Here is a 56,621-nt window from a genome sequence, read left to right as displayed (position 1 = left end):
GGGATCACCTGCATCATTGGGGTTTCCACTTCCATAAAGTTGCGGCCAACCATGAACTGACGAATACCCGCCAGGATCTGGGAACGCACTTTGAAGGTGTTACGGGAAGTATCGTTGGAGATCAGGTCCAGGTAACGCTGACGATAACGCGCTTCCTGATCCTGCAGGCCGTGGAATTTGTCCGGCAGCGGGCGCAGTGCTTTGGTCAGCAGACGCAGCTCGGTGCAGTGGATAGACAGTTCACCGGTTTTGGTTTTGAACAGTTTACCCTTCGCGCCCAGGATGTCGCCGAGGTCCCATTTCTTGAACTGCTCGTTGTAAACGCCTTCCGGCAGATCGTCACGCGCGACGTACAGCTGAATACGGCCGCCAACGTCCTGCAACGTCACGAAGGAAGCTTTACCCATAATACGGCGAGTCATCATACGACCGGCAACGGAAACTTCGATATTCAGCGCTTCCAGCTCTTCGCTGTCCTTGCTATCGAATTCAGCGTGCAGTTGATCAGAGGTACGGTCACGACGGAAATCGTTCGGGAACGGGATGCCCTGCTCACGCAGTGCAGCCAGCTTCTCGCGGCGTGCCTTCATTTCGTTATTAAGATCGACTACCTCGTCAGCGCCTTGTGCGTTTTGTTCAGACATGTTGGTTCCTCATAACCCTGCTTTCAGACTTGCTTCGATAAATTGATCCAGACTTCCGTCCAGTACCGCCTGCGTATTGCGGGTTTCAACCCCGGTGCGCAGGTCTTTAATACGGGAATCGTCCAGGACATATGAACGAATCTGGCTACCCCAGCCGATGTCGGACTTGGTGTCTTCCATCGCCTGTTTTTCTGCATTCTTTTTCTGCATTTCCAGTTCATAAAGCTTCGCTTTCATCTGCTTCATGGCCTGGTCTTTGTTCTTGTGCTGCGAACGGTCGTTCTGGCACTGCGTCACGATCCCGGTTGGGATGTGGGTGATACGCACCGCGGATTCCGTACGGTTAACGTGCTGACCGCCCGCGCCGGATGCGCGATACACGTCGATACGCAGATCCGCCGGGTTGATTTCGATATCGATATCGTCGTCAACTTCCGGGTAAACAAACGCGGAGCTAAAGGAGGTGTGGCGACGGCCGCCGGAGTCAAACGGGCTCTTACGGACCAGACGGTGAACGCCGGTTTCCGTACGCAGCCAGCCGTACGCATAGTCGCCGGAGATTTTGATGGTCACGGATTTAATCCCGGCCACGTCCCCTTCGGACTCTTCAATAATTTCGGTTTTAAAGCCACGCGCTTCTGCCCAACGCAGATACATACGCTCGAGCATGCTTGCCCAGTCCTGCGCTTCAGTACCGCCAGAACCTGCCTGGATATCGAGATAGCAATCGGCGCTGTCATACTCACCGGAGAACATACGACGGAATTCCAGCTGTGCCAGCTTCTCTTCCAGGGTATTGAGTTCTGCAACGGCTTCGTTGAAAGTCTCTTCGTCGTCGGCTTCTACAGCCAGTTCCAGCAGGCCGGAAACATCTTCCAGACCCTGAGACATTTGATCGAGGGTGTCGACAATCGCTTCAAGCGAGGAACGCTCTTTGCCCAGCGCCTGTGCGCGTTCGGGTTCGTTCCAGACATCCGGCTGTTCCAGCTCGGCGTTTACTTCTTCCAGACGCTCTTTCTTAGCATCATAGTCAAAGATACCCCCTAAGAACGTCGGAGCGCTCCGTGAGGTCCTGAATGCGATTATTTACCGGGTTTATTTCAAACATGGTCTATTTTCTTTTAATGGACGAGAAAAATGCGGTTATAAGAGCGGAATCTTAGCGGATTCCCACTCTTAATTACAGTATAAGAGATGCTAAATCGGCCAGAGATGATCGATGATAAGCTGCAGGGTTCGGTTGCCGCGATATTCATTGATATCCAGACGGTAAGCCAGCGTCACTTCGCGCACGCCATTATCGGGCCACACGGCGGTATCAACGTTAAACGCAATGCCGTCCAGCAGCGGGCCGCCGCCGATCGGTTCGACCATCACCTTCAGGTGGCGTTCGCCGACCAGACGCTGTTGCAGCAGGCGAAAACGCCCGTCAAACAGCGGCTCCGGGAACATCTGCCCCCACGGCCCGGCTTCACGCAGCATCTGCGCCATCTCCAGCGTCATCTCCTGCGGGCTGAGCTCGCCATCCGAGAGAATTTCTCCCTGCAACAGCGCCGGGTCCAGCCATTCGGTGACCAATTCGCCAAAGCAGCGCTGGAACTCTTCGAAGCGTTCTTCTTCCAAAGAGAGCCCCGCCGCCATCGCGTGGCCGCCGAACTTGAGCATCAAACCTGGATGCAGCGTATCCAGACGCTCCAGCGCATCGCGCATATGCAGCCCCTGAATGGATCGACCAGAACCTTTCAACTGACCGTTGCCCGCTGGGGCAAAAGCAATCACCGGGCGATGGAAACGCTCTTTAATGCGAGAGGCCAGAATGCCAACCACGCCCTGGTGCCACTCGGGGTGATACATCGCCAGCCCGCCCGGCAGTTCGGCGCGGCTGCGCTCGAGCTGTTCGCACAGGGTCAGCGCTTCTGCCTGCATCCCCTGCTCTATCTCTTTACGCGTCTGGTTCAACGCATCCAGTTCGTTTGCCAGTACGCGAGCTTCGCCGAGGTTATCGCACAGCAGCAGCGCCACGCCGACCGACATATCATCCAGACGACCGGCCGCATTCAGGCGTGGGCCCAGCGCAAAGCCAAGATCGCTTGCCACCAGCTTCGCCGCCTCGCGGTTAGCAATCTCCAGCAGCGCTTTAATCCCCGGGCGACAGTAACCGGCACGAATGCGGCTCAGCCCTTGCCAGGTCAGGATGCGGTTATTGGCATCCAGAGGCACCACGTCGGCAACCGTCCCCAGCGCGACGAGGTCGAGAAACTCGACGATCTTCGGCGCGGGGATCCCACGCTTTTCGAACCAGCCTTTCTCTTTCAGGTGGTTACACAGCACCAGCATCAGATAAAAAGCCACGCCTACGCCCGCCAGGGATTTTGACGGGAACGGGCAGTCGACGAGATTCGGGTTAACCATCGCATCCGCCTTGGGCAGCGTTTCGCCTGGCAGGTGATGATCCGTCACCAGCACGCTGATCCCCAGGTCATGCGCATGATCGACCCCGGCATGGGACGAGATCCCGTTGTCCACCGTCATGATCATCTGCGCGCCGCGAGCGTGGGCCTGATCGACCACTTCCGGGCTTAACCCGTAGCCGTCCTCAAAACGGTTCGGCACCAGGTATTCGACGTTGTGGCAGCCCATCGCCCGCAAGGCGAGCACGCTCAGTGCAGTACTGGTCGCGCCATCAGCATCGAAGTCACCCACCACCATGATGCGCAGCGCATTTTCAAACGCGTCATGCAGCATCTCGACGGCTTTTTCCACGCCCGTCAGCGAGCGCCAGTGCAGCATGCCTTTCAGGCCGCGCTCCAGATCGTCCGGGGTTTTCACCCCACGGCTGGCATACAGACGGCGCAGCAGCGGCGACAGTTCGCCTGGCAGCACGATTGAATCATCCACCTCACGGCGGCGAAGTTGAGTCTGTGGTTTCACGCGAATTATTTACCGCTGGTCTGTTTCTGGTGTTCGTCGAGGAAGGCTTTCATCTCTTTCGGCCCCTGATAGCCCGGAACGACGTAGCCGTCGTTGAGCACGATAGCCGGAGTACCGTTCACGCCGAACTGCACGCCGAGCGCATAGTGGTTGGCAATGTCGATATCGCAGGTGGCGGCCTGAACGCCTTTGCCGTTCATCGCATCGTCAAACGCTTTGTTGCGATCTTTGGCACACCAGATGGATTTCATATCCTGTTCAGCCTGGCTCTGGACACCCTGGCGCGGGAAGGCCAGATAGCGCACGGTGATCCCCAGCGCGTTGTAGTCTTTCATCTCTTCATGCAGCTTGTGGCAGTAGCCACAGGTGATGTCGGTAAAGACGGTAATCACATGTTTTTCCTGCGGCGCTTTGTAGACAATCATCTCTTTTTCCAGCGCGTTCAGATGGGTCATCAGCAGTGCGTTGGTGACGTTCACCGGCTGTGCGCCGCTGACGTCATACATTGGCCCCTGAATAATGTGCTTGCCGTCATCGGTGACGTACAGCACGCCGCTGTTGGTCAGGACGGTTTTCATCCCGGCCACCGGCGCCGGCTGAATATCGGTGCTCTGCACGCCCAGTTTCGCCAGCGACTGCTTGATAGCGGCATCGTCAGCGTGCGCCAGGCCGGAAAATGCCGCCGCCAGCAGGGTGAACATCATTAAACCTTGTTTCATAAACTGTCCTTTTAAATCAGCATCATGCTCGTGGATGGTGCTGTTGATGAAGTTGTCGCAGCCGCTCTGTCGCGACGTGCGTATAAATTTGTGTGGTCGACAAATCGCTATGCCCCAACAGCATTTGTACGACACGCAGATCCGCGCCGTGGTTCAGCAAATGCGTAGCAAAAGCGTGGCGTAGCACGTGCGGTGACAGCTTCTCGCTGTCGATACCCGCCAGCTGGGCATAGTGCTTAATGCGGTGCCAGAAGGTCTGCCGAGTCATCTGCTGGGCACGCTGACTGGGGAACAGGACGTCAATCGCCACGCCGTTAAGCATCCAGGGGCGGCCGTGCTCCAACCAGTTCTCAACCCAATAAACAGCCTCTTCGCCGAGCGGCACCAGACGCTCTTTATTACCTTTACCGATCACCCGAACCACGCCCTGACGCAGGCTGATATCACTCATCGTCAACCCCACCAGTTCAGAAACGCGCAGGCCGGTAGCATACAGCACTTCAAGCATAGCCTTATCGCGAAGCTCCAGCGGCTGATCGACCAGCGGTGCTTGCAGCAAACGCTCTACCTGCGCTTCGCTGAGATCTTTCGGTAGCCGCTGGGGGAGCTTCGGTGACGCCAACTGGGCGCTAGGATCGTCCGGGCGGAATTTTTCACGATACAGATGCTGGAAGAAGCGTCGCATGGCGCTCAGCAGCCGTGCGGTGCTGGTGGCTTTATAGCCCCCTTGCTGACGTTCGGCGAGCAAATTTTGCAGGTCGTCGCTTTGCGCTGTTTCCAGCGAGAGCTCGCGGTGCGCCAGCCACTCCACCACCATGGTCAAGTCACGGCGGTAGGCGCTCAGGGTATTTTCAGCCAGATTGCGCTCCAGCCATAGCGCATCGAGAAACTGTTCGATTCGTGCAAGATCCTTATCCACCTCGGCCCCTCTGCGTGTTAAATCAGCACCATTATGCCTGAATTAGCCCCCTTTCTGGTACACTGGGCGCATCATCATCGCAAGAATCGAGAGCAGTACGTCATGAATATCGGCCTTTTTTACGGTTCCAGCACCTGCTACACCGAGATGGCAGCGGAAAAAATTCGCGACATTATCGGTCCAGAACTGGTCACATTACATAACCTGAAAGATGATTCCCCCGCCCTGATGGAGCAATATGAGGTGCTCATTCTCGGCATTCCGACCTGGGATTTCGGTGAAATTCAGGAAGATTGGGAAGCGGTCTGGGAACAGCTCGATACGCTCAATCTGGAAGGTAAAATCATCGCCCTGTACGGCATGGGCGACCAGCTCGGCTACGGCGAGTGGTTCCTCGATGCGCTGGGTATGCTGCACGATAAGCTGGCGACCAAAGGGGTGAAATTTGTCGGCTACTGGCCAACCGAAGGCTACGAGTTCACCAGCCCGAAACCGGTGATTGCTGACGGGCAGCTTTTCGTCGGTCTCGCGCTGGATGAAACTAACCAGTACGATCTTAGCGATGAACGCATTCAGAGCTGGTGCGAACAGATACTCGGCGAGATGGCCGAGCAGTTCTCTTAGTGCTTCGTGGGCGCGGGCTGCTGCAGAAGTATTCTCCGCAGGTCGCGCCACTCTTCAGGATTCATGCTGTCAGCCGCCAGCCACAGGTGCTGACGACGGCCGCCGTTCAGGCGACGAATCCGTAGCATCATCCCCGAATTCAGCATCCACGGCGTACCAAGCAGTTCGTAATCCTGATTGCGCCAGCGCAGCCTTGCGTCCATCAACAGCTTAATCTCACCCTGATGCGAGTGAATGCGTCGTTGGCTACGTACGCAGTCAAACACCACCAGCGACAGCAAAAGCAGCCAGAGTGGCGTGTAGCTCAACGGCCACGGCATCAGCAGCACGAAAGCCGCCACCAGGCCGTGGAGCAATAAAGAGAGCCACTGTGAGCGCCAGGAGACGCGTAAATCAGATTGCCACAGGACCACGTTCCCGATTCCGTGTTTGAATGAGTTGTACCATGCGCTCAAGGCTAGCGTCGTCAGGCTTGCCGTGGTTCATCAGCCAGTTGAAGAGATCAGGATCGTCGCATTCGAGAAGACGAATGAAGACCGCTTTGTCTTCATCGCTGAGCGTGTCGTACTCGTGCTCAAAGAACGGCATGATGGAGATATCGAGTTCGCGCATACCGCGGCGGCATGCCCAGTGGATACGGGCTTTATTATTGATGTCCATAATTTCCTTCCAGCATTACGTTGTGACTAGTTTAACGTGTTTTTTGCCGTTACCTTACTGGAATATCACGTTTCACGCGTCATATTCCGAAAAAAGCCCTGAAATATGAAAGGGATTATTTTTCTTTCGAGCCGCTTCGCAGAACGCGCGGAGGGCACAAAACGCCCTGCAAAAGCGCTTGCAATGGCAGGCATCTCTTTTACCATGAGTGAATAAGTGCGTTCGCAACTCTATTCAGGACATCAATATGGCTTTTACTCCGTTTCCTCCACGTCAGCCAGGCGTCTCTGCCCGCTTACCGCTGACGCTGATGACGCTCGATGATTGGGCGCTGGCGACCGTGACCGGTGCCGACAGTGAAAAATACCTGCAGGGTCAGGTAACGGCAGACGTGGCGCAATTGACTGAACATCAGCATCTGCTGGTCGCCCACTGCGATGCGAAAGGCAAAATGTGGAGCAACCTGCGCCTGTTTCATCGTCAGGATGGTTTTGCGTTTATTGAGCGCCGCAGCGTCCGTGAAGCGCAGCTGACCCAGCTGAAAAAATACGCCGTCTTCTCGAAGGTGGTGATTGCACCCAACGATGACGCGGTGCTGCTGGGCGTGGCCGGTTTCCAGGCTCGCGCCGCGCTGACTAACCTGTTCGCGGAACTGCCAGACGCCGAGAAACCGTACCTGCAGGAAGGTGAAACCTCTCTGCTGTGGTTTGCCCATCCGGAAGAACGTTTCTTGCTGGTGACCAATGCCGCGAACGCTGAACGCATCACCGAAGCACTGCGCGGCGAAGCCCAGCTTAACAACAGCCAGCAGTGGCTGGCGCTGGATATCGAAGCCGGTCTGCCGGTGATTGATGAAGCAAACAGCGCGCAGTTTATTCCGCAGGCAACCAACCTGCAGGCGCTGGGCGGCATCAGCTTCAAAAAAGGATGCTATACCGGGCAGGAGATGGTTGCTCGCGCCAAATTCCGCGGGGCCAACAAACGCGCGCTGTGGACGCTGGCAGGCAAAGCCGCTCGCGTACCGGAAGCCGGTGAAGACCTTGAGCTCAAGATGGGTGACAACTGGCGACGTACCGGCACCGTGCTGGCCGCCGTACAGCTGGAAGATGGTCAGGTACTGGTGCAGGTCGTGATGAACAACGATATGGAAGCCGACAGCGTGTTCCGCGTGCGCGACGATGCCAATACCTTGAGCATTAAGCCGCTGCCGTATTCGTTAGACGAAGAGTAGTTGAATTTAGTGCCTCCCCCGGGGTCGGCGTAAACGCCTCGCCCGGGCTACCGATCAACCGTAGCCCGGCCAAGCGCAGTGCCGCCGGGGTTGCACCGAATCTATGTGTGTTGCCCCACGTACAGATAAATGGCCAGAAAATGACAGGCGCTACCGCCCAGCACAAACGCATGCCAGATAGCGTGGTTGTAGGGAATGCGCTTACAGACGTAGAAAATCACCCCCAGCGAATAAACCACCCCGCCGACCGCCAGCAGCGTCACGCCGCCAATCGCCAGCTTCACCGCCAGTTGATAGACCACAATCAGCGACAGCCAGCCCATCGTCAGATAGGTCACCAGCGACAGAATTTTAAAGCGGTGCGCAATGGTCAGCTTAAACAGGATCCCCAGCAGCGCCAGGCTCCAGATAACAATCATCAGCCCTTTCGCCAACGGCGAGTCCAGCCCCACCAGCAGGAATGGCGTATAGGTACCGGCAATCAGCAGATAGATAGCGCAGTGGTCGAATTTTTTCAGCCACACCTTGGCCCGCTGTGACGGAATGGCGTGATACAGCGTGGAGGCCAAAAACAGCAGGATCATGCTGCCGCCGTACAGGCTGTAGCTGGTGATCGCTGTGGCGTTGGCGTTAGCATCAACGGCCTGAACCAGCAGTAAAACCAGCCCGACAATCCCCAGGACAAAGCCAACGCCGTGGCTGATGCTATTGGCAATTTCCTCTGCTAGAGAATATCCCTGCTTGATGAGTGGTTTCTTATCCATTACGCGCTCCGGGCGAACGACAAATTAAGCAAACACCCTAGCGTAACTGAGAATGGTTCCAGTGAACACATGTAAGCTAAAATAAAAAAATGAATTCTTATAAACTCAAATTAATCAGTCAGTTAACAAATTCATTCAGCTAACAGGCGTACACATTTTTATTCAACACATTTAAATTCAATAACATAAAACAGGTTCTCGCCCGGATAGATATCCGCAATCACCTTTTTCAGCTCCGGCAGACTCATGTTTTCCTGCTCCGCATGGCGCTCGCTCAGCGTATCCATCGTGACGGTAGAGGTTGCGACTACGCGAATGGTGCAGAAGTAGCCATCATCTTCATAGCGGCCCACGCGCAGCACGTCCCCAACCTTAAAGTGTGACTCAGCCGCGTCGCGCAGCGTAATGGTTTTACGTCCGGCGAGAATGTCGTCCTGAAAGCGCTGAAAAAAGGTAATGTCGTTTGGCTGCATGTTATCATTCCTATCAGGTCATTATTTTTACGAGTATCCATCACCGTGAGCATGTTCTCCCACGCCGCCGTTGCCAGCCTCAATAATCTTGAGATGATGGTCTATCACTACGTCATTAAAAATCGCGACACGGTGATGTACATGACCATCCGTGAACTGGCCGACGCGGCGGGCGTCTCCACCACCACGGTGATGCGCTTTTGTAAAAAGCTCAACTGCGAAGGTTACTCGGAGTTCCGCGTACGCTTCAAATTATATTTAGAGCAGGACGAACCACAGCAGGCCAATTTTGGCGCCAGCGAAATTATCAGTTTTTTCAAAAGCGTTAATAATGACGAGTTTGATAAATTGCTGGATGACGCGGTGGATATTATCCTCTCTTCGGAGCGTATTATTTTTGTCGGTGCAGGAACCTCCGGCTCGCTGGCAAAATATGGCGCACGATTCTTCTCAAATATTGGTAAATTCAGTAACCATATTGACGACCCTTATTTCCCGGTCACCAATGACATGGCGAAAAACGCGTTGGCGATCGTGCTTTCGGTATCGGGAGAAACCGAAGAGATCCTGCGCTTTGCCGGGCAGTTCAGCCTGCATCGCTGCAAGGTCATGTCCATCACCAGCCATGAACACTCACGGCTGGCAAAGCTTGCTGACTTCAACCTCTCCTGGCATGTGCCACAAACCCGCATTGCCGGCGTTTACGATATTACAACGCAGATCCCGGTTATCTATATTCTGGAATCGTTAGGCCGTAAACTGGCGAAGAAATTAGCATAAAAATACAGGGTGTTTTTTCGATGTAACATATTCCCTTGAGTGGGATTTGTTATATCGTGACATTTATTGCCTCTTTGTTAGACTCAGATTTATTAAGCCCAATAACTGAGCATAGCAACGATGAAAAAACTGACCTTACCGAAAGACTTTTTATGGGGTGGCGCGGTTGCTGCCCACCAGGTTGAAGGCGGCTGGAATAAAGGCGGCAAAGGCCCCAGCATCTGTGACGTGCTAACCGGCGGTGCCCACGGCGTACCGCGTGAAATTACCCAGCAGGTCGAACCGGGTAAATACTACCCGAACCACGAAGCCATCGACTTCCACGGCCACTACAAAGAAGACATCAAGCTGTTCGCCGAGATGGGCTTCAAGTGCTTCCGTACGTCTATCGCCTGGACCCGCATTTTCCCGAAAGGTGACGAAACGCAGCCAAATGAAGAAGGGCTGAAATTCTACGATGACATGTTCGATGAACTGCTGAAGTACAACATCGAGCCGGTGATTACCCTTTCCCACTTCGAAATGCCGCTGCACCTGGTGCAGGAGTACGGCGGCTGGACCAACCGCAAAGTCGTTGATTTCTTTGTTCGCTTCTCGGAAGTGGTCTTCGAGCGCTACAAGAATAAGGTCAAATACTGGATGACCTTCAACGAAATCAACAACCAGCGTAACTGGCGCGCGCCGCTGTTCGGCTACTGCTGCTCCGGCGTGGTTTACACCGAGCATGAAAACCCGGAAGAAACCATGTACCAGGTGCTGCACCACCAGTTCGTGGCCAGCGCCCTGGCGGTGAAAGCGGCTCGACGTATCAACCCAGAGATGAAAGTCGGCTGCATGCTGGCGATGGTGGCGCTCTATCCGTACTCCTGCAAACCAGAAGACGTCATGTTCGCCCAGGAGTCGATGCGTGAACGCTATGTCTTTACCGATGTGCAGCTGCGCGGCTACTACCCAAGCTACGTGCTGAACGAGTGGGAACGTCGTGGTTTCAATATCAAGATGGAAGCAGGCGACGAGGCGATTCTGCGTGAAGGCACCTGCGACTACCTTGGTTTCAGCTACTACATGACCAACGCCGTGAAGGCAGAAGGCGGCAGCGGTGACGCAATCTCCGGCTTTGAAGGCAGCGTACCGAACCCACACGTGAAAGCATCGGACTGGGGCTGGCAGATTGACCCGGTTGGCCTGCGCTACTCGCTGTGCGAACTGTACGAACGCTACCAAAAGCCGCTGTTTATCGTGGAAAACGGCTTTGGCGCGTACGACAAAGTCGAAGCCGACGGTAGCATCAACGACGACTACCGCATTGATTATCTGCGTGCACACGTCGAAGAGATGATGAAAGCAGTTACCTATGATGGCGTGGATCTGATGGGCTATACGCCGTGGGGCTGCATCGACTGCGTGTCGTTCACCACCGGGCAGTACAGCAAGCGCTATGGCTTTATCTATGTGAACAAGCACGACGACGGCACGGGCGATATGTCACGTTCACGTAAGAAGAGTTTTGAGTGGTATAAAGCGGTGATTGCTAGCAACGGCGAGAGTTTGTAAGTCTGTTTCCCCTCTCCCCGGCCCTCTCCCCAAAGGGGCGAGGGATAAAACCGGTCGGTCCCCTCTCCCCCATGGGGAGAGGGTGAGGGGGTCTGCACCACACTACTTCCCACCCGCCAGCTCAATAAAACTCCCCGTCACATACGACGCCTTCTCGCCCAGCAGCCAGACAATCGCCTGCGCCACCTCTTCCGGCTGGCCGCCTCGCTGCATCGGCAGCACGGACTTCACCCGGTCAACGCGCCCCGGCTCCCCGCCGTCGGCATGCATCTCGGTATAGATAAACCCAGGCCTGACGCCGTTCACTCGGATGCCCTGCGCCGCCACTTCCAGCGACAGCCCGGTGGTCAGCGTATCAATCGCCCCTTTCGAGGCGGCATAGTCCACGTATTCACCCGGCGAGCCCAGACGTGCCGCCGCCGAAGAGACGTTCACAATCGCGCCGCCCTGCCCGCCGTGCGGTATCGCCATCCGCTTTACCGCTTCCCGGCAGCAGAGAAAATAGCCGGTCACGTTGGTGGTCAATACCCGGTTGATACGCTCGGCGGTTAACGCCTCCACGCGGCTTTGGGTGAACAGCACGCCCGCGTTGTTGACCAGCGCCGTTAGCGGTTCGTCCTGCTGGTCGAGGCGGGCAAACATCGCTTCTACCTGTACTTCATCGCTAATATCCGCCTGAACGGTAAAGGCCTTGCCGCCCTGCGCAATAATCGCGTTCACCACCTCGCTGGCGGCGGCTTCGTTGCGGTGATAGTTCACCGCCACCGTATAGCCTTCCTGCGCCAGCTGTAGCGCCGTCGCCCGCCCAATTCCCCGGCTTGCGCCGGTCACTAATGCCATTGCCATTCGCGTCTCCCAAAAAATAAAGGCGCCGAAGCGCCTTTAAAAGATAGCCTAATCAGAGCATTACTGATATTCGCTCATCGGCACGCAGGAGCAGAACAGGTTACGGTCGCCGTAAACATCATCGAGGCGTTTCACCGTCGGCCAGTACTTGTTCGCCATGCCTGCCGGGAAGACGGCGATTTCGCGGCTATAGCCGTGGTTCCACTCCGCCACCAGCTCATTCTGGGTGTGCGGGGAGTTAACCAGCGGGTTGTCTTCAAGCGTCCACTCGCCCGCTTTCACGCGGTCGATTTCGCTGCGGATCGCCAGCATCGCGTCAATGAAGCGGTCCAGTTCGGCTTTGCCTTCGGATTCCGTTGGCTCAACCATCAGCGTACCCGCTACCGGGAAGGACATGGTTGGCGCGTGGAAACCGTAGTCAATCAGGCGCTTAGCAATATCCAGCTCGCTGATGCCGGTCTCTTCTTTCAGCGGACGAATATCCAGAATACATTCGTGCGCCACGTGTCCGTCACGCCCGGTGTAGAGCACCGGATAGGCATCTTTCAGGCGAGTCGCAATGTAGTTAGCATTGAGGATCGCCACCTGACTTGCCTGCTTCAGGCCTTCTGCGCCCATCATGCGGATGTACATCCAGCTAATTGGCAGAATGGAGGCGCTGCCGAACGGTGCCGCGGAAACCGCGCCCTGACGGGTCAGCATGCCTTCAATGTGCACCACGCTGTGGCCTGGAACAAACGGCGCCAGGTGTGATTTCACGCCGATAGGACCCATACCAGGGCCGCCGCCGCCGTGTGGAATGCAGAAGGTTTTATGCAGGTTGAGGTGCGAAACATCCGCGCCGATGAAGCCTGGGGATGTAATGCCGACCTGGGCGTTCATGTTCGCGCCGTCGAGGTAAACCTGGCCGCCAAACTGGTGAACAATTTCGCACACTTCACGGATAGTCTCTTCGTACACGCCGTGGGTGGACGGGTAGGTCACCATGATGCAGGAAAGGTTGTCCGCATGCTGTTCTGCTTTCGCGCGCAGATCCGCCAGATCGATGTTGCCGTTCTTATCGCAGGCCACAACCACCACCTGCATCCCCGCCATCTGCGCGGAAGCTGGGTTGGTACCGTGTGCTGAGCTCGGGATCAGACAGATATCACGATGGCCGTCGTTGCGGCTTTCGTGGTAGTGACGAATCGCCAGCAGACCCGCATATTCACCCTGCGCGCCGGAGTTCGGCTGCATGCAGAGTGCGTCATAGCCGGTCAATTTCACCAGCCACTCGGAGAGCTGACCGATCATCTGATGGTAGCCTTCCGCCTGATCAACCGGGCAGAACGGGTGCAGTTCAGCAAATTCCGGCCAGGTGATAGGGATCATCTCCGCCGCAGCGTTGAGCTTCATGGTACAGGAACCCAGCGGGATCATCGCCTGGTTCAGCGCCAGATCTTTACGCTCCAGCGAGTGCATGTAGCGCATCATTTCGGTTTCGCTGTGATAGCGGTTAAACACCGGATGGCTCAGGATCGCGTCGTCGCGCAGCATCGCTTGCGGGATAGAGCGGCTGTCGAGCGCCACGTCTTTATCCAGCGCATCGATGTCCAGACCGTGATTGTCGCCGAGAATCACGCTAAACAGCGCCAATACATCTTCACGGGTGGTCGTTTCGTTCAGGGTGATACCTACCGCATTGAGGATATCGCTGCGCAGGTTGATTTCTGCTGCCTGAGCGCGCGCCAGTACGGCGGCTTTATCCGCCACTTCCACACACAGGGTGTCGAAGTAGTGCGCATGACGCAGCTTTTGGCCTTTCTGCTGCAAACCCGCGGCCAGAATATCGGTCAGGCGGTGAATGCGGTTGGCAATACGCTTCAGGCCAGCCGGGCCATGGAACACCGCGTACAGGCTGGCGATGTTAGCCAGCAGTACCTGCGAGGTACAGATGTTGGAGTTCGCTTTCTCGCGGCGAATGTGCTGCTCGCGGGTCTGCATCGCCATGCGCAGCGCGGTATTGCCAGCGGCATCTTTCGATACGCCGATAATACGGCCTGGCATGGCGCGTTTGAATTCATCTTTAGCGGCAAAGAAGGCCGCGTGCGGGCCGCCGTAGCCCATCGGTACGCCGAAACGCTGCGCAGAGCCGAAGACAATATCCGCGCCCTGCTTGCCCGGTGCGGTTAACAGCACCAGCGCCATGAAATCGCCGGCAACGCTGACGACGACTTTACGAGATTTCAGTTCAGCAATCAGCTGGCTGTAGTCATGAACTTCACCGGTGGTCCCGACCTGCTGCAGCAGCACGCCGAAGACGTCCTGATGCTCCAGTGCTTTGTCAGCGTCGTCGACAATCACGTCAAAACCGAAGGTTTCCGCGCGGGTACGGACCACATCCAGAGTTTGCGGATGCACGTCGGCCGCCACGAAGAAGCGGTTGGCGTTCTTCAGTTTGCTCACGCGCTTGGCCATCGCCATCGCTTCAGCGGCAGCGGTAGCTTCGTCCAGCAGAGAAGCGGAGGCCATATCGAGACCGGTCAGATCCAGCGTGACCTGCTGGAAGTTGAGCAGCGCTTCCAGACGACCCTGAGAAACTTCTGGCTGATACGGGGTGTACGCGGTGTACCAGCCCGGGTTTTCCAGCATGTTGCGCTGGATAACCGGCGGCAGCTGTACCGGGGTGTAACCCATGCCAATGTACGACTTAAAGCGCTTGTTGCGACCGGCAATCACCTTCAACTCCGCCAGCGCGGCGAACTCGGTGGTGGCCTCGCCAACCTGCGGCGGCGTAGCAAGCTGGATATCTTTCGGCACGATCTGCGCAATCAGTGCGTTTAATGAATCCGCGCCAACTGTTTTGAGCATCTCTTGCTGCTGCTGGGCATCCGGCCCGATGTGACGTTCAATAAACGCGCCACGGTTTTCAAGCTGGCTTAAAGTCTGTGTCATGAGCGATGGTTCCTGAAACGTGCGGTGATTTTAAGATTTCCTCTTCGAAGAAGAGGTTTGGGGCGACGGCGTAAACTCGCCCTCACCCCAGCCCTCTCCCACTGGGAGAGGGAGCAAATCCTTATTCGTCTTCTAACAGGGCTTCGTATGCAGTCGCATCCAGCAGCGCGGCAACTTCCGCTTCGTCGCTGGCTTTGATCTTAAAGATCCAGCCGCCCGCGTACGGTTCGCTGTTCACCAGCTCCGGCGAGTCGCCCAGCTCGTCGTTCACGGCAACGATTTCGCCGCTGATCGGTGCGTAGATGTCGGATGCCGCTTTAACGGACTCTGCCACGGCGCAGTCATCGCCCGCGCTAACGGTCGCGCCGACTTCCGGCAGGTCAACGAAGACCATGTCACCCAGTAATTCCTGCGCGTGCTCGGTGATACCAACGGTGTAGCTACCGTCCGCTTCTTTGCGCAGCCATTCGTGTTCTTTGCTGTATTTCAGTTCTGCTGGTACGTTGCTCATCAAAAAATCTCCAGAATAAAAAGGGCTTACGCGACGGCCTTGCCGTTACGCACAAAAATAGGTTTTGTTACTTTGACCGGCATTTCACGGTTGCGGATCTGCACGATCGCCGTCTCGCCAATCCCAGCCGGGACGCGAGCCAGCGCAATACTATGGCCTAAGGTTGGCGAGAAAGTCCCGCTGGTGATCACACCTTCGCACGCATTGCCGCGGGCATCGGTAAAGCGCACCGGCAGTTCACCGCGCAGGACGCCTTTTTCGGTCATCACCAGGCCGACCAACTGCTCGGTACCTTTCTCACGCTCCAGCTCCAGCACGTCGCGACCGATAAAGTTGCGATCGGCCGGTTCCCAGGCGATGGTCCAGCCCATGTTGGCCGCTAGCGGGGAGATGCTTTCGTCCATCTCCTGACCATAGAGGTTCATCCCTGCTTCCAGACGCAGCGTGTCGCGCGCGCCCAGGCCACAAGGCTTCACGCCTGCCTGGACCAGTTTCTGCCAGAAATCGGCGGCCTGCTCTTTTGGCAGGGCAATTTCATAACCCGCTTCGCCGGTGTAACCGGTGGTGGCGATAAAGAAGTCACCCGCCTGCACGCCAAAGAACGGCTTCATACCTTCAACGGCGTGACGCTGCTCGTCGGTGAACAGCGTGCCCGCTTTCGCCTGCGCGTTCGGCCCCTGTACGGCAATCAGCGACAGGTCATCACGGACGGTGATGTCGATGGCATAAGGTTCAGCGTGTTGGGTAATCCAGGAGAGGTCTTTTTCGCGGGTGGCGGAGTTAACGACGAGGCGGAAATAATCTTCGGTAAGGTAGTAAACGATCAGGTCATCAATCACGCCGCCCGACGCATTTAGCATACCGCTGTATAGCGCCTTGCCGGGCTTGGTGAGCTTGGCAACGTCGTTTGCCAGCAGATAGCGTAGAAACTCTCGGGTCCGCGGCCCGTGGAGATCGACGATGGTCATGTGCGACACATCGAACATCCCGGCATCGGTACGCACCGCGTGGTGCTCATCAATCTGCGAACCATAGTGCAGCGGCATCATCCAGCCGTGGAAATCCACCATACGCGCGCCACATAACACGTGCTGGTCATACAAAGGCGTTTGTTGAGCCATCATGTCCTCGTTGAATATATCGCACCACAAAACCAAACGCCGACGCCCATTTGGGCACCGACGCAAACGTTCTCTTTTCCCTGAACTTACCACCGAACATCGTGGTAAACCATCCTGAAAAAGGGGGCATCACATTAGCTTATGACCAAAAGTCGCGAAAAAGCATACAGAGGAATTGACTACAAAAAAGCGAAATGCACCCCATTTTATTAACAACAACGGTTAACAATTCAGCATAAGATAATATTTTATGCGTAAAACAGGGCGATTTTTCCGTAACATGAAAATGCATGGATTAATAAAACTAATGCGAAAAACGGCGTGAAATTAGAATTTTTCAAATGAGAGAGGAGACTCCCGGTAGAACCACCGGGAGTAAAAGTGTGAGCGACTTAACGAAGCCACTCAGGCAGGTCGTTCAGGCCCATTGCCTGACGAATTAGCTGCGGCTTCACGCCGGGTAGCGTATCAGCCAACGCAAGACCGAGATCGCGCAGCAGTTTTTTCGCCGGATTTTCGCCAGCAAACAGCTCGCGGAAGCCCTGCATCCCCGCCAGCATCAGCGCGGCGCTGTGTTTACGGCTGCGCTCGTAGCGACGCAGATAGAAATGCTGACCGATATCTTTGCCTTGCGTATGCAGACGACGCAGCTCTTCAATCAGCTCGGCGGCGTCCATAAAGCCCAGGTTCACGCCCTGCCCAGCCAAAGGATGGATGGTGTGCGCTGCATCGCCGACCAGCGCCAGGCGGTGGGCGGCAAACTGACGTGCATAGCGTCCGGTCAACGGGTATACCTGACGTTCGCTCTCCACCTTGCACAACCCCAGGCGATTATCGAAGGCGATATTCAGCTTCTGGTTAAATTCAGCGTCATCGGCCTGCTGCATCCGTTCCGCTTCCTGTGGCGACAGCGACCAGACAATCGAGCAAAGATGCGGGTCGGAGAGCGGCAGAAAGGCCAGAATACCTTCGCCGTGGAAGCTCTGGCGCGCCACCGCGTCGTGCGGCTCTTCGGTGCGCACGGTGGCGACCAGCGCGTGGTGACGATAGTCCCAGAAGGTCAGCGGAATATCCGCTTTACTGCGCAGCCAGGAGTTCGCGCCATCCGCGCCCACGACCAGGCGCGCGGTCAGCATATTGCCGTCTTTCAGCGTCAGAAACGCTTCGTTCTCGCCCCAGACCACCTGCTGCAGTTCAGCGGGCGCCATCAGCGTGATATCGGAACTGCGCTCCGCTTTCTGCCACAGCGCATGGTGAATCACCGCATTTTCAACAATATGGCCGAGATGGCTGTAACCCATGCTGCGGTCATCAAACGTAATACGACCAAAGCTGTCCTTATCCCACACTTCCATGCCGTGATAGCAACTGGCGCGCTGGGCGGTAATGGCCGACCAGACGTCCAGCCTGGTGAGCAACTTTTCGCTGCCCGCATTGATGGCGGAGACGCGTAGCGCAGGTGGCGCATCGGCGGCAAGCGCCTGCGGCAGCGACTGTTCCAGTACGGCAACCCGCAGGCCGCTGCCCTGTAAACCGCAGGCTACCGCCAGCCCAACCATTCCACCGCCTACGATGGCAACATCAACACTTTGCACATTAACTCCTTAAACTGCTGATTAGCGGGCGACCCAGCCCAGCGTCCGCTGCGCCAGCACATCGCGTGCAGGGGTAAATAATTCCATCGTCATCAGGCCCACGTTGCGCCCGGCCACCAGCGGTGCCCAACGGTTGGCGAACAGATGCACCAGACCGTCAGTTACGCCAATCGTGGCGGCTTTATCTTCCGCACGCTGGCGCTGGTAATGGCACAGCAGCGAATAGTCGCCGATATCCTGATTGGCCTCGTGCGCGCTTGCCAGATGTTCCGCCAGCGTCATGACGTCACGCATGCCGAGGTTAAAACCTTGTCCGGCAATCGGATGCAGCGTCTGCGCCGCGTTGCCCACCAACGCCAGGCGGTGCGATACCGTCCGGGTTGCGGTGGTCAGCGATAACGGATAGACGCTACGCATTCCTGCCTGAGTAATGCGTCCCAGACGCCAGCCAAACGCTTTCTGTAGCTCACGACAAAACTCAGCGTCTGACCAGTTGAGCACATCGTCATGGCGCGCCAGCGGATGGCACCACACCAGCGAGCAGCGGTTCTGCGACATCGGCAGCATGGCGATAGGGCCATGCTCGGTAAAGCGTTCAAACGCCCGCCCCTGGTGCGCCACGGCGGTGGAGACGTTGGCAATCACCGCCACCTGATTATACGGCTCCTGCTGCCAGGCAATACCGCACTGCTCGCCGAGCGTGGAGCGCGAACCGTCGGCGGCAACCAGCAGTTTGCCGTGCAGCGTTTCACCGTTATCCAGCGTCACGCTCACGCCATCAGCCTGACGTTCAACCCGCGACACCCGCGAAGGACAATGCAGCGTGACGCCGCGCGCATGGCGCAGCAGGCCAAACAGCCGCTGGCCCACGTCGTGCAGCTCAACCACATTACCGAGTGCAGAGAGGCGATAATCCTGAGCATCAAGAGTGACAAAACCGGCATGGCCGCGGTCGCTGACGTGAACGGTGGTAATTGGCGTCGCACAGTCGGCAATCGCCTGCCACAGGTTGATCTTCGCCAGCTGTTGGCAGGTGCCTGCCGCCAGCGCAATGGCCCGGCCATCAAAGCCCGGATGTTCAGCGGCGTGAATATCCGCCGCCTCTATCAGGTGCACCGGAAGGCGGCCCGCCGTCAGCTGCGAGATAGCCAGCGCCAGCGTGGCGCCGGTCATGCCGCCGCCGACAATAATCACGCTCATAGCTGGCGTGCCGCTGCCATCAACGCTTCAATGGCATCAGCATCCTTCACGACGCTCGCAGTGAGGTTCTCATTTCCGTCTTCGGTAATGAGAATATCGTCTTCAATACGAATACCGATACCGCGATATTCCGCCGGCACGTCCGCGTCCGGCGCGATATACAGGCCCGGTTCAACGGTCAGCACCATCCCCGGCTCAAGCACCCGAGAACGATCTGCGCCATAGACGCCAACGTCATGCACATCCAGCCCCAGCCAGTGGCTCAGGCCATGCATAAAGTACGGACGGTGGGCATTGTTAGCAATTAGCTGGTCAACTTCCCCTTTGAGGATCCCCAGACCATGCAGGCCGGTCACCATGATGCGCACCACTTCACCGGTCACTTCCTGAATGGAGGTGCCAGGGCGATACAACTCAAGGGATTTGTACAGCGAGGCGAGCACGATGTCGTAGATAGCGCGCTGTGCCGGGGTAAATTTACCGTTCACCGGGAAAGTTCGGGTAATGTCACCCGCGTAACCTTTGTACTCACAGCCCGCGTCAATCAGCACCAGCTCGCCGTCGCGCAGCTCGGATTCGTTCTCGGTGTAGTGCAGGATGCAGCCGTTTTCGCCGCCGCCGACAATGGTGTTGTAGGACGGGTAACGCGCGCCGTGGCGAGAGAATTCGTGAAGAATCTCCCCTTCCAGCTGATATTCAAACATCCCTGGACGGCATTTTTCCATCGCGCGAGTATGGGCCAGCGCAGAAATTTCGCCCGCGCGACGCAGGATCTCAATCTCTTCGCTGTCTTTGAACAGGCGCATTTCATGCACCATAGGACGCCAGTCAATCATCGCATCCGGCGCAGTGAGATTCTGGCGCGAACCTTTGCGCAGCTTGTCCAGCGCGGTGAAGACGATGTCATCGGCAAAAGCGTATTCGCCCTGCGCGTGGTAGATAACGTCCAGACCGTTCAGCAACTGGAACAGCTGTTGATTGATTTCGCTGAACGCCAGCGCGCGGTCAACGCCCAGTTTTTCCGGCGCGGCATCCTGGCCCAGACGGCGGCCAAACCAGATCTCAGCCGTCAGGTCGCGAACGCGGTTGAACAGCACGCTATGGTTGTGAGTGTCATCGCTTTTAATCAGCACCAGCAAGGCTTCAGGCTCGTTAAAGCCGGTGAAGTACCAGAAATCGCTGTTCTGGCGATAGGGATACTCAGAATCCGCGCTGCGAGTCACCTCTGGCGCGGCAAAAATCAGCGCCGCGCTGCCTGGTTTCATTTGCGCCAGTAATGCCTGGCGGCGGCGGAGAAACGCTTGCTGTGTCATGACATCTCCTTTCAATCCCTTAGCGCTCCGTTTACCGGCCTTGCGCAGCAAGCGGAGCGGGCGTTGTGATTAGTGTAATGTTGGCTTTTGCACTTCAGGCGCGGTCGGCTGCGGGTGGGTGAAAGTATCGTGGCACAGCAGCGCCGCTACGCGAACGTATTCGATAATTTCTTCCAGCGACATTTCCAGCTCTTCCTGATCTTCATCTTCTTCATAGCCAAGTTGCGCAATATTTCGAAGATCGTCAATGGCTTCGCCGGTTTCATCTCTCACTTTATCCAGCTTTGGCTGTACCATACCCAGACCGAGCAGGAAATGGTTCACCCAGCCAGAGAGCGCATCGGCGCGGTCGAACACGCTGACATCGTCGCCTTCAGGCAGATAAAGCTGAAAAAGGAAGCCGTCGTCTTCCAGCGCATCGCTGGTTGCCGCATGCATGGAACGCAGCGACTCGGCAAGCTCGTGACCAAACGCCAGACCTTCGTTGGTCAGGTCGTGAACCAGCGGCTGCCAGGAGCTGTCCTTGTTTCCGCCGCAGAGCAATCCACTCAGCAGACCGTGCATTTCTGCAGGCGTCAGGCCTACCCCTTGTTGGTTTAACAGTTGGTTCATCACGGTGTAACCCGGCATTTCGTTCTGTATAGACATGCGCATTCGTCATTGTTGGGTGGAATTCATGATATGCTACCACTTTGGACCCTGGAGATACCAGAAAAGGGCTTGTATCTTCATACCAGGGTAGCTATAGTGTCGCCCCTTCACATCCTGAGAGTGAAGGACGCGCAGTCAATCAGCAGGAAGGTGGCATGTCTGCACAACCCGTCGATATCCAAATTTTTGGCCGTTCACTGCGAGTGAATTGCCCGCCTGAACAAAGAGATGCTTTGAATCAGGCAGCGGACGATCTGAATCAGCGGTTGCAAGATCTGAAAGAACGCACTAGAGTCACAAATACTGAGCAGCTGGTTTTCATCGCCGCGTTGAACATCAGCTATGAGTTAACTCAGGAAAGGGCAAAGACGCGCGACTATGCTTCTAGCATGGAACAGCGCATTCGGATGCTGCAACAGACCATTGAACAGGCATTGCTTGACCAGGGTCGCATATCCGATAAGTCAGCCCCAAAGTTTGAATAACACTTTGCAGTTTACTATGGTAGAGTGACTGTGAAGACAAAATTTCTCTGAGATGTTCGCAAGCGGGCCAGTCCCCTGAGCCGATATTTCATACCACAAGAATGTGGCGCTCCACGGTTGGTGAGCATGCTCGGTCCGTCCGAGAAGCCTTAAAACTGTGACGACGCATTCACCTTGAACCAAGGGTTCAAGGGTTACAGCCTGCGGCGGCATCTCGGAGATTCCCCTTCTACCTACCGGTCTTATGACGCATCCATTTGAGCAACAAAACTCCCGACAGCACATTCGCCAGCTAATCCGGCAACGTCGTCGTACGCTCACGCCACAGCAACAAACGCTTTACGGCGAGCAAGCCGCAGACCGCATGATGGCCTGGCCTCCCGTGGTGATGGCAAAAACCGTCGCGCTGTTCTTATCCTTTGACGGTGAGCTTGATACCCAACCCCTGATTGAACAGCTCTGGCGAGCCGGTAAGCGCGTCTACCTGCCCGTATTGCACCCGTTTAGTCCTGGGAATCTGCTGTTTCTGCATTACCATCCGCACAGCGAGCTGGTGATGAACCGCCTGAAAATCCGCGAACCGAAGCTTGATGTGCGCGATGTGCTGCCGCTGGCGAATCTCGACGTGTTGATAACGCCGCTGGTTGCCTTTGATGAACAGGGCCAACGGCTGGGCATGGGCGGTGGTTTTTACGACCGCACGCTGCAAAACTGGCAGCAGCACGACATTCAGCCCGTCGGCTATGCGCACGACTGTCAGTTGGTCGACGCCTTACCGGTTGAAGAGTGGGATATTCCCCTACCGGCCGTAGTCACGCCGTCGAAAGTGTGGCAGTGGTAAGCATTTTCTGCCGATTGACATCGATTCTTTTTTGACCTAAATTCCTCGGTAAAGGGTGAGGGAGGCGAACCTCCCTCCTGCGTAAATCTTGTTAATATGCTGGCGTAGCGATGATTAACAAAATCAGCAGTATGATGACGAGTCTCATCATTATCCCTTTCCTTTTAGAGCCCCTGCTTCGGTAGGGGCTTTTCCGTTTCAGCCCTATGCTGAACCCCTATCGTAAAATCCTTTTCCCCACACACAATGCGCGGCAGAATCTTTAATCACCGTTTGCGGCGAGGCTCGTAAATGCCATGTATGAGTTGCAGTACGGAAACAGAAAACAAAAACGGGCTGACCTTTGGCCTGCCCGTCTGGATGGAAAGAATAAAGATTAGTACAGCAGACGCGCGCGAACGGTGCCCGGAATCGCCTTCATGCTCAGCAGCGCTTTCTCAGCGACATCCTCTTCCGCTTCAATGTCGATAACCACATAGCCCATCTGCGGCGTGGTTTGCAGGTACTGTGCGGCAATGTTCACGCCCTGCTCGGCGAAGATTTGGTTGAGCGCCGTCAGCACGCCAGGACGGTTTTCGTGGATGTGCAGCAGACGACGACCGCCGTGCAGCGGCAGAGATACTTCCGGGAAGTTGACCGCGGAGAGCGTAGAGCCGTTGTCGGAGTACTTAATCAGTTTGCCAGCCACTTCCAGGCCGATGTTTTCCTGCGCTTCCTGGGTAGAGCCACCGATGTGCGGCGTCAGGATAACGTTGTCGAACTCGCACAGCGGCGAGGTGAACGGCTCGCTGTTGGTAGCAGGTTCGGTTGGGAAGACGTCGATCGCTGCCCCGGCCAGGTGTTTACGCGCCAGCGCATCACACAACGCAGGAATTTCAACAACCGTGCCGCGCGAGGCGTTAATCAGCAGCGCGCCTGGTTTCATCAGCGCCAGCTCTTCTGCACCCATCATGTTCTTGGTTGACGCATTTTCCGGCACGTGCAGGCTGACCACGTCGCTCATGTTGAGCAGGTCAGAAAGATGCTGCACCTGGGTAGCGTTACCTAGCGGTAGCTTGTTTTCAATATCGTAGAAGAAGACGTGCATCCCCAGCGATTCCGCCAGAATGCCGAGCTGGGTACCGATGTGGCCGTAGCCAATAATACCCAGCTTTTTACCACGCGCTTCATAGGAGCCCGCCGCCAGTTTGTTCCACACACCACGGTGTGCTTTGGCGTTCGCTTCCGGGATACCGCGAAGCAGCAGCAGCAGTTCACCGATAACCAGTTCCGCCACGGAGCGGGTGTTAGAGAACGGGGCGTTAAATACAGGAACGCCGCGTTTGGCCGCCGCTACCAGGTCCACCTGGTTGGTGCCGATACAGAAGCAGCCCACCGCCACCAGTTTCTCAGCGGCAGCAAAAACCTCTTCCGTCAGGTGAGTACGGGAACGCAGGCCGATGAAATGGGCATCACGGATCGACTCTTTCAGCTGTTCGCTATCCAGCGCACCCTTGTGAAACTCGATATTGGTGTAGCCTGCCGCGCGCAGACTATCCACCGCCTTCTGGTGCACGCCTTCAACCAGCAGAAATTTAATTTTCTCTTTTTCCAGTGATACCTTAGCCATTTCCCCGTCCTGTCTTTGTTTTACTCATGTTGTGGTGAACGAAAGTTCACCTAAGCAACATATCAAAAAAAATTATTGCGGCAATATGAACGTTTGCGTCGGGGTGATGAGGAAATGTCATGCAGCGGGAAATGCCAGCATAAAATGCTAAGTGGAAAGATAAACGTGGGATGTTAATAATGTGTGATGCAAAAATGTGACACAAGTCACCAAATTTAGCCCACATAAAAAAAATGGGGGAAATTGTATTTTCCCCCCGACCAGATCATTTCACGATGGTTTTCACGCCGTCGGCGGTACCAATCAGCGCGACGTCCGCGCCACGGTTCGCGAACAGACCCACGGTGACCACGCCTGGAATGCCGTTAATTGCGTTTTCCAGCGCGATGGCATCAAGAATTTCCAGGCCGTGCACGTCAAGGATCACGTTGCCGTTATCGGTCACGACGCCCTGACGATACTCTGGACGACCGCCCAGCTTCACCAGTTCGCGCGCCACGGCGCTACGAGCCATTGGGATCACTTCAACCGGCAGCGGGAAGTTACCCAGGATATCAACCTGCTTGGAAGCATCAGCGATACAGATAAATTTGTCCGCGACGGAGGCAATGATTTTTTCGCGCGTCAGCGCTGCGCCGCCGCCTTTGATCATCTGCATGTGGCCGTTGATCTCATCTGCACCGTCCACGTAGATGCCTAAACGGTCGACTTCGTTCAGATCGAAAACGGTAATGCCGAGGCTTTTCAGTTTCTCGGTAGAGGCATCTGAGCTTGATACAGCCCCTTCGATTTGTCCTTTCATCGTGCCCAGCGCGTCAATAAAGTGCGCCGCGGTAGACCCCGTGCCCACACCAACAATCGTACCCGGCTGTACGTATTGAAGTGCTGCCCAGCCTACTGCTTTTTTCAGTTCATCCTGCGTCATGATCGTTTCGCCTGTGGTGTCATCAACTGCCGCGCATTATAGAACATAACCCTTGAACAATTCGAGCAACCGGGAAACCTCAGGCCGGGCACGGCGGAGCAGGCGTTCAACACGTGATGCCCATCACAGTAAACTGCAAACCATTTTCGTCTGTATATCGGGTAAATTTATGTCATAGTGCAGATAACACCTATAGGGGAGTACCTCAACGCAATGAAACGTCCGGACTACAGAACACTACAGGCGCTGGATGCCGTTATCAGGGAACGTGGGTTTGAACGTGCCGCGCAGAAACTGTGCATTACTCAGTCCGCCGTTTCCCAACGCATTAAGCAGCTGGAGAACATGTTCGGTCAGCCGCTGCTGGTGCGTACCGTGCCGCCACGCCCAACGGAACAGGGGCAAAAGCTGCTCGCGCTACTGCGTCAGGTTGAGCTGCTGGAAGAGGAGTGGCTGGGCGATGAACAAACCGGCTCTACACCGCTGCTGCTGTCGCTGGCGGTCAACGCCGACAGTCTGGCAACCTGGCTGCTGCCGGCGCTTGCCGACGTGTTGGCTAACTCCCCTATTCGTTTGAATTTGCAGGTAGAAGATGAAACCCGGACCCAGGAGCGTCTGCGTCGCGGTGAAGTGGTTGGCGCGGTGAGTATTCAGCCACAGGCGCTGCCAAGCTGTCTGGTCGATCAGCTCGGGGCGCTCGACTATCTGTTTGTTGGGTCAAAAGCGTTCGCTGAGCGCTATTTCCCTAACGGGGTGACCCGCTCTGCGCTGTTAAAGGCGCCCGCCGTGGCCTTCGATCATCTGGACGATATGCACCAGGCCTTTTTGCAGCAGAATTTCGATCTGCCGCCGGGCAGCGTACCGTGCCATATCGTGAACTCGTCGGAAGCCTTTGTGCAGTTAGCTCGTCAGGGAACCACCTGCTGTATGATCCCGCACTTGCAGATTGAGAAAGAGCTGGCAAGCGGAGAGCTGATTGACTTGACGCCTGGGCTGTTCCAGCGTCGGATGCTTTACTGGCACCGGTTTGCGCCGGAGAGTCGTATGATGCGGAAGGTGACGGATGCGTTGCTGGCTTATGGCCATAAGGTGCTGCGTCAGGATTAAACTTTTTCCTTAATGAAGCAGGTACAGGGAGCGACCAAGCGCTGCACCCTGCACCCTACCTGTTATTTCGCAACAGGCGCTGGAGTTGCGGCTGGAGCAGCAGGAGCCGCAGCCTGCTCAGGCTGGAGCTGGAACACCACATCCACCTGATCATCAAACTGGATCGTCGCCTGCTCGTAAGTTTCCTGCGCTGAAACCGGTGCCGCATCCGCCTTCATCATCCGCACCATCGGGCTCGGCTGATAGTTAGAGACGTGGTAACGCACGCTATATACCGGCCCCAGTTTGCTATGGAAGCCTGCCGCCAGCGACTGCGCCTGATGAATCGCATCTTCAATAGCCGCTTTACGCGCTTTATCTTTATAGGTATCCGGCTGCGCCACGCCCAGCGACACGGAACGGATTTCGTTCAGCCCGGCCTTCAACGCGCCATCCAGCAGCGAGTTCAGCTTATCCAGTTGACGCAGCGTCACCTCTACGGTACGCACGGCGCGATAGCCCTTCAGCACGCTTTTACCGTTCTGGTAGTCATAATCGGGCTGGGTACGCAGGTTCGCGGAGCTGATGTCTTTTTTCGCTACGCCGTTTTGCTCGAGGAAGGAGAGATACTGCGCGACACGCTGGTCGGCCTGTTTTTTCGCGCTTGCAGCATCCTTGGCTGCAATGTTGACTTCAATGGCAAGCGTCGCGATATCCGGAACCGCATCCACGCTCGCCGTACCTGATGTCACAACATGCGGGCCGTCCGGCAATTCATTTGCCTGCACCGCCATTGCGCTAAACCCAACTACTGCAGCCAGAGCCATCACTTTAAACTTCACTGTTGTATCTCCTTGGTTATCACCCGACAACGGGGTCTTGCCTGCAAGCTTAGCCGTTGCCAGGGGAAAGTCCATCAGATGAGACCTAGTTCAGCAACGCGTGCAGGTGTCCAACGCCCTCTTTTGCCAGCTGAAATGCAATAAACCACATCACGATGCCGACAACCAGGTTAATAATACGCTGTGCTTTAGCGGTACGTAAACGTGGAGCAAGCCAGGCTGCCAGTAGCGCTAATGCGAAGAACCACAGGAAAGAGGCGCTAACCGTGCCCAGCGCAAACCAACGTTTTGGTTCATCCGCCAACTGACCGCCGAGGCTTCCCAGCACCACAAAGGTATCCAGATAGACGTGTGGGTTAAGCCAGGTCACCGCTAACATGGTGGCGATAATTTTCCAGCGCCCCTGCTTCATCACTTCGGCAGTAGCCAGTTCGATATTACTGCCCATCGCGGTTTTCAGCGCCCCAAAGCCATACCACAGCAGGAACGCGACGCCCCCCCAGGTCACCAGCGCCAGCAGCCACGGCGAGGCGGTCAGCAGCGCGCTACCGCCAAAAATCCCCGCGCAGATCAACAGCAGATCGCTAATGGCGCAAAGTAAGGCAATCATCAGATGATACTGACGGCGGATCCCTTGGTTCATCACGAAAGCGTTTTGCGGCCCCAGCGGCAGGATCATCGCAGCACCGAGCATAAGCCCTTGAAAGTAGTAAGATATCACGATAATTTTCTTCAGATAGTTCAGGAATGGCGCTGACTATATCGCGATAAAATCATTAGAGGAAATTGATATTTTTAATCAGTAATAAATTTAACTAATAATTATCAAGGTTGCGATAAATGCATCGCCGCTGTATTTCAGATAACGGGTCACTTACAGTGAAGAGCTCGTTATTAACGCTAAAGGATTAGAGATGAAGATCACCACTGTATTATCCCGCTCATTGGCCGCCATCGTACTACTCACGCTATCCATGGACGCCACGATCGCCGAAACCATACTTCGCTATACGGATCATGAACCCTACGGCAACATGCGTACTCAGGCAATTCAAAACCTATTCTTCGCCGCGATAGAAAAAGAATCACAAGGTAGAATACGCATTGAGCCACACTGGAATGGCGAGTTATCTACCAGCTATAACGCATTACAGACTCTGCGAGAAGGCGAAAAAGCAGATATCGGTATTGTTGTTCCAGAATATACGCCGGAGCAATTACCACTATTTCAGATATTCAAAAGTTTTCCTCTTGGCCCTGATAACGGTGAAAAACAGGCGGCGTTCTTCCAGCGCATATTGACGGAAATGCCGGAATTCAATGCTGAACTGGCAAAAAACAATCTGGTCAATTTACAGTTTTTCCTCGGCTATCCCGCCGCATTCTTTAATACCACACCCAATATGACGTTAGACCACCTGAAGGGAACCACCTGGCGGACGGCCAGCTTCTGGCACCAGGCTTATCTGGAAAATGCGGGTGGCAAAGTGGTAAAAATGCCATGGAATGAGCAGATAACCCAGGCGTTAAAAAATGGGACACTGAATGGGTTACTGGTAAATCTCGACAGTGGTAATGATATCCATGCCCAGCAACCGGCAAAATATATCCAGCTCTCACCACAGCTCTGGATGGGGCACATCTATCTTCTGACCATGAATAAGTCTCGCTGGGATTCGCTGTCTACCGATGATAAAGCGGCTATTCAGCGTGCTGCCGCGCAGACTGAACGACAGATTGGCCCACTACTTGATACTCATTTACTTGAGATGACCAGTGCGATGAGCCAGCAAGGTGCTCATATCACCTGGCTTTCTCCAGCGGATTTACACGCCTGGCAGCAGGCCAGCCGTTATCAGCAGGAGCAAAAGAAATGGGTCTCAGAGCAGGAAGCAAAAGGTATTCACGACAGCGGGCGAATATTGTCGGCCATTGCGACTCGGCTTGATGACGCGATGCGCAAATAAAAAAGCCGGACTTCGGTCCGGCCTTGTTACAGCGTAGAGGCGGTTACTGCTGAGCAGCGTTACCCGGCTTCATATGCACGTCTAGCTGCGGGTAAGGGAAGCTAATACCGTTGGCATCGAACTCACGCTTAATTTGTTCCAGCACGTCCCAGTAGACGTTTTGCAGGTCGCCACTCAGGCTCCAGGCGCGCACGACGAAATTCACTGAGGACGGGGCCAGCTCATTCAACCGCACGGTAATATCGCGGTCTTTGAGAATACGGTTATCCGATTCCAGAATGCGGGTCAGGATCTGTTTAACCTTATCAATATCTGCATCGTAAGAGACGCCAATAATGAATTCATTACGGCGCGCAGGTTCACGGGAGAAGTTGATAATATTGCCGGCAATAATTTTACCGTTCGGAATCACGATAATTTTGCCGTCGACGGTACGCATGGTGGTCGAGAAAATCTGCACGTTGAGCACGGTACCGGCAACGCCGCCCAGATCAACATACTCGCCCGCACGGAACGGACGGAACATCACCAGCAGTACGCCAGCGGCCAGGTTGGAGAGCGAACCCTGCAGCGCCAGACCAACGGCCAAACCAGCGGCACCGAGTACGGCAATCACTGAGGCGGTCTGCACGCCGACGCGGCCCAGCGCGGCAATCAGCGTAAAGGCGATAATCGCATAGCGTACCAGCGCCGAGAGAAAGTCCGCTACGGTGGCATCAATTTTACGTGCCAGCATCAGGCGGTTGACGGTGCCAGAGACGATTCTCGCCACAATCATCCCGACGATAAGGATCGCAATCGCCGCAACAATATTAACGGCGTAGCTCAGCAGGAGTTCCTGGTTGCGCACCAGCCAGGAGCCAGCGTTGTTTATGCTGTCGACAACGTTTAAATCTTCCATTCAATATTCCTTATGGATACCCGGATGGGAAACTAAAAGCGGCCCGTAAAAGTACAGGCAGGTATAAAGGGTAAACAAAAAATCAGTATTTTGCCAAACCGATCACGTTTTTATACCGGCTCATCATATTGAAAAGGCAATAAAAAAGCCCGCTATGCAGCGGGCTTTTGGTCAAAAATCAGGTTTATCTTACAGAACGTCTTTCGCGTTCAGTTCAGTGAAAGCCTGTTCCAGACGTGCGATCATGGACGCCTGAGCTGCACGCAGCCATACGCGTGGATCGTAGTATTTCTTGTTCGGCTGGTCTTCGCCTTTCGGGTTGCCCAGCTGGCCCTGCAGGTAAGCTTCGTTGGTTTTGTAGTACTGCAGGATACCGTCCCAGGTTGCCCATTGGGTGTCGGTATCGATGTTCATTTTCACTACGCCGTAGCTTACGGAGTCTTTGATTTCCTGAGCAGAAGAACCGGAACCGCCGTGGAAGACGAAGTTCAGGCTGTTGTGCGGCAGGTTGTGTTTCTTAGAAACGTATTCCTGAGAATCACGCAGGATAGTTGGGGTCAGAACCACGTTACCTGGTTTGTACACGCCGTGTACGTTACCGAAGGAAGCTGCGATGGTGAAACGTGGGCTGATTTTGCTCAGTTCAGTGAACGCGTAATCAACGTCTTCTGGCTGGGTGTACAGTGCAGAAGCGTCCATGTGGCTGTTGTCCACGCCGTCTTCTTCACCGCCGGTGCAACCCAGTTCGATTTCCAGAGTCATGCCCATTTTGGACATACGCGCCAGGTATTTGGAGCAGATTTCGATGTTTTCGTGCAGGGACTCTTCGGACAGGTCGATCATGTGGGAAGAGAACAGAGGCTTACCGGTAGCCGCGAAGTGTTTTTCACCCGCGTCCAGCAGACCGTCGATCCACGGCAGCAGTTTCTTAGCGCAGTGGTCAGTGTGCAGGATTACTGGAACACCGTAGTGTTCAGCCATCTGGTGTACGTGGTGTGCACCGGAGATAGCACCCAGGATTGCCGCGCCCTGAGGAACGTCAGTTTTCACGCCTTTACCTGCGATGAACGCAGCGCCACCGTTGGAGAACTGAACGATAACCGGTGCTTTAACTTTTGCAGCGGTTTCCAGAACGGCGTTGATGGAGTCAGTACCAACGCAGTTAACTGCTGGCAGAGCGAAGTTGTTTTCTTTTGCTACCTGGAAAACTTTCTGTACGTCATCACCGGTGATAACACCTGGTTTTACGAAATCAAAAATTTTAGACATGTTACGTAGTCCTGTATCTTCGGCCGTTAGAAAAGGTGCGAGCTCTATAAAGCGCGCTGAAAATGGGGCAGGTTTCCCTGCCCTTGAATGGCTTACTTCTTAGCGCGCTCTTCGAGCATTGCTACTGCTGGCAGTACTTTGCCTTCCACGAATTCGAGGAATGCGCCACCGCCAGTGGAGATGTAGGAGATTTTGTCAGCGATACCGAACAGGTCGATAGCTGCCAGGGTGTCGCCGCCGCCTGCGATGGAGAACGCGTCGCTGTCTGCGATAGCGTTAGCAACGATTTCAGTACCTTTGCGGAAGTTCGGGAATTCGAACACGCCAACTGGGCCGTTCCACAGGATGGTTTTTGCGTTTTTCAGGATTTCTGCCAGTTTTTCTGCAGACGCGTCGCCCAGGTCCAGAATCTGCTCTTCATCTTTGATGTCGTTAACAGATTTCAGGGTTGCTGCCGCAGTTTCGGAGAACTCGGTCGCTACGCGAACGTCAGTTGGGACTGGGATATCGCAGGTCGTCAGCAGACGTTTAGCTTCTTCAACCAGGTCAGCTTCGTACAGGGATTTACCAACGTTGTGGCCTTGAGCGGCAACGAAGGTGTTCGCGATACCACCGCCAACGATCAGCTGGTCAGCGATTTTAGACAGGGAGTCCAGAACGGTCAGTTTGGTAGAAACTTTAGAACCACCAACGATAGCCACCATTGGGCGAGCTGGTTCTTTCAGTGCTTTACCCAGCGCGTCCAGTTCAGCTGCCAGCAGTGGGCCTGCGCACGCAACGTCAGCAAATTTGCCGATACCGTGGGTGGAAGCCTGTGCACGGTGTGCAGTACCGAATGCGTCCATCACGAATACGTCGCACAGTGCAGCGTATTTTTTGGACAGCGCTTCGTCGTCTTTCTTCTCGCCTTTGTTGAAGCGAACGTTTTCCAGAACAACCAGCTCACCGGCAGCAACTTCAACGCCGTCCAGGTAATCTTTAACCAGACGAACCGGAGCAGACAGTTTGTCTTTCAGGTAATTAACAACCGGCAGCAGAGAGAATTCTTCATTGTACTCGCCTTCGGTCGGACGACCCAGGTGAGAAGTCACCATCACTTTCGCGCCCTGCTTCAGCGCCAGCTCGATAGTTGGCAGAGAAGCACGGATACGTGCGTCGCTGGTTACTTTCCCTTCTTTAACTGGTACGTTCAGGTCCGCACGGATGAAAACGCGTTTACCAGCCAGATCCAGATCGGTCATCTTAATTACAGACATGGTGAATCCTCTCGTTGATACTTAAAGTTTTGTCGACGCTCAAGCGTCGAGCCTGAAACCAATAGCGGCCATTGCTAACGTGGTGTCGAGCATTCGGTTAGCAAAGCCCCATTCGTTATCACACCAGACCAGCGTTTTGATCAGATGCGCTCCACTGACCCGCGTCTGCGTGCCATCGACAATGGCGCTGTGCGGATCGTGGTTAAAATCAGTTGAGACCAACGGTAATTCCGTATAGTCAACTATACCATGAAATGCACCCTGTGCTGCTTTTTGCAGCAACTGGTTGACTTCATTTGCTTTTACCGGTTTTTTCACCGTCACGCTCAGGTCAATTGCCGTCACGTTGATGGTTGGTACTCGCACCGCAATCGCCTCGAAGCGGTCACCAAACTGCGGAAAAATACGGGCAATGCCCGCGGCAAGTTTCGTATCTACCGGAATAATCGACTGGCTTGCTGCGCGCGTACGGCGTAAATCGGGATGGTAGGCGTCAATCACCTGCTGGTCGTGCATCGCGGAGTGGATGGTCGTGACCGTACCCGATTCAATGCCATAGGCATCATCTAACAGTTTGATGACGGGAATGATACAGTTCGTGGTGCAGGAGGCGTTGGAGACAATGCGATGCTCCGCACGCAGTTCGTGCTGATTGACCCCAAACACCACGGTGGTGTCGAGATCGTTGCTGCCAGGATGTGAAAAGAGCACCTTCTTCGCGCCAGCGGCAATGTGGGCTTCGCCATCATGGCGACTGCCGTATACGCCGGTACAGTCTAGCACGACATCAACCGATAGCTCTTTCCAGGGCAGCGCTTCAATAGCGCGTTCATGCAGAAGACGGATGGCGTCATCGCCAACGAAAAGCTGTTCACGCTCCTGGCGAACATCCCAGGCAAAGCGCCCGTGGCTGGTGTCATATTTCAACAAATGCGCGATGCCCGCAGCATCTGCCAGTTCGTTGATTGCCACCACGGTGATTTCCGCACGGCGTCCGGATTCATACAAAGCACGAACCACGTTACGTCCAATGCGACCGAAGCCATTAATCGCTACGCGTACGGTCATAGGTCTCCTGCAAGGTTGTCCCGATGCAAAGTGGCAAACAGAGTAATGCAGCCAAACGCTTTGGGAAACCTCACCCGCCACAAACAGTGACTGATTGGTTAAATGTCGAACAATTTATCGACTGAAACGCTTCAGCTAGAATAAGCGAAACAAGGAATAAAAGGAATGATTGTCCAGATGGATTGACCATTTATCTGATGTTCGTCACATTTTCACTGGAATAATCATTCCGGGATCTTAGTCCGCTAAGGGGTCGCTCCGGCGAATTTATTCATGACATTATTCCTACGCTCCCCTCAATAAATTCCGAATTTACCGCGCCGTACTGGCAGGTTCTGTTTCCACTATGTCATTGTTCTGGTTTACTCAAGGACGATACCCATGAAAAAACCTGAACTAAAAATGGCACAAAATCCCCGCCAGTTAGCCGCACTGACTATTGGCGGGGTAGTGATTTTATTCCTGCTGTTTCTCTCTTATTACACCATCAACGAAGGCGAACGTGGCATTCTGCTCCGCTACGGTAAGATTGTGAAAGTGGCCGACCCCGGTTTAGGGTTCAAGCTCCCTTTTATTGAGACCGTCGAGAAGATCTCCACACGTAACCAGGCCGTCGTTTATAAGGGGCTTCAGGCCTACAGCCGCGACCAGCAACCCGCGCAAATGACCGTCTCGGTCAGTTTTCATATCCCACCACCTGAAGCCGGAAAGGTGTATGCCACCTATAACACGCTGGACGCGTTAAAAGAGCGCCTTATTGTCCGCCAGCTTCCTACGCAACTGGAAAACGTCTTTGGTCAATACACTGCGATCAGTGCAGTACAGGATCGCACGAAGCTGGTTGCCGATATGCAAAACGCGATGAAAAAAGCCATCGTCGGCCCTGTCGTGATCGACAGCGTGCAGATTGAAAGCATCGATTTCTCCGATGCCTATGAGAAATCCATCGAAGACAGGATGAAAGCCGAGGTGGCTATCGCCACGCGTAAACAGAATCTGGAAACCGAAAAAATTCAGGCGCAAATTGCCATTACGCAAGCACAAGCGGCGGCAGAAAGTAGCCTGGCTGCAGCCAAAGCCGAAGCGGAGAAGATTCGCCTGAAGGGCGCGGCGGAAGCGGAAGCTATTCGTCTGCGCGGTCAAGCACTGCGGGATAACCCGGGCCTTGTTGCGCTCACCACTGCAGAGCGCTGGGATGGGCAGTTACCCGCCACCATGATCCCCAACGGCACCGTCCCCTTTATCGCGACCAAATAATGCATCGCGCCAAAGACCGTTTGACGCATAAAAAAAGGGCCGCTTTCGCGACCCTTTTCTCTTTCACTACGGATTACAGCAGTGATTTCGCTTTCGCGAGGACGTTCTCAACGGTGAAGCCGAACTCTTTGAACAGCAGATCCGCTGGCGCAGACTCACCGAAGGTGGTCATGCCGACGATCGCGCCGTTCAGGCCCACGTATTTGAACCAGTAGTCCGCGATGCCCGCTTCGATTGCCACGCGTGCAGAGACCGCTTTCGGCAGTACGGATTCACGGTAAGCCGCGTCCTGCTTGTCGAATGCGTCGGTAGACGGCATGGAAACCACGCGCGCCTTCACGCCTTCTGCGGTCAGTTTTTCGTAAGCGGCAACGGCCAGCTCAACTTCGGAACCGGTCGCAATCAGGATGATTTGCGGCTGACCGTCGCTGTCTTTCAGTACATAACCACCACGCGCCACGTTCGCCAGCTGCGCTTCAGTACGTTCCTGCTGCGCCAGGTTCTGACGGGAGAGGATCAGCGCAGTTGGGCCGTCGTGACGCTCTACGCCATATTTCCACGCAATCGCGGATTCAACCTGGTCACATGGGCGCCAGGTGCTCATGTTCGGGGTCACACGCAGGGAAGCAATCTGCTCTACCGGCTGGTGAGTCGGGCCATCTTCGCCCAGACCGATGGAGTCGTGGGTGTAGACCATCACCTGACGTTTCTTCATCAGCGCTGCCATACGCACCGCGTTACGGGCATATTCAACGAACATCAGGAAGGTAGAGGTGTACGGCAGGAAACCACCGTGCAGCGAGATACCGTTGGCAATCGCGGTCATACCGAATTCACGCACGCCGTAATGGATGTAGTTACCCGCGATGTCTTCGTTGATAGCCTTAGAGCCGGACCAGATGGTCAGGTTAGAAGGCGCCAGGTCAGCGGAGCCGCCGAGGAATTCAGGCAGCAGAGGACCGAAGGCTTCGATGGCGTTCTGGGAAGCTTTACGGCTGGCGATTTTCGCCGGGTTAGCCTGCAGCTTAGCGATGAATTCGTTCGCTTTCGCGTCGAAGTCAGACGGCATGTCACCTTTCATACGACGGGTGAATTCTGCCGCTTCCTGTGGGAAGGCTTTCGCGTAAGCCGCGAACTTGTCGTTCCATGCGGCTTCTTTCGCCTGGCCTGCTGCTTTCGCATCCCACTGCGCGTAGATGTCAGCCGGGATTTCAAACGGACCGTATTTCCAGCCCAGTTTTTCGCGGGTCAGCGCCACTTCGGCTTCGCCCAGCGGTGCGCCGTGGGAGTCGTGGGTGCCCGCTTTGTTTGGTGAACCGAAACCGATAACGGTTTTGCACATCAGCAGGGATGGCTTGTCGGTCACTTTACGCGCTTCTTCTACTGCACGTTTAATCGCTTCTGGATCGTGGCCATCGATGCCACGGATCACGTGCCAGTGGTAGGCTTCGAAACGTTTAGCAGTGTCATCGGTGAACCAGCCTTCAACGTGGCCGTCGATGGAGATGCCGTTGTCATCATAGAAGGCGATCAGTTTGCCCAGTTTCAGGGTACCGGCCAGGGAGCACACTTCGTGAGAAATGCCTTCCATCATGCAGCCGTCGCCCATGAACGCATAAGTGAAGTGGTCAACGATGTCGTGACCCGGGCGGTTGAACTGCGCCGCCAGCGTTTTTTCTGCAATCGCCATACCTACGGCGTTCGCGATGCCCTGGCCCAGCGGGCCGGTAGTGGTTTCAACACCAGCGGTGTAACCCACTTCCGGGTGACCTGGGGTTTTGGAGTGCAGCTGACGGAAGTTTTTCAGTTCTTCGATCGGCAGATCGTAACCGGTGAGGTGCAGCAGGCTGTAAATCAGCATGGAGCCGTGGCCGTTAGACAGCACAAAGCGGTCACGGTCAGCCCAGGACGGATTCTGCGGGTTATGGTTCAGAAAATCACGCCACAGGACTTCGGCAATGTCAGCCATACCCATTGGGGCACCCGGGTGACCGGAATTGGCTTTCTGTACTGCGTCCATGCTCAGCGCACGAATAGCATTAGCAAGCTCTTTACGTGAGGACATTTTGACTCCAGTTCGGACTGTTGAAGGCAACCCTAACGTCACGAGAGGCGCACGTTACGGGCTTTGCCAGAAAAAAGTGTCAACAATGTAACCTATGCGACAAAGCATGTACATGGAGCATCCTTTTGCCACTTCAGAAATCTCTGGAACAGAGGTTAACAAGATGTAATCCCCTCGCCGTAAGCCGCGATATTCTTTATACTTAGCCTAACTCTGGCGGCGCAGTTCCAGGGCATTTTCAGATAAACGACTTTGGAAGCAATCTCATGAAAAAACGGGCGATGGTTCTGGCGTTTGGCGCAACTTTACTGCTGAGCGGCTGCCAGAATATGGATTCAAATGGTTTATTAAGCTCAAGTACCGGTGCCTTGCAGGCATTTTCATTGAGCGATCAGCAGGTTCAGGCGCTGAGCGACCAGGCCTGTAAGGATATGGACAGCAAGGCTACCATCGCGCCGGCAAACAGCGCTTATGTTCAGCGACTCAATAAGATAGCGGCGGCGCTTGGTGATAACATTAACGGCCAGCCGGTGAACTACAAAGTTTACGTGGCAAAAGACGTCAACGCCTTCGCCATGGCCAACGGCTGCATCCGCGTATATAGCGGCCTGATGGATCTGATGAATGATAATGAAGTCGAAGCGGTTGTCGGCCACGAAATGGGTCACGTGGCGCTCGGTCACGTGAAGAAAGGGATGCAGGTGGCGATTGGCACTAACGCCCTGCGCGCAGCGGCGGCTTCCGCTGGCGGCATCGTGGGTAGCCTGTCGCAGTCGCAGCTTGGCGATCTTGGCGAAAAACTGGTGAACTCACAGTTCTCCCAGCGTCAGGAATCGGAGGCGGACGACTACTCTTATGACCTTCTGCGCAAACGTGGGATCAATCCGACCGGGCTTGCGACCAGCTTCGAGAAACTGTCTAAGCTCGAGGATGGTCGTCAAAGCTCAATGTTTGACGATCACCCTGCCTCCCAGGAACGCGCTCAGCACATTCGCGATCGCCTGCAGGCGGACGGCATTAAATAATTATTTCGGGGGGCAATATTGCCCCCCTTGCTTTGATAAGCAAAAAATATTAATAATGGCTAAACGGCATTAATTGATAATTTAAGCGCACAAACCGTTAAATATACGTAGATGTCGACTCGGTCAAATATATAAGCCAACGCCGCAGCGCTCGAACATTTATTCTGGATATTAAATAAAAAATATACTATTTACCTTTCAGCAAGTTCTTTTACCTTATTTTTAAATAGTCCATAGCTATTCATGAGATCCAGGCGCTACGCACCCTGTAGCACGATTCTTCACGACACATCCATTCATACAATGATTGCTTTCGACACTTTTTCAGGCGACTATCCGAATTGTAACAACACAATTCGACCGTCAGATAAACAGAGAAGTTCCCTCCGTGAAAAAGAAATTAACGTTAATTGCTTTAAGTATTATTGCCTCTGCACCGGCTTTTGCGAGCCAACAATCCGACAGCCAGGGTTTTATTGATGACAGCCATCTGGATCTCTTTTTACGTAACGCCTATATCAAACGCGACTATCGCGATGGGCTGCATGATAAAAGTGAATGGGGTCAGGGCGTTATCGCGACCTTTGAATCCGGCTTCACCCAGGGCCCTATCGGCTTTGGCGTAGACGGTATTGCCCAGTACGGCGTACGCCTGGACGGCGGCCGCGGTAACAGCGGCGCTGGCGGCATCGACTTTTTCGCTCAGGATAACGACGGCCGTGCGAAATCTGATTTAGCCAAATTCGGCGCGACCGCCAAAATGCGCTTCTCCAATACCGTGCTGAGCTACGGTAACCAGCGCCCAACGCTGCCAATTCTCTACGCAGACGATTCTCGCCTGCTGTATGAAACCTTCACCGGGACCATGCTGACCTCTAAAGAGATCGCCGGTCTGGAAGTGAACGCCGGTTACTTCACCGACGAGCAGCGTAAAAGCGACGATAGCCACAACAGCGGTCTGAAGAGCATTACCTTCGGCGGCGCGAGCTATCAGTTTAACGACCAACTGAGCGGCGCACTGTACGCCTCCCACGTCGAAGACGTACTGAACAAACAGTACCTCGGCCTGAACTATGCCCAGCCGCTGGCGGCAGATCAGAAGCTGGTCTTCGACTTCAACGGCTATAACTCTCGCCTGGAGCAGGAATACGCCGACTCGCTGGATACCGGCCGCAGCAACAGCATCTGGAGCCTGGCAACCAGCTACATCTGGGATATTCACACCTTCAAAATCGCCTATCAGCAGAGCAGCGGCAGTACCGGGTACCACTACGGCAGCTACCAGAATCAGGGCGGCGTTGGTGACGGCGGCAATACCATCTGGCTGGCGAACTCCTACTGGTCTGATTTTAACGGTGAAGATGAGCGTTCATGGCAGGCCTCCTACGCGCTGGACTTTGGCGGCCTGGGCTTACCGGGTCTGAGCTGGACCACGGCGTACGTTCGCGGCGATAACATCAAAACGGCGGAAACCAATAACGGTAAAGAGCACGAGTGGTTTAACCAGGTGCAGTACCAGGTCCAGAACGGCCCAGCGAAAGATCTGAAGTTTAAGGTTCGCTACTCGGTGCTGCGCGTTTCCAGCAACGCCAGCGACTATAACGTCAGCGGTAATGAAGTGCGCGTTTACGTGGAGTATCCGTTTAACGCGTTTTAATCGTTGAGTGGTTCCCGGCGTCGCTGCGCTCGGCCGGGCTACACGTTAATCGTAGTCCGGCCGAGGCGTTTACGCCGACGCCGGGGAACCTCCGCGAAGGTCTTACTCGCCCTTCTTCGCCGCCTGGATGTAAAGCATTTCCAGCGCCAGGGTCGCCGCCGCCAGTGCGGTGATCTCAGACTGGTCATAGGCCGGAGCCACTTCAACCACGTCCATCCCGACAATGTTCAGATCCTTCAGGCCGCGCACCAGTTTAATGGCGCGATCGGAAGTCAGGCCGCCGATCACCGGCGTACCGGTACCCGGAGCAAACGCCGGATCCAGGCAGTCGATGTCAAAGGTCAGGTAGACCGGCATATCGCCAACGATCTGCTTAACCTGCGCGATGATGTCGTCCACGGTACGATCGTTCACCTGACCAGCGTCCAGCACGGTGAAGCCGTTGTCTTTGTCGAACTCGGTACGGATACCAATCTGTACGGAATGATTCGGGTCGATCAGACCTTCGTTCGGCGCGGTGAAGAACATGGTGCCGTGGTCGAACTCGCAGCCATTGGCATACGTATCGGTGTGGGCATCGAAGTGCACCAGCGCCATTTTGCCAAAATGCTTCGCGTGCGCACGCAGCAGCGGCAGCGTGACGAAGTGGTCGCCGCCGAATGAGAGCATGCGCTTACCGGCCGCCAGCAGTTTTTCCGCATGCGCCTGCAGCTTTTCACTCATCTCACGGGCGTCGCCGAAAGCGTAAACCAGATCACCGCAGTCCACGACGTTCAGGCGCTCACGCATGTCGAAGTTCCACGGGAAGCGGTTGTGCTCCCAGGCCAGGTTGGTGGAAACCTGACGAATAGCCGCCGGGCCGTGACGACCACCGGCGCGACCTGAGGTCGCCATATCAAACGGTACGCCAGTAATGACCCAATCCGCGTCGCTGTCGTACGGCATGAAGTTCATCGGCAGACGAAGAAAACCAAACGCGTTGGAAACCAGGGAGTTATCGTATTGATGACCTAAGGTGCTCATGTGCTGACCTCTTTTAAAATCACTGTAAAAAAAATCCCCTCCGCGTCGTTAGGCCCGACGAGGAAGGGATTGATTTGGTAACTGCATATTTGCGGCGGATTATCGCCGTTAATTTGTACGGATTCAAGCACAGCGGAGACCGTGCGCCTGGCACCCTCACCCCGGCCCTCTCCCTGAGGGAGAGGGAGAACGGCAGACCGCACCGCTCGGTCCCCTCGCCCCTTTGGGAAGAGGGTTAGGGTGAGGGGCCCCGTAAACTTACTCGTCTTCCAGATAAGTATAGCCGTACAGACCGGCTTCAAACTCTTCCAGGAACTGCTGCTGCAGCTCGGCGTCGAGATCGGTGTTTTTCACCTGGTCACGGAACTGCGTCAACAGGGTGTTCGGATCCAGCTGCACGTACTGCAGCATGTCCGCCACCGTATCGCCTTCATCGGACAACTCAACTTCCACGCTGCCGTCAGGGAAGACAAACACGTCAACCGCTTCGGTATCGCCGAACAGGTTGTGCATGTTACCGAGGATCTCCTGATATGCCCCTACCATAAAGAAGCCCAGCATCGGTGGGTTCTCCGGGTCGTATTCCGGCATCGGCATGGTGGTCGCAATCCCGTCGCCGTCGACGTAGTGATCGATAGCACCGTCGGAGTCGCAGGTGATATCCAGCAGCACCGCGCGGCGCTCTGGCACCTGATTCAGCCCTTCCAGCGGCATCACCGGGAACAGCTGATCGATACCCCACGCATCCGGCATCGACTGGAACAGGGAGAAGTTGACGTAAATCTTATCCGCCATACGTTCCTGCAGTTCGTCGATAATCGGACGGTGCGCGCGGTTGCTCGGGTCGAGCTGTTTCTGCACTTCGTGACACATGTTCAGGTAGAGCTGCTCGGCCCACGCGCGCTCATGCAGGCTAAAGGTGCCTGAAGAGTAGCCGACGTGAATATCATGCAGGTCCATCTGGCTGTCGTGCAGCCATTCGCGCAGCGAGCGGCGGTTGCCCGGCTCGTGCATCTCCTGCCAGGTTTCCCACATGCTTTGCAGCGCGCGTGGCGCATCGCCCGCTGGCGGTGTCGCTTCGGTGTGTTCGCTACGTTCAACGCCGATGATGTTAGACACCAGCACCGTGTGGTGCGCGGTCACCGCACGACCGGACTCGGTGATCACGGTTGGGTGCGGCAGGCCGTGCTCTTCACACGCATCGCCAATCGCCCAGATGATGTTGTTGGCGTATTCGTTCAGGCCGTAGTTCACGGAGCAGTCGGACTGCGAGCGGGTACCTTCGTAGTCCACGCCCAGGCCACCGCCCACATCGAAGCACTGAATGTTCACGCCAAGCTTGTGCAGCTCAACGTAGAAACGGGCGGATTCGCGCACGCCGGTCGCGATGTCGCGAATGTTCGCCATCTGCGAACCGAGGTGGAAGTGCAGCAGCTGGATGCTGTCCAGACGACCGCGTTCACGCAGGATTTCCACCAGTTGCAGAACCTGGTTTGCCGCCAGGCCGAACTTGGATTTTTCACCGCCGGAGGATTGCCACTTACCGGAACCCTGAGAGGCCAGACGCGCACGCACGCCAAGGCGTGGCACCACGTTCAGGCGCTCGGCTTCTTCCAGCACGATAGCAATTTCGGACATCTTTTCGATGACCAGATAGACCTTGTGGCCCATCTTCTCGCCGACCAGCGCCAGACGAATGTATTCGCGGTCTTTATAGCCGTTGCAGACAATCACGCTACGGGTCATGCCCGCGTGTGCCAGCACGGCCATCAGTTCAGCTTTGGAACCGGCTTCCAGCCCCAGCGGTTCGCCGGAGTGGATCAACGACTCAATCACGCGGCGATGCTGGTTAACCTTAATGGGGTAAACCAGGAAGTAGTCGCCGTTATAGCCGTAAGATTCACGCGCACGTTTGAACGCCGCGTTAATCGAACGCAGACGATGCTGCAGGATCTGCGGGAAGCAGAACAGCGCAGGCAGACGTTGCCCCTGCGCTTCACGGGCTTTTACCAACTCGGCGAGGTCAACGCGCGCTTCCGGTACATCCGGGTCTGGGCAGACGCTGATGTGGCCAAGCTCGTTGACGTCGTAGTAGTTATTGCCCCACCAGGCAATGTTGTATGTGCGTAGCATTTTGCTGGCTTCCTGGGAGCTCATCGCAACCTCCTGCATGGAACGTAGTACACCGCGTTCGCCTGCTGACGAATGCGAATCGAATGAAATGTCGTCAGACATAGCGAACCTCAATTATTTATAACAAGTGTAAAACAGTTAACTACTATCGCAGCGTGACGTTGCGATAACAACCCATATACAGCCTGAATAGGCAGCAGAACCTGCTGACGCTCCGACTGTGCGACCGGTTTCTTATTCATATCATTATAAAACAAGCACCTGAACACATTATGACGGTTCAGAGAAACCACGAGAAAACTCTTGTTGTGACAAGAGCGCCCTTGTTCAGTGTTCCGTTACCTACCGGCTCGGGAGTCCTGAGTAGCGCCGAAATGGGTATAACATCGGCTGGTATGCAAAGCAGAATGGGGGGGTGCGGGGAACATCGTCGCGCCAGGACGGCACGGTAGAATCAGCAGAATACAACGGTTCATTATCTCGTATCACCTCCACGGCCGCCCCGAAAGACGAACCTCAAGCCAAAGCAAAAGTCTTAGCCCGGCTGGAAGTGGCAACACGAAAAATGACGTGTGCTTTTTTGTATGAGCCGCGCGCGGCGTTTTATACCGATAACCCACCTAAAATGCAAAATATAAATGTGCAGCTTGCCGCCGGTGTCAGGAAAAATTTCCAATCTCAGTTGCAGCAGAATGCGAGCTATCTCAAAAAAAACTGGCAATGAGGTGAAGATGTGACCTAAAATAGCCGTCCAGATGTTAATCCATCTATACCGATTAACACTCAGACTGCCAGTGACGGCAACCATTAAGTCCGTGGTATAATCTTCCATCGTGATTATTCAAAACAACAGTTTGAGCTAACCAAATTCTCATTGGGTGATATTAAATATGGCAAAACACCTTTTTACGTCCGAGTCTGTATCTGAAGGGCATCCTGACAAAATCGCTGACCAAATTTCCGACGCCGTGCTGGACGCCATCCTTGAACAGGATCCGAAAGCGCGCGTAGCGTGTGAAACCTACGTCAAAACCGGTATGGTGCTGGTCGGTGGTGAAATCACCACCAGCGCATGGGTTGATATCGAAGAGATCACCCGTAATACCGTTCGCGAAATTGGCTATGTGCATTCTGATATGGGCTTTGATGCCAATTCTTGTGCCGTACTGAGCGCTATCGGTAAGCAGTCTCCGGACATTAACCAGGGCGTTGACCGTGCCGATCCGCTGGAACAGGGCGCGGGCGACCAGGGCCTGATGTTTGGTTATGCCACCAACGAAACCGACGTGCTGATGCCAGCGCCAATCACCTACGCACACCGTCTGGTGCAGCGTCAGGCTGAAGTGCGTAAAAACGGCACCCTGCCTTGGCTGCGTCCTGACGCGAAAAGCCAGGTCACCTTCCAGTACGACGACGGTAAAGTGGTGGGTATCGATGCCGTCGTTCTGTCTACTCAGCACGCCGACAGCATCGACCAGAAATCACTGCAAGAAGCCGTGATGGAAGAGATCATCAAGCCGGTTCTGCCTACCGAGTGGCTGAACGCGTCGACCAAATTCTTTATCAACCCAACCGGTCGTTTCGTTATCGGCGGCCCAATGGGTGACTGTGGCCTGACCGGTCGTAAAATCATCGTGGATACCTACGGCGGCATGGCGCGTCACGGTGGCGGTGCATTCTCCGGTAAAGATCCTTCTAAAGTTGACCGTTCTGCAGCCTACGCAGCACGCTATGTGGCGAAAAACATCGTTGCCGCAGGCCTGGCTGACCGCTGTGAAATTCAGGTTTCCTACGCTATCGGCGTGGCTGAACCGACTTCCATCATGGTGGAAACCTTCGGTACCGAGAAAGTGCCTGCTGAGCAGCTGATTGGTCTGGTTCGCGAGTTCTTCGACCTGCGTCCATACGGCCTGATCCAGATGCTGGACCTGCTGCACCCGATCTACAAAGAGACGGCAGCATACGGTCACTTCGGTCGCGAAACCTTCCCATGGGAAAAAACCGACAAAGCAGCTCAGTTGCGCGAAGCGGCTGGCCTGAAATAAGGTTTAGCCGTTTTGATGAAAGCCAGCCTTGTGCTGGCTTTTTTTATGCCTGTTGCTTTGGGAGCTGTTCCCGGCGTCGCTACGCTCGGCCGGGCTACAGACAGACGGCCATCCCGTAGCTCGGCCGAGCGCAGCGACGCCGGGGAAATCCCTGCACCCTAGCATTCATCTCTTTTACGTAACAATTTACAGTTCCACACAATTTAGTGAAAGCGATTACATTAATGCCGCCTTGCTGCACAAGCCCTGATTTAACACCATGAAACAGCTTTTCATAATAATGCTTCATGTTTCAGTAAAGTCTCATAATCGATCTTTTTACTTTATCTGAAACAGAGGTAACCTAATGAATAAATTGATATTTAACCAATACGTAACTTAAACATCAGTGTAACCGATTACACAGTCGTGATTGTAATCACATTTTTTTACGACATACTCTCCTACCCTAAGCATCGATAGAATCAATGACTCAATTGGAGAGCATCATGCCTAACAATAAAAAACAGGGTCGCTCGAACAAGACAATGACCTTCTTTGTCTGCTTCTTAGCGGCGCTGGCCGGACTGCTGTTTGGCCTTGATATCGGCGTTATTGCCGGTGCATTGCCCTTTATTACAACCGATTTCCAGCTCAGCCCGCATACGCAGGAGTGGGTGGTCAGTTCCATGATGTTTGGCGCCGCAGTTGGGGCAGTCGGCAGCGGCTGGCTCTCCTTCAAGCTGGGCCGTAAGAAAAGCCTGATGATCGGTGCGATCCTGTTCGTCGCCGGTTCCCTGTTCTCCGCCGCCGCGCCAAACGTGGAAATACTGCTGCTTTCCCGCGTACTGCTTGGCCTGGCTGTCGGTGTCGCCTCCTACACCGCCCCGCTGTACCTGTCTGAAATCGCGCCGGAGAAAATCCGCGGCAGTATGATTTCCATGTACCAGCTGATGATTACCATCGGTATTCTCGGCGCGTACCTGTCCGACACCGCCTTCAGCTATAGCGGCGCATGGCGCTGGATGCTGGGCGTGATCATCATTCCAGCAGTCCTGCTGCTGATTGGCGTATTCTTCCTGCCGGACAGCCCGCGCTGGTTTGCCGCTAAGCGTCGCTTTAACGATGCTGAACGTGTGCTGATGCGTCTGCGTGATACCAGTGCAGAAGCCAAACGCGAGCTGGATGAAATCCGTGAGAGCCTGAAGGTGAAACAGAGCGGCTGGGCGCTGTTCAAAGAGAACAGCAACTTCCGTCGTGCAGTGTTCCTCGGCGTACTGCTGCAGGTGATGCAACAGTTCACCGGTATGAACGTCATCATGTATTACGCACCAAAAATCTTCGAACTGGCGGGCTACACCAACACCACCGAACAGATGTGGGGGACCGTTATCGTTGGCCTGACCAACGTGCTGGCCACCTTTATCGCGATTGGTCTGGTTGACCGCTGGGGTCGTAAACCAACCCTCATCCTCGGCTTTATCGTCATGGCCGTGGGTATGGGCGTGCTGGGCTCAATGATGCATATCGGTATCCACTCCGCCGTTGCCCAGTACTTCGCCGTACTGATGCTACTGATGTTTATCGTTGGCTTCGCTATGAGCGCCGGTCCGCTGATTTGGGTACTCTGCTCTGAAATCCAGCCGCTGAAAGGCCGCGATTTCGGTATCACCTGCTCTACCGCCACTAACTGGATTGCAAACATGATCGTCGGGGCAACCTTCCTGACCATGCTGAACTCGCTCGGCAGCGCCAATACCTTCTGGGTATACGGTGGCCTGAACGTGCTGTTCATCTTCCTGACCTTGTGGCTGATTCCGGAAACCAAAAACGTCTCTCTGGAACACATTGAACGTAACCTGATGCAGGGCCGTCCGCTGCGCGAAATCGGCGCTCGCGACTAACCGTCATCCCGCTTCCTCCCGCTTGGGAGGAAGCTTCCTCTTGCACCACCTCGCTTCACGCTCTATCCTCAGCCGTTATGAAAACCCCTCGAATTCCTATCGCCGTCCAGCAAAACGTCATGCGCAGCCTGCGGGAAAAACTCGCTCAGGCCAACCTGGCGCTGGGGCGTAACTACCCTGAACCAAAGCTGGTCTATCAGCAGCGCGGCACCTCTGCCGGTACCGCCTGGCTTCAGCAGTATGAAATTCGCCTCAATCCCGTGTTGTTACAGGAAAATCAGCAGGCGTTTATTGATGAAGTGGTGCCGCACGAGCTGGCGCACCTGCTGGTCTGGAAACACTTTGGCCGTGTCGCGCCGCACGGCAAAGAGTGGAAGTGGATGATGGAGAGCGTGCTTGGCGTACCGGCGCGGCGTACTCATCAGTTCGAGCTGGAGTCCGTGCGCAAAAATACCTTCCCCTATCGCTGCCGCTGCCAGCAGCACCAGCTTACCGTTCGCCGCCATAATCGCGTGGTGCGCGGTGAAGCCACCTATCGCTGCGTCCACTGCGGCGAACCATTAGTTGCCGAAATGTAACTAACGGAAATATCTGGAAGTTTTCTGACCTGACTGATTGCATCTGACAACCACATTGGTTACGTTGCGGGCTCGTTTTGAGATGGAGTTCGTGATGTACCGTAATTTGTCTTTTGCCGTGGCGTTTGTCGCTGCGGCACTCTCTGGGCAGGCGCTAGCCGAAGGCATCAACAGCTTTTCCCAGGCGAAAAGCGCGGGCGTAAAAGTGAATAGCGACGTTCCCGGCGATTTCTACTGCGGCTGTAAAATTAACTGGCAGGGTAAGAAAGGCGTTATCGATCTGGAATCCTGCGGCTATAAAGTGCGTAAAAATGAGAACCGCGCCAGCCGCGTCGAGTGGGAGCACGTTGTCCCGGCGTGGCAGTTCGGCCATCAGCGCCAGTGCTGGCAGGATGGTGGGCGGAAGAACTGCGCCAAAGACCCGGAATACCGCAAGATGGAGAGCGATATGCATAACCTGCAGCCCGCCGTCGGCGAGGTGAACGGCGATCGCGGCAACTTCATGTATGGGCAGTGGAACGGTGGTGAAGGCCAGTACGGCCAGTGCGCCATGAAGGTCGACTTTAAAGAGAAAGTCGCCGAGCCGCCGGAGCGTTCACGCGGTGCCATCGCCCGTATCTACTTCTATATGCGCGACCGCTATCAACTAACACTCTCCCGCCAGCAAACCCAGCTATTCAACGCCTGGGACAAAATGTATCCCGTCAGCCAATGGGAGTGCGAACGCGACCAGCGCATCGCCAAAATTCAGGGTAACCATAATCCATATGTGCTGCAGGCTTGCCAGGCGCAAAAGAGCTAACCTACACTAGCGGCAATTGTAATTTTGCCCAGCCCTCTCCCCGGCGGAGAGGGCGTAGCCACAGATGGAATTCAGACTATGCGCATCCCTCGCATCTATCACCCAGAATCACTCACCGTCGGCACGCAGGTTGCCCTTTGCGAAGATGCGGCGAACCACGTCGGGCGCGTTTTGCGTATGGGCAAAGGCCAGGCCATTCAGCTGTTTGACGGCAGCAATCACGTCTTTGAGGCCGTTATCACCGATGCCGGTAAAAAGAACGTGACGGTCGAAATCCAGAGCAGCACCCTCGACGATCGCGAATCTCCGATCCATATTCACCTCGGCCAGGTGATGTCGCGCGGCGATAAAATGGAATTCACCATCCAGAAATCGATTGAACTGGGTGTAAGCCTCATTACGCCACTTTTTTCCGAACGCTGCGGCGTTAAACTGGATGCCGAGCGTCTGAATAAGAAGATTCAGCAGTGGCAAAAAATCGCCATTGCCGCCTGTGAGCAGTGCGGTCGCAACCAGGTTCCGGAAATTCGCCCGGCGATGGACGTTGAAGCGTGGTGCGCCGAGCAGGATGATGCACTGAAGCTCAATCTGCATCCGCGTGCCAGCGCCAGCATCAACACGCTGCCGCTGCCGGTGGAGCGCGTACGCTTGCTGATTGGCCCGGAAGGCGGCCTGTCAGCGGATGAAATTGCCATGACCGCACGCTACCAGTTTACTGATATTCTGTTGGGGCCTCGCGTTTTGCGCACAGAGACTACCGCACTCACCGCCATCACCGCACTGCAGGTGCGCTTTGGTGATTTGGGTTAAAGGAGAACAATAATGATCAAGCTCGGCATCGTGATGGATCCCATCGCAAGCATCAACATCAAGAAAGACACCAGCTTCGCTATGCTGCTGGAAGCACAGCGTCGCGGCTATGAACTCCACTATATGGAGATGAACGATCTTTATCTGATCAACGGCGAATCCCACGCGCGTACGCGTCTGGTGAGCGTTGAGCAGAACTATGATAAATGGTACGAATTCGGCAGCGAGCAGGATATTAAGCTCGCCGACCTCGACGTTATCCTGATGCGTAAAGATCCGCCGTTCGACACCGAATTTATCTACGCAACTTATATTCTGGAGCGCGCGGAAGAAAAAGGGACGCTGATCGTCAACAAGCCGCAGAGCCTGCGCGACTGTAACGAGAAGCTGTTTACCGCCTGGTTCTCCGACCTGACGCCAGAAACGTTGGTGACTCGCAACAAAGCCCAGCTGAAAGCGTTCTGGGAAAAGCACGGCGACATCATCATGAAGCCGCTGGACGGCATGGGCGGCGCCTCTATCTTCCGGGTGAAGGAAGGCGATCCGAACATTGGCGTGATTGCCGAGACCCTGACCGAACTGGGCAGCCGCTACTGCATGGCGCAGAACTATCTGCCCGCCATCAAAGACGGCGATAAGCGCGTACTGGTGATCGACGGTGAGCCGGTGCCTTACTGCCTGGCGCGTATCCCGCAGGGCGGCGAAACCCGTGGCAACCTGGCTGCCGGTGGTCGTGGCGAACCGCGTCCGCTGAGCGAAAGCGACTGGGCCATCGCCCGTAAAGTCGGCCCGACGCTGAAAGCCAAAGGTCTGATCTTCGTTGGCCTCGACATCATCGGCGATCGTCTGACGGAAATTAACGTCACCAGCCCGACCTGCGTGCGTGAAATCGAAGCGGAATATCCGATTTCTATTACCGGCATGCTGATGGACGCGATTGAAAAACGCCTGCAAAAATAAGCTATTGCCCTTAAACGGCGGGAGGGAACCCGCCGCCAATCAGGCTTTTCGCCCCCACCGTAAACGGGCAAGCCTGGTGACAGCCGTGTACTTTCCCCGCATACTGGGCATTGCTGCGTATTGAAACAGGACAAGAACCTCTGATAATGAATTTACAGCATCATTTCCTTATTGCTATGCCATCCCTTCAGGATCCTATCTTCCGCCGTTCCGTGGTTTACATCTGCGAATACAACGACGATGGCGCGATGGGCATCATCATTAATAAACCTCTGGAAAATTTGCAGATCGAGGGCATCCTCGAGAAGCTGAAGATCACCGCTGAACCGCGCGATCCCGCTATTCGACTGGATAAACCCGTGATGCTGGGCGGCCCGCTGGCCGAAGATCGTGGCTTTATTCTGCACACGCCGCCGGCATCGTTCTCCTCAAGCATCCGTATCTCCGATAACACCATCGTTACCACCTCCCGCGACGTGCTGGAGACGCTGGGTACCGCGCGTCAGCCAAATGACGTGCTGGTTGCGCTGGGCTATGCCTCCTGGGAGAAAGGACAGCTGGAGCAAGAGATCCTCGATAACGTCTGGCTGACCGCGCCTGCGGATCTCAATATTCTGTTTAAAACGCCGATTGGCGAGCGCTGGAAAGAAGCGGCTAAGCTTATTGGTATCAATATCCTGACCATGTCTGGCGCTGCGGGGCACGCATAATGAGTAGTGGAACACTGCTGGCTTTTGATTTCGGTACACGCAGCATCGGCGTGGCCATTGGTCAACGCATCACCGGAACGGCGCGCCCGCTGGCCGCGCTGAAAGCGCAGGACGGCACGCCGGACTGGAACCTGATTGCTCGCCTGCTGAAAGAGTGGCAGCCAGAAACGGTGATTGTTGGTTTACCGCTCAATATGGACGGCACCGAGCAGCCGCTGACCGCCCGCGCGCGCAATTTTGCCAACAAGATCCATGGCCGCTTTGGCGTTGCGATCACGCTGCATGACGAGAGATTAAGCACCGTTGAGGCTCGTGCAGGGCTGTTTGAACACGGGGGATTTCGCGCGCTGGACAAAGGTAGCGTCGACTCAGCGTCTGCGGTGGTGATTCTGGAAAGTTATTTCGACCAGGGTTTCTAGCGCGGCCGCCCCCGGGAAATCAATTCCCGGGAACAGACCTGTTATACGCGGCTGAGGCTCATCGCACAGCCCACGCATTGGCCATCTGATGTCAGGATATTAGTGACGCAGATTTTCGTTTGCCCAGCTTACCGCCTGAGTTCTGTTTTTCACGCTGAGTTTGCGGAAAACATTATACAGGTGCGTACGCACGGTATTTTCACTGATGAACAATGCGCGAGCAATATCCATATTGGTCGCACCGTGGCGTAATTCATTCAGAATTTCGCATTCACGTTCAGTCAGTGGAACACTATCATGAGTTTCTTCTGTATGTTCAACAGCATACATTGCCGGGTGCATCACGCTCAATTCAGCCGTCTGCTCGCCGTTTAAGACCGCTTTGACGCCCTCAATTAAGCGCGATTCCTCGTCGTCGTGACGGAAAACGCCGTACAATGCTGGCCATTGAGCCATTTCGTATAATTCATACTTCTGCGCGCTATTAATAATAAGCAGGCGCGGAGAGTCGAACTGGGTACGAATAATATCGCGCCAGATACCGTTCAGTTTTTTGTTGGAAACAGCGATGTCGAACAACACCACGGTGCCTTTGCTCAGGCGCTGCATCAGCGGTTTGTTGATGTTATGCACATCGACAGAAACTGACAGTAATTCAGCAAGGTAGTTGGCAAATGCGTTGGCTTGTACTGACGGATGGGTGATAAGAATAATCTTGCGGGAATTAGATGCACTCTCTGTTACTTCAAACATTTTGAAACTCTCCATAGTCTATTTCCACCATCATGGTGTTTTATAAGTCAAAGCAAAGGTAAACCTAATACCATTAATAATAAGGATTACTCACGAAGTGAAATAATATTTCATAAGATTAGTCCTAATTACATAAATAGAATAGAACGAAGAGCTAAGAAGTGTCAAAAGAATATCAACCTTTTTTTGTAAGCCTACGCAACATAATGTAATCGAACCATTACAAATAACTCATCCTAATGGCTTAGAGATTATTACCCTATTAGAATAAAAATCGTAGTAAGTTATAAAAATGTTTTGTGCATTATCACGTAGAAACCACAAAAAATACATTCGCGCAACAGGATAAATAATTATATTTACAAACGCTATTTAAAATATAATCACTTAAAATGTACTTATTGAAAAACAGGAATTACATCACATTATTAATGTATACATTGTGGTAGGAAAAATGTTTCAGCGCCGGGCCGATTTATCTACCGATTACCGGCGTGAAAAGTATACTCCCTTCGCAACGCTATAGCATCCCGGCGTTCACCCGCTGCTGATAGCTCTGGCTGAAAGTCTGCATCCCGCTCTGAAGGCCGGTCTGCATCACCCCGGCCAACTGGTGTGTCTTTCCTTCGCGAATCAGGTTGCCCACGGCGGGCGTGTTGATCAGCATTTCAAACAAGGCAACCCGCCCGCCATGATTACCCGGCTGTAACTTTTGCGATAGCACCGCGCACAAGCTGCTAGCCAGTTGGTGACGCACCGGCTCTTTTTCCTGCGCGGGGAAAACGTCAACAAGACGTTCAATGGCCTGCGCCGCCCCTCGCGTATGCAGGGTTGCCAGCACCAAGTGCCCGGTTTCTGCCGCCGTCAGCGCGAGCCGAATGGTATCGCTATCGCGCAGCTCGCCCAACAGGATAACGTCAGGATCCTGACGCAGCGCCGCCCGCAGAGCTACGGAAAATGAGGCCGTGTGAGCCCCGACTTCGCGCTGATGAATTAAACAACTGTCGCTTTCATGTACAAACTCCACCGGATCTTCGAGCGTCATAATATGCCCTGCCAGTTGGTGATTGAGGTGATCAACCATCGCGGCAAGGGTCGTCGATTTGCCGCTGCCCGTCGCACCCGTCACCAGAATAAGCCCGCTCTCTTCCCGTAGCAGTTCCGCCAGCGCCACCGGCGTATGCAGCGCCGCAAGCGTTGGACAGGTCATTGGAAGCAGTCTCAGCACCAGAGAGATACCCTGGCTGTGCGTAAAGGCGCTGGCACGCAGGCGCGGACAGCCAGGCAGCGAGAGCGCAAAATCCAGCTGATGGCGCTGCTGCCATTCGCGCTTTTGCGCTTCATTGAGCCAGCTCGCCAGCAGCATTTGCGGGTCCGGCGAGGAAAACGGCGCGATCAAAAGCTTTCCGGCCTGGCGCCAGCGTGCCGTCCTGCTGCTACATAGGTGTAGATCCGATACGTTATGCTTTACACTAAGCGACACCATTTCTTGTATATCCATAGACCCACCAGCACATATGAACGATATTGCGCATAACCTGGCACAGGTCAGGGAGAAAATCTCAGCGGCAGCAGTACGTTGCGGCCGTGATTCAGAAGAAGTTACGCTGCTTGCAGTCAGTAAAACCAAACCTGCGAGCGCCGTCGAAGAAGCAGTCGCTGCCGGGCAGCGGGCATTTGGCGAAAACTATGTTCAGGAAGGGGTGGATAAGATCCTCCACTTTCGGGAAAAAGGTATCACCTCGCTACAATGGCACTTTATCGGCCCGTTGCAGTCCAACAAAAGCCGCCTGGTCGCCGAGCATTTCGACTGGTGTCATACCGTCGACCGCCTGAAGATAGCAACAAGGCTGAGCGAGCAGCGTCCGGTAGAAATGCCGCCGCTTAACGTGCTGATTCAAATCAACATCAGCGATGAACAGAGCAAATCCGGTATTTCGCTGGACGCACTGGATGCCCTGGCCGCCGACATTGTCGCGCTGCCAAACGTCCGCCTGCGCGGCCTGATGGCCATTCCGGCCCCGGAGACCGAGTACGAGCGGCAGTTTGCCGTTGCTCGCCAGATGGCAGCCGCCTTTGCGCGGTTGAAAGCAGACTACCCTACCGTCGACACATTATCTTTGGGCATGTCTGACGATATGGAAGCCGCCATCGCGGCGGGTAGTACAATGGTACGCATTGGCACCGCGATTTTCGGTGCGCGTGATTACACAAAAAAATAAGGAACCTCAAGGAACGCCATGAAGACGTTGACCTTCCTGCTCGCTACAGTTCTCGAACTGTACACAATGGTGCTACTCCTGCGCGTCTGGATGCAGTGGGCGCGCTGTGATTTCTACAACCCGTTCTCTCAGTTCGTGGTGAAGATAACCCAGCCTATCGTTGGGCCGCTGCGCCGTATTATTCCGCCAATGGGGCCGCTGGACAGCTCCTCGTTGCTGCTGGCGTTTATCCTGTGCTTTATCAAGGCCATCGTGCTGTTTATGGTGGTGACCTTCCAGCCAATTATCTGGATCTCGGCGGTACTGATTCTGCTCAAGACTATCGGCCTGCTGATCTTCTGGGTACTGCTGCTGATGGCTATCATGAGTTGGGTCAGCCAGGGCCGCAGCCCGGTTGAATTCGTGCTGATGCAGCTTGCCGAGCCGCTGCTGCGCCCAATCCGCCGACTGCTGCCGTCCATGGGAGGCATTGATTTCTCTCCAATGGTGCTGGTTCTGCTGCTCTACGTGATTAACATGGGCATCGCAGAAGTCCTGCAGGCCACCGGCAATATGCTGCTGCCAGGACTGTGGATGGCGCTATGAGTGCCGTCACGCCCTGCGATGACGGGCTGGTTCTGCGGCTGTACATTCAGCCAAAGGCCAGCCGTGACGCGATTGTCGGGGAGCATGGCGACGAATTAAAAGTCGCCATCACCGCCCCACCCGTTGATGGGCAGGCTAATGCCCATCTGGTGAAGTATCTCGCCAAACAGTTTAAGGTCGCCAAAAGCCAGGTCATCGTCGAGAAAGGCGAACTGGGGCGGCATAAACAGGTTAAAATTATTCATCCGCAACATATTCCTGCGGGCATTGCAGCCCTGACAAATTAGGATATCCCATGCAAAAAGTTGTCCTCGCTACCGGTAACGCCGGTAAAGTGCGCGAGCTCGCCTCGCTGCTCGCTGATTTTGGTCTTGATATCGTCGCCCAGACCGAGCTTGGCGTGGAATCCGCTGAGGAGACCGGGCTGACCTTTATTGAGAATGCGATCCTCAAAGCACGCCATGCCGCCCAGGTGACCGGCTTACCGGCGATTGCCGACGACTCCGGCCTTGCCGTTGATGTACTCGGCGGCGCGCCAGGTATCTACTCCGCCCGCTATTCCGGCGAGGACGCAACCGACCAGCAGAATCTGGAAAAGCTGCTAGTGACGTTGAAAGACGTTCCGGACGACCAGCGTCAGGCGCAGTTCCACTGCGTGCTGGTGTACCTGCGTCACGCCGAAGATCCCACGCCGCTGGTGTGTCACGGCCGCTGGCCTGGCGTCATTACCCGCGCACCGGCGGGTGAAGGCGGTTTTGGCTACGATCCTATCTTCTTCATACCGTCGGAAGGCAAAACTGCTGCCGAACTCACGCGCGAAGAGAAGATTGCCATCTCCCACCGCGGTCAAGCGCTGAAGCAGTTACTGGAAGCGATGCGCAATGGTTAATCTGCCTCCGCTGAGTCTCTACATTCATATCCCGTGGTGCGTGCAAAAATGCCCGTACTGCGACTTTAACTCGCACGCGCTCAAGGGCGAAGTGCCGCACGACGACTACGTACAGCATCTGCTGAGCGATTTAGATGCGGATGTCGCCTGGGCGCAGGGACGTGAAGTAAAGACCATCTTTATTGGCGGCGGTACGCCGAGCCTGCTTTCGGGCCCGGCGATGCAGACCTTGCTCGACGGCGTGCGAACGCGTCTGAAGCTGGCAAGCGACGCGGAAATCACCATGGAAGCCAACCCAGGCACCGTAGAAGCTGACCGCTTTGTGGAGTATCAGCGCGCGGGGGTGAACCGCATCTCCATCGGCGTGCAGAGCTTTAGCGACAGCAAATTGCAGCGGCTGGGGCGTATTCACGGGCCAGAAGAGGCAAAGCGCGCTGCGCGTCTGGCGAGCGGGCTGGGGCTACGCAGCTTCAACCTCGACCTGATGCACGGGTTGCCGGATCAATCACTGGAAGAGGCGCTGAGCGACCTGCGTCAGGCGATTGAACTTTCGCCGCCGCACCTCTCCTGGTATCAGCTGACCATTGAGCCTAATACGCTGTTCGGTTCTCGGCCACCGGTGCTGCCGGACGATGATTCGCTGTGGGATATCTTCGAACAAGGCCATCAGCTGCTGACCGCCGCGGGCTATCAGCAGTATGAAACCTCGGCTTATGCCAAACCGGGCTACCAGTGCCAGCACAACCTCAACTACTGGCGCTTTGGCGACTATCTCGGTATCGGCTGCGGCGCGCACGGTAAGGTGACCTTCCCGGATGGGCGCATTCTGCGTACGGCGAAGACCCGCCACCCGCGCGGTTATATGGAAGGACGCTATCTGGAACGTCAGCATGACGTCGAAAACGCGGACAAACCGTTCGAGTTCTTTATGAACCGTTTTCGCCTGCTGGAACCAGCGCCACGCGCGGAATTCAGCGCCTACACCGGCCTCGATGAAAGCGTGATCCGCCCGCAGCTTGATGAAGCACTGGCGCAGAACTACCTGACCGAGTGCGAGGCGTACTGGCAGATCACCGAGCACGGCAA

58 protein-coding genes and 1 other RNA gene (2 of these 59 running past the window's edge) are annotated in these 56,621 nt (G+C 55.1%); 26 read left to right on the top strand and 33 right to left on the bottom strand.

The features are described 5' to 3' along the window. The 5 genes from lysS to xerD all read right to left on the bottom strand — a co-directional run. Window positions 1–644, bottom strand: partial view of a lysine--tRNA ligase gene (lysS, locus tag V6944_RS10190; protein ID WP_220439507.1) — the 5' end (the start) only. Its footprint begins 874 nt before the window's first position; only the first 644 of its 1,518 coding nucleotides appear in the window; its start codon is at window positions 642–644; its stop codon lies beyond the left edge, outside the window. Window positions 645–653: 9 nt separating this feature from the next. Further along, a protein-coding gene (gene prfB / locus V6944_RS10185) for a peptide chain release factor 2 (protein ID WP_333498856.1) occupies window positions 654–1,752 on the bottom strand; the annotation gives its coding sequence in 2 pieces (ribosomal slippage) (window positions 654–1,676 and window positions 1,678–1,752; 1,098 coding nt in all). An 89-nt stretch (window positions 1,753–1,841) separates the two neighbouring features. Then, the gene (gene recJ / locus V6944_RS10180; RefSeq protein WP_333498855.1) at window positions 1,842–3,575 is read right to left on the bottom strand and encodes a single-stranded-DNA-specific exonuclease RecJ; all 1,734 of its coding nucleotides are present in this window, start codon (window positions 3,573–3,575) and stop codon (window positions 1,842–1,844) included. Window positions 3,576–3,580: 5 nt separating this feature from the next. Next, window positions 3,581–4,294: a bifunctional protein-disulfide isomerase/oxidoreductase DsbC gene (gene dsbC, locus V6944_RS10175; protein WP_333496560.1), complete on the bottom strand. Its 714-nt coding sequence runs from the start codon at window positions 4,292–4,294 to the stop codon at window positions 3,581–3,583. Between the two features lie 22 nt (window positions 4,295–4,316). Continuing rightward, the gene (gene xerD, locus V6944_RS10170) at window positions 4,317–5,213 is read right to left on the bottom strand and encodes a site-specific tyrosine recombinase XerD (protein WP_185669859.1); all 897 of its coding nucleotides are present in this window, start codon (window positions 5,211–5,213) and stop codon (window positions 4,317–4,319) included. Between the two features lie 102 nt (window positions 5,214–5,315). Here xerD and fldB point away from each other — a divergent pair, with 102 nt between their 5' ends. Further along, a complete protein-coding gene (gene fldB, locus V6944_RS10165) occupies window positions 5,316–5,837 on the top strand; it encodes a flavodoxin FldB (protein WP_333498854.1) in 522 nt (173 codons plus the stop codon). Here the strand turns inward: fldB and V6944_RS10160 are convergent. Then, on the bottom strand, window positions 5,834–6,250 hold the full coding sequence (locus V6944_RS10160) for a protein YgfX (RefSeq protein WP_185669861.1): 417 nt from the start codon (window positions 6,248–6,250) through the stop codon (window positions 5,834–5,836). The two genes, fldB and V6944_RS10160, sit on opposite strands and share 4 nt — an antisense overlap. Continuing rightward, window positions 6,231–6,497, bottom strand: coding sequence for an FAD assembly factor SdhE (gene sdhE, locus V6944_RS10155; protein ID WP_333498853.1), 267 nt, complete (start codon window positions 6,495–6,497; stop codon window positions 6,231–6,233). Before sdhE ends, V6944_RS10160 begins: the two co-directional genes overlap by 20 nt. Window positions 6,498–6,744: 247 nt before the next feature. Between sdhE and ygfZ the strand changes: the two genes are divergently transcribed. Further along, a complete protein-coding gene (ygfZ, locus tag V6944_RS10150; RefSeq protein WP_333498852.1) occupies window positions 6,745–7,728 on the top strand; it encodes a tRNA-modifying protein YgfZ in 984 nt (327 codons plus the stop codon). A gap of 101 nt (window positions 7,729–7,829) precedes the next feature. On the opposite strand, the gene trhA is transcribed toward ygfZ, so the two are convergent. Next, window positions 7,830–8,492: a PAQR family membrane homeostasis protein TrhA gene (gene trhA, locus V6944_RS10145; RefSeq protein ID WP_333498851.1), complete on the bottom strand. Its 663-nt coding sequence runs from the start codon at window positions 8,490–8,492 to the stop codon at window positions 7,830–7,832. A 158-nt stretch (window positions 8,493–8,650) separates the two neighbouring features. Then, the gene (yqfB, locus tag V6944_RS10140) at window positions 8,651–8,965 is read right to left on the bottom strand and encodes a N(4)-acetylcytidine aminohydrolase (RefSeq protein ID WP_333498850.1); all 315 of its coding nucleotides are present in this window, start codon (window positions 8,963–8,965) and stop codon (window positions 8,651–8,653) included. A 51-nt stretch (window positions 8,966–9,016) separates the two neighbouring features. Between yqfB and V6944_RS10135 the strand changes: the two genes are divergently transcribed. Continuing rightward, window positions 9,017–9,745, top strand: coding sequence for a MurR/RpiR family transcriptional regulator (locus V6944_RS10135; RefSeq protein WP_185669882.1), 729 nt, complete (start codon window positions 9,017–9,019; stop codon window positions 9,743–9,745). A gap of 120 nt (window positions 9,746–9,865) precedes the next feature. Continuing rightward, window positions 9,866–11,299: a 6-phospho-beta-glucosidase BglA gene (gene bglA / locus V6944_RS10130; protein WP_333498849.1), complete on the top strand. Its 1,434-nt coding sequence runs from the start codon at window positions 9,866–9,868 to the stop codon at window positions 11,297–11,299. 102 nt (window positions 11,300–11,401) lie between these two features. Here bglA and V6944_RS10125 read toward each other — a convergent pair whose 3' ends face one another. The 8 genes from V6944_RS10125 to V6944_RS10090 all read right to left on the bottom strand — a co-directional run bounded on the left by V6944_RS10125 (window position 11,402) and on the right by V6944_RS10090 (window position 21,467). Beyond that, a complete protein-coding gene (locus V6944_RS10125; RefSeq protein ID WP_333498848.1) occupies window positions 11,402–12,145 on the bottom strand; it encodes an SDR family oxidoreductase in 744 nt (247 codons plus the stop codon). A gap of 60 nt (window positions 12,146–12,205) precedes the next feature. Continuing rightward, window positions 12,206–15,079 (bottom strand): aminomethyl-transferring glycine dehydrogenase, encoded by a 2,874-nt coding sequence (gene gcvP / locus V6944_RS10120; RefSeq protein ID WP_333498847.1) that lies wholly within the window; start codon window positions 15,077–15,079, stop codon window positions 12,206–12,208. Window positions 15,080–15,200: 121 nt separating this feature from the next. Continuing rightward, entirely contained in the window at window positions 15,201–15,590 is a 390-nt protein-coding gene (gene gcvH / locus V6944_RS10115) for a glycine cleavage system protein GcvH (RefSeq protein WP_052281990.1), read from the bottom strand. A gap of 26 nt (window positions 15,591–15,616) precedes the next feature. After that, entirely contained in the window at window positions 15,617–16,711 is a 1,095-nt protein-coding gene (gcvT, locus tag V6944_RS10110; protein ID WP_333498869.1) for a glycine cleavage system aminomethyltransferase GcvT, read from the bottom strand. Between the two features lie 392 nt (window positions 16,712–17,103). Continuing rightward, the gene (ubiI, locus tag V6944_RS10105; protein ID WP_333498846.1) at window positions 17,104–18,306 is read right to left on the bottom strand and encodes an FAD-dependent 2-octaprenylphenol hydroxylase; all 1,203 of its coding nucleotides are present in this window, start codon (window positions 18,304–18,306) and stop codon (window positions 17,104–17,106) included. Window positions 18,307–18,327: 21 nt separating this feature from the next. Continuing rightward, window positions 18,328–19,506: a 2-octaprenyl-6-methoxyphenyl hydroxylase gene (ubiH, locus tag V6944_RS10100; protein ID WP_333498845.1), complete on the bottom strand. Its 1,179-nt coding sequence runs from the start codon at window positions 19,504–19,506 to the stop codon at window positions 18,328–18,330. Next, the gene (gene pepP / locus V6944_RS10095) at window positions 19,503–20,819 is read right to left on the bottom strand and encodes a Xaa-Pro aminopeptidase (protein ID WP_333498844.1); all 1,317 of its coding nucleotides are present in this window, start codon (window positions 20,817–20,819) and stop codon (window positions 19,503–19,505) included. The genes ubiH and pepP overlap by 4 nt, the downstream gene beginning before the upstream one ends. Window positions 20,820–20,888: 69 nt before the next feature. Beyond that, window positions 20,889–21,467: a YecA/YgfB family protein gene (locus V6944_RS10090; RefSeq protein ID WP_185669872.1), complete on the bottom strand. Its 579-nt coding sequence runs from the start codon at window positions 21,465–21,467 to the stop codon at window positions 20,889–20,891. Window positions 21,468–21,625: 158 nt separating this feature from the next. On the opposite strand from V6944_RS10090, the gene zapA reads away from it, so the two are divergent. The 3 genes from zapA to V6944_RS10075 all read left to right on the top strand — a co-directional run bounded on the left by zapA (window position 21,626) and on the right by V6944_RS10075 (window position 22,796). Continuing rightward, complete coding sequence (zapA, locus tag V6944_RS10085; protein WP_185669873.1) at window positions 21,626–21,955, top strand: cell division protein ZapA; 330 nt, start codon at window positions 21,626–21,628, stop codon at window positions 21,953–21,955. A gap of 41 nt (window positions 21,956–21,996) precedes the next feature. Next, window positions 21,997–22,180: non-coding RNA, 6S RNA (ssrS, locus tag V6944_RS10080), on the top strand. Window positions 22,181–22,199: 19 nt separating this feature from the next. Continuing rightward, the gene (locus V6944_RS10075) at window positions 22,200–22,796 is read left to right on the top strand and encodes a 5-formyltetrahydrofolate cyclo-ligase (protein WP_333498843.1); all 597 of its coding nucleotides are present in this window, start codon (window positions 22,200–22,202) and stop codon (window positions 22,794–22,796) included. A 91-nt stretch (window positions 22,797–22,887) separates the two neighbouring features. Here the strand turns inward: V6944_RS10075 and V6944_RS23325 are convergent, their stop codons facing one another. The 3 genes from V6944_RS23325 to rpiA form a co-directional block, all read right to left on the bottom strand. Next, window positions 22,888–22,947, bottom strand: a complete 60-nt coding sequence (locus V6944_RS23325; protein WP_442910734.1) for a type I toxin-antitoxin system Ibs family toxin — start codon at window positions 22,945–22,947, stop codon at window positions 22,888–22,890. A gap of 225 nt (window positions 22,948–23,172) precedes the next feature. Beyond that, the gene (gene serA, locus V6944_RS10070) at window positions 23,173–24,405 is read right to left on the bottom strand and encodes a phosphoglycerate dehydrogenase (RefSeq protein ID WP_185669875.1); all 1,233 of its coding nucleotides are present in this window, start codon (window positions 24,403–24,405) and stop codon (window positions 23,173–23,175) included. A gap of 265 nt (window positions 24,406–24,670) precedes the next feature. After that, window positions 24,671–25,330, bottom strand: coding sequence for a ribose-5-phosphate isomerase RpiA (gene rpiA, locus V6944_RS10065; RefSeq protein ID WP_047347933.1), 660 nt, complete (start codon window positions 25,328–25,330; stop codon window positions 24,671–24,673). 213 nt (window positions 25,331–25,543) lie between these two features. On the opposite strand from rpiA, the gene argP reads away from it, so the two are divergent. Next, window positions 25,544–26,437 carry a DNA-binding transcriptional regulator ArgP gene (gene argP, locus V6944_RS10060; RefSeq protein ID WP_035896251.1) on the top strand — a complete coding sequence of 298 codons (894 nt, stop codon included), beginning with the start codon at window positions 25,544–25,546 and terminating at the stop codon, window positions 26,435–26,437. Between the two features lie 62 nt (window positions 26,438–26,499). Here argP and V6944_RS10055 read toward each other — a convergent pair whose 3' ends face one another. Continuing rightward, window positions 26,500–27,258, bottom strand: a complete 759-nt coding sequence (locus V6944_RS10055; RefSeq protein WP_333498842.1) for an oxidative stress defense protein — start codon at window positions 27,256–27,258, stop codon at window positions 26,500–26,502. A gap of 85 nt (window positions 27,259–27,343) precedes the next feature. Continuing rightward, on the bottom strand, window positions 27,344–27,979 hold the full coding sequence (gene argO, locus V6944_RS10050; protein WP_333498841.1) for an arginine exporter ArgO: 636 nt from the start codon (window positions 27,977–27,979) through the stop codon (window positions 27,344–27,346). A 193-nt stretch (window positions 27,980–28,172) separates the two neighbouring features. On the opposite strand from argO, the gene dctP reads away from it, so the two are divergent. Next, window positions 28,173–29,225 carry a TRAP transporter substrate-binding protein DctP gene (gene dctP / locus V6944_RS10045; protein ID WP_333498840.1) on the top strand — a complete coding sequence of 351 codons (1,053 nt, stop codon included), beginning with the start codon at window positions 28,173–28,175 and terminating at the stop codon, window positions 29,223–29,225. A 43-nt stretch (window positions 29,226–29,268) separates the two neighbouring features. Here the strand turns inward: dctP and V6944_RS10040 are convergent, their stop codons facing one another. The 4 genes from V6944_RS10040 to epd form a co-directional block, all read right to left on the bottom strand. After that, window positions 29,269–30,126 carry a small-conductance mechanosensitive channel MscS gene (locus V6944_RS10040; protein ID WP_333498839.1) on the bottom strand — a complete coding sequence of 286 codons (858 nt, stop codon included), beginning with the start codon at window positions 30,124–30,126 and terminating at the stop codon, window positions 29,269–29,271. A gap of 189 nt (window positions 30,127–30,315) precedes the next feature. After that, window positions 30,316–31,395, bottom strand: coding sequence for a class II fructose-bisphosphate aldolase (fbaA, locus tag V6944_RS10035; RefSeq protein ID WP_333498838.1), 1,080 nt, complete (start codon window positions 31,393–31,395; stop codon window positions 30,316–30,318). Window positions 31,396–31,487: 92 nt separating this feature from the next. Next, window positions 31,488–32,651 carry a phosphoglycerate kinase gene (gene pgk, locus V6944_RS10030; protein WP_333496547.1) on the bottom strand — a complete coding sequence of 388 codons (1,164 nt, stop codon included), beginning with the start codon at window positions 32,649–32,651 and terminating at the stop codon, window positions 31,488–31,490. A 39-nt stretch (window positions 32,652–32,690) separates the two neighbouring features. After that, window positions 32,691–33,719: an erythrose-4-phosphate dehydrogenase gene (gene epd / locus V6944_RS10025; protein WP_333498837.1), complete on the bottom strand. Its 1,029-nt coding sequence runs from the start codon at window positions 33,717–33,719 to the stop codon at window positions 32,691–32,693. A gap of 402 nt (window positions 33,720–34,121) precedes the next feature. Between epd and V6944_RS10020 the strand changes: the two genes are divergently transcribed. Next, window positions 34,122–34,976: a prohibitin family protein gene (locus V6944_RS10020; protein WP_442910733.1), complete on the top strand. Its 855-nt coding sequence runs from the start codon at window positions 34,122–34,124 to the stop codon at window positions 34,974–34,976. Between the two features lie 73 nt (window positions 34,977–35,049). On the opposite strand, the gene tkt is transcribed toward V6944_RS10020, so the two are convergent. Further along, window positions 35,050–37,041 carry a transketolase gene (gene tkt / locus V6944_RS10015; RefSeq protein ID WP_220439521.1) on the bottom strand — a complete coding sequence of 664 codons (1,992 nt, stop codon included), beginning with the start codon at window positions 37,039–37,041 and terminating at the stop codon, window positions 35,050–35,052. Window positions 37,042–37,307: 266 nt separating this feature from the next. On the opposite strand from tkt, the gene V6944_RS10010 reads away from it, so the two are divergent. After that, window positions 37,308–38,066, top strand: a complete 759-nt coding sequence (locus tag V6944_RS10010; protein ID WP_220439522.1) for a M48 family metallopeptidase — start codon at window positions 37,308–37,310, stop codon at window positions 38,064–38,066. Between the two features lie 388 nt (window positions 38,067–38,454). Then, window positions 38,455–39,723, top strand: a complete 1,269-nt coding sequence (locus tag V6944_RS10005; protein ID WP_333498835.1) for an OprD family porin — start codon at window positions 38,455–38,457, stop codon at window positions 39,721–39,723. A gap of 102 nt (window positions 39,724–39,825) precedes the next feature. Here the strand turns inward: V6944_RS10005 and speB are convergent, their stop codons facing one another. The 4 genes from speB to V6944_RS23320 form a co-directional block, all read right to left on the bottom strand. Next, the gene (gene speB, locus V6944_RS10000; protein WP_123652553.1) at window positions 39,826–40,746 is read right to left on the bottom strand and encodes an agmatinase; all 921 of its coding nucleotides are present in this window, start codon (window positions 40,744–40,746) and stop codon (window positions 39,826–39,828) included. A gap of 258 nt (window positions 40,747–41,004) precedes the next feature. Next, window positions 41,005–42,981: a biosynthetic arginine decarboxylase gene (speA, locus tag V6944_RS09995; RefSeq protein WP_333498834.1), complete on the bottom strand. Its 1,977-nt coding sequence runs from the start codon at window positions 42,979–42,981 to the stop codon at window positions 41,005–41,007. Window positions 42,982–42,989: 8 nt separating this feature from the next. Continuing rightward, window positions 42,990–43,121: an acid stress response protein YqgB gene (yqgB, locus tag V6944_RS09990; protein WP_185668313.1), complete on the bottom strand. Its 132-nt coding sequence runs from the start codon at window positions 43,119–43,121 to the stop codon at window positions 42,990–42,992. 96 nt (window positions 43,122–43,217) lie between these two features. Further along, window positions 43,218–43,307 (bottom strand): hypothetical protein, encoded by a 90-nt coding sequence (locus tag V6944_RS23320; RefSeq protein WP_442910732.1) that lies wholly within the window; start codon window positions 43,305–43,307, stop codon window positions 43,218–43,220. Here V6944_RS23320 and V6944_RS09985 point away from each other — a divergent pair. The 9 genes from V6944_RS09985 to ruvX all read left to right on the top strand — a co-directional run bounded on the left by V6944_RS09985 (window position 43,295) and on the right by ruvX (window position 51,086). Beyond that, a complete protein-coding gene (locus V6944_RS09985) occupies window positions 43,295–43,603 on the top strand; it encodes a hypothetical protein (protein ID WP_255581259.1) in 309 nt (102 codons plus the stop codon). The two genes, V6944_RS23320 and V6944_RS09985, sit on opposite strands and share 13 nt — an antisense overlap. A 166-nt stretch (window positions 43,604–43,769) precedes the next feature. Further along, window positions 43,770–44,924, top strand: a complete 1,155-nt coding sequence (gene metK, locus V6944_RS09980; protein WP_220439526.1) for a methionine adenosyltransferase — start codon at window positions 43,770–43,772, stop codon at window positions 44,922–44,924. 488 nt (window positions 44,925–45,412) lie between these two features. Further along, window positions 45,413–46,807 carry a sugar porter family MFS transporter gene (locus tag V6944_RS09975; RefSeq protein WP_185668316.1) on the top strand — a complete coding sequence of 465 codons (1,395 nt, stop codon included), beginning with the start codon at window positions 45,413–45,415 and terminating at the stop codon, window positions 46,805–46,807. Window positions 46,808–46,884: 77 nt separating this feature from the next. Further along, entirely contained in the window at window positions 46,885–47,385 is a 501-nt protein-coding gene (locus tag V6944_RS09970) for a SprT family zinc-dependent metalloprotease (protein ID WP_074398731.1), read from the top strand. A 94-nt stretch (window positions 47,386–47,479) separates the two neighbouring features. Then, window positions 47,480–48,187 (top strand): deoxyribonuclease I, encoded by a 708-nt coding sequence (gene endA, locus V6944_RS09965; protein ID WP_064542663.1) that lies wholly within the window; start codon window positions 47,480–47,482, stop codon window positions 48,185–48,187. 78 nt (window positions 48,188–48,265) lie between these two features. Next, window positions 48,266–48,997: a 16S rRNA (uracil(1498)-N(3))-methyltransferase gene (gene rsmE, locus V6944_RS09960; RefSeq protein WP_185668318.1), complete on the top strand. Its 732-nt coding sequence runs from the start codon at window positions 48,266–48,268 to the stop codon at window positions 48,995–48,997. 12 nt (window positions 48,998–49,009) lie between these two features. Next, on the top strand, window positions 49,010–49,957 hold the full coding sequence (gshB, locus tag V6944_RS09955; RefSeq protein WP_333498833.1) for a glutathione synthase: 948 nt from the start codon (window positions 49,010–49,012) through the stop codon (window positions 49,955–49,957). A 146-nt stretch (window positions 49,958–50,103) separates the two neighbouring features. Further along, on the top strand, window positions 50,104–50,667 hold the full coding sequence (locus V6944_RS09950; RefSeq protein ID WP_333498832.1) for a YqgE/AlgH family protein: 564 nt from the start codon (window positions 50,104–50,106) through the stop codon (window positions 50,665–50,667). Beyond that, window positions 50,667–51,086: a Holliday junction resolvase RuvX gene (gene ruvX, locus V6944_RS09945; protein WP_035892025.1), complete on the top strand. Its 420-nt coding sequence runs from the start codon at window positions 50,667–50,669 to the stop codon at window positions 51,084–51,086. Before V6944_RS09950 ends, ruvX begins: the two co-directional genes overlap by 1 nt. Window positions 51,087–51,185: 99 nt before the next feature. On the opposite strand, the gene V6944_RS09940 is transcribed toward ruvX, so the two are convergent. Both V6944_RS09940 and V6944_RS09935 read right to left on the bottom strand, forming a co-directional pair. Next, a complete protein-coding gene (locus tag V6944_RS09940) occupies window positions 51,186–51,839 on the bottom strand; it encodes a LuxR C-terminal-related transcriptional regulator (protein ID WP_185668417.1) in 654 nt (217 codons plus the stop codon). A 520-nt stretch (window positions 51,840–52,359) separates the two neighbouring features. Next, complete coding sequence (locus V6944_RS09935; protein WP_333498831.1) at window positions 52,360–53,340, bottom strand: type IV pilus twitching motility protein PilT; 981 nt, start codon at window positions 53,338–53,340, stop codon at window positions 52,360–52,362. A gap of 16 nt (window positions 53,341–53,356) precedes the next feature. On the opposite strand from V6944_RS09935, the gene V6944_RS09930 reads away from it, so the two are divergent. The 5 genes in view from V6944_RS09930 to hemW are tightly spaced (at most 18 nt apart) and all read left to right on the top strand, a layout consistent with a single transcriptional unit that may run on beyond the window. Beyond that, window positions 53,357–54,061 (top strand): YggS family pyridoxal phosphate-dependent enzyme, encoded by a 705-nt coding sequence (locus tag V6944_RS09930; protein WP_333498830.1) that lies wholly within the window; start codon window positions 53,357–53,359, stop codon window positions 54,059–54,061. Window positions 54,062–54,079: 18 nt separating this feature from the next. Then, window positions 54,080–54,646 (top strand): YggT family protein, encoded by a 567-nt coding sequence (locus V6944_RS09925; RefSeq protein ID WP_220439532.1) that lies wholly within the window; start codon window positions 54,080–54,082, stop codon window positions 54,644–54,646. Next, window positions 54,643–54,933, top strand: a complete 291-nt coding sequence (gene yggU / locus V6944_RS09920) for a DUF167 family protein YggU (protein ID WP_185668323.1) — start codon at window positions 54,643–54,645, stop codon at window positions 54,931–54,933. Before V6944_RS09925 ends, yggU begins: the two co-directional genes overlap by 4 nt. 8 nt (window positions 54,934–54,941) lie before the next feature. Continuing rightward, window positions 54,942–55,535 carry an XTP/dITP diphosphatase gene (locus tag V6944_RS09915; protein ID WP_333498829.1) on the top strand — a complete coding sequence of 198 codons (594 nt, stop codon included), beginning with the start codon at window positions 54,942–54,944 and terminating at the stop codon, window positions 55,533–55,535. Then, window positions 55,528–56,621: the 5' portion of a radical SAM family heme chaperone HemW gene (gene hemW, locus V6944_RS09910; protein WP_333498828.1), read on the top strand. The gene runs 43 nt beyond the window's last position; the window shows 1,094 of its 1,137 coding nt (coding positions 1–1,094); it begins with the start codon at window positions 55,528–55,530; its stop codon lies beyond the right edge, outside the window. The genes V6944_RS09915 and hemW overlap by 8 nt, the downstream gene beginning before the upstream one ends.

This window comes from Kluyvera sp. CHPC 1.2972, assembly GCF_036759925.1.
Classification (GTDB): Bacteria; Pseudomonadota; Gammaproteobacteria; order Enterobacterales; family Enterobacteriaceae; genus Kluyvera.
This window is presented reverse-complemented; position numbering and strand designations above follow the sequence as displayed.

Excerpts from the sequence above, each read along its gene's own strand:
- metK (WP_220439526.1), top strand. The coding sequence starts at position 43,770 with ATGGCAAAACACCTTTTTACGTCCGAGTCTGTATCTGAAGGGCATCCT.
- bglA (WP_333498849.1), top strand. The coding sequence starts at position 9,866 with ATGAAAAAACTGACCTTACCGAAAGACTTTTTATGGGGTGGCGCGGTT.
- V6944_RS09975 (WP_185668316.1), top strand. The coding sequence starts at position 45,413 with ATGCCTAACAATAAAAAACAGGGTCGCTCGAACAAGACAATGACCTTC.
- pepP (WP_333498844.1), bottom strand. The coding sequence starts at position 20,819 with ATGACACAGCAAGCGTTTCTCCGCCGCCGCCAGGCATTACTGGCGCAA.
- fbaA (WP_333498838.1), bottom strand. The coding sequence starts at position 31,395 with ATGTCTAAAATTTTTGATTTCGTAAAACCAGGTGTTATCACCGGTGAT.
- endA (WP_064542663.1), top strand. The coding sequence starts at position 47,480 with ATGTACCGTAATTTGTCTTTTGCCGTGGCGTTTGTCGCTGCGGCACTC.
- V6944_RS10135 (WP_185669882.1), top strand. The coding sequence starts at position 9,017 with ATGTTCTCCCACGCCGCCGTTGCCAGCCTCAATAATCTTGAGATGATG.
- ubiH (WP_333498845.1), bottom strand. The coding sequence starts at position 19,506 with ATGAGCGTGATTATTGTCGGCGGCGGCATGACCGGCGCCACGCTGGCG.
- epd (WP_333498837.1), bottom strand. The coding sequence starts at position 33,719 with ATGACCGTACGCGTAGCGATTAATGGCTTCGGTCGCATTGGACGTAAC.
- rpiA (WP_047347933.1), bottom strand. The coding sequence starts at position 25,330 with ATGACGCAGGATGAACTGAAAAAAGCAGTAGGCTGGGCAGCACTTCAA.
- V6944_RS09950 (WP_333498832.1), top strand. The coding sequence starts at position 50,104 with ATGAATTTACAGCATCATTTCCTTATTGCTATGCCATCCCTTCAGGAT.
- V6944_RS10040 (WP_333498839.1), bottom strand. The coding sequence starts at position 30,126 with ATGGAAGATTTAAACGTTGTCGACAGCATAAACAACGCTGGCTCCTGG.
- V6944_RS09940 (WP_185668417.1), bottom strand. The coding sequence starts at position 51,839 with ATGTTTGAAGTAACAGAGAGTGCATCTAATTCCCGCAAGATTATTCTT.
- serA (WP_185669875.1), bottom strand. The coding sequence starts at position 24,405 with ATGGCTAAGGTATCACTGGAAAAAGAGAAAATTAAATTTCTGCTGGTT.
- ruvX (WP_035892025.1), top strand. The coding sequence starts at position 50,667 with ATGAGTAGTGGAACACTGCTGGCTTTTGATTTCGGTACACGCAGCATC.
- V6944_RS10090 (WP_185669872.1), bottom strand. The coding sequence starts at position 21,467 with ATGTCTATACAGAACGAAATGCCGGGTTACACCGTGATGAACCAACTG.
- yqgB (WP_185668313.1), bottom strand. The coding sequence starts at position 43,121 with ATGAATAAGAAACCGGTCGCACAGTCGGAGCGTCAGCAGGTTCTGCTG.
- V6944_RS09915 (WP_333498829.1), top strand. The coding sequence starts at position 54,942 with ATGCAAAAAGTTGTCCTCGCTACCGGTAACGCCGGTAAAGTGCGCGAG.
- gshB (WP_333498833.1), top strand. The coding sequence starts at position 49,010 with ATGATCAAGCTCGGCATCGTGATGGATCCCATCGCAAGCATCAACATC.
- gcvT (WP_333498869.1), bottom strand. The coding sequence starts at position 16,711 with ATGGCTCAACAAACGCCTTTGTATGACCAGCACGTGTTATGTGGCGCG.
- pgk (WP_333496547.1), bottom strand. The coding sequence starts at position 32,651 with ATGTCTGTAATTAAGATGACCGATCTGGATCTGGCTGGTAAACGCGTT.
- gcvH (WP_052281990.1), bottom strand. The coding sequence starts at position 15,590 with ATGAGCAACGTACCAGCAGAACTGAAATACAGCAAAGAACACGAATGG.
- trhA (WP_333498851.1), bottom strand. The coding sequence starts at position 8,492 with ATGGATAAGAAACCACTCATCAAGCAGGGATATTCTCTAGCAGAGGAA.
- yqfB (WP_333498850.1), bottom strand. The coding sequence starts at position 8,965 with ATGCAGCCAAACGACATTACCTTTTTTCAGCGCTTTCAGGACGACATT.
- V6944_RS09970 (WP_074398731.1), top strand. The coding sequence starts at position 46,885 with ATGAAAACCCCTCGAATTCCTATCGCCGTCCAGCAAAACGTCATGCGC.
- fldB (WP_333498854.1), top strand. The coding sequence starts at position 5,316 with ATGAATATCGGCCTTTTTTACGGTTCCAGCACCTGCTACACCGAGATG.
- tkt (WP_220439521.1), bottom strand. The coding sequence starts at position 37,041 with ATGTCCTCACGTAAAGAGCTTGCTAATGCTATTCGTGCGCTGAGCATG.
- V6944_RS10020 (WP_442910733.1), top strand. The coding sequence starts at position 34,122 with ATGGCACAAAATCCCCGCCAGTTAGCCGCACTGACTATTGGCGGGGTA.
- zapA (WP_185669873.1), top strand. The coding sequence starts at position 21,626 with ATGTCTGCACAACCCGTCGATATCCAAATTTTTGGCCGTTCACTGCGA.
- V6944_RS10010 (WP_220439522.1), top strand. The coding sequence starts at position 37,308 with ATGAAAAAACGGGCGATGGTTCTGGCGTTTGGCGCAACTTTACTGCTG.
- speA (WP_333498834.1), bottom strand. The coding sequence starts at position 42,981 with ATGTCTGACGACATTTCATTCGATTCGCATTCGTCAGCAGGCGAACGC.
- ygfZ (WP_333498852.1), top strand. The coding sequence starts at position 6,745 with ATGGCTTTTACTCCGTTTCCTCCACGTCAGCCAGGCGTCTCTGCCCGC.
- speB (WP_123652553.1), bottom strand. The coding sequence starts at position 40,746 with ATGAGCACCTTAGGTCATCAATACGATAACTCCCTGGTTTCCAACGCG.
- yggU (WP_185668323.1), top strand. The coding sequence starts at position 54,643 with ATGAGTGCCGTCACGCCCTGCGATGACGGGCTGGTTCTGCGGCTGTAC.
- V6944_RS23320 (WP_442910732.1), bottom strand. The coding sequence starts at position 43,307 with ATGTTCCCCGCACCCCCCCATTCTGCTTTGCATACCAGCCGATGTTAT.
- V6944_RS09925 (WP_220439532.1), top strand. The coding sequence starts at position 54,080 with ATGAAGACGTTGACCTTCCTGCTCGCTACAGTTCTCGAACTGTACACA.
- V6944_RS09935 (WP_333498831.1), bottom strand. The coding sequence starts at position 53,340 with ATGGATATACAAGAAATGGTGTCGCTTAGTGTAAAGCATAACGTATCG.
- V6944_RS10125 (WP_333498848.1), bottom strand. The coding sequence starts at position 12,145 with ATGGCAATGGCATTAGTGACCGGCGCAAGCCGGGGAATTGGGCGGGCG.
- sdhE (WP_333498853.1), bottom strand. The coding sequence starts at position 6,497 with ATGGACATCAATAATAAAGCCCGTATCCACTGGGCATGCCGCCGCGGT.
- V6944_RS09930 (WP_333498830.1), top strand. The coding sequence starts at position 53,357 with ATGAACGATATTGCGCATAACCTGGCACAGGTCAGGGAGAAAATCTCA.
- dctP (WP_333498840.1), top strand. The coding sequence starts at position 28,173 with ATGAAGATCACCACTGTATTATCCCGCTCATTGGCCGCCATCGTACTA.
- rsmE (WP_185668318.1), top strand. The coding sequence starts at position 48,266 with ATGCGCATCCCTCGCATCTATCACCCAGAATCACTCACCGTCGGCACG.
- gcvP (WP_333498847.1), bottom strand. The coding sequence starts at position 15,079 with ATGACACAGACTTTAAGCCAGCTTGAAAACCGTGGCGCGTTTATTGAA.
- dsbC (WP_333496560.1), bottom strand. The coding sequence starts at position 4,294 with ATGAAACAAGGTTTAATGATGTTCACCCTGCTGGCGGCGGCATTTTCC.
- argP (WP_035896251.1), top strand. The coding sequence starts at position 25,544 with ATGAAACGTCCGGACTACAGAACACTACAGGCGCTGGATGCCGTTATC.
- V6944_RS10075 (WP_333498843.1), top strand. The coding sequence starts at position 22,200 with ATGACGCATCCATTTGAGCAACAAAACTCCCGACAGCACATTCGCCAG.